The sequence below is a fragment of the Methylobacterium ajmalii genome (assembly GCF_016613415.1).
GTDB classification, from domain to species: domain Bacteria; phylum Pseudomonadota; class Alphaproteobacteria; order Rhizobiales; family Beijerinckiaceae; genus Methylobacterium; species Methylobacterium ajmalii.
This window is the reverse complement of the sequence record NZ_JACWCT010000003.1, coordinates 1-56,206: the sequence shown is the minus strand read 5'-3', so window position 1 is coordinate 56,206 and position 56,206 is coordinate 1. Positions and strand designations below refer to the sequence as shown.

Genomic DNA, 56,206 nt, shown 5'->3' with positions numbered 1-56,206 from the left:
GGATCCGGTCGCGCCGCCGCGCCGGGCGCCCGACCCCGCGCCGGCCGTGGCCCCGGTGCCCGATGGTGCCCCGCGCGATGCCGCCCCGACCGATGCCATCCCGGTCGGCCACCGCCTCACCCCCGACGCGCCGCCCGTCGCCCTGCCGCTGCGGCTCCTGCCGCGCCACATCGCGATCATCGCCGGTTCCGGCTCCGGCAAGACCGTGCTGCTGCGCCGCCTCGTCGAGGAGGCGGCGCTCGCCGGCATCCCGGCGATCGTCGTCGATCCCAACAACGACCTGTCGCGTCTCGGCGATTCCTGGCCGGAGCGGCCCGACCGGTTCGGTCCCGAGGACGACCGCAAGGCCGCGCTCTACGCCGCGCGGGCCGAGGTGGTGGTGTGGACGCCGGGCGTGCATGCCGGCAACCCGCTCTTCCTCTCGGTGATGCCCGACCTCGCCGCGAGCGAGGACCGCGACGAGCGCGCCCAGGCGGTCGAGATGGCGGCCGAGACCCTCGGACCGCTCGCGGGCGCGGGAAAGACCCTCCAGCGCGGGGTACTGGCCGACGCGCTCCGGGGCTTCGCGGCCCGGGGCGGCGGCACGCTCGCGGCCTTCACCGACCTGCTGGCCGACCTGCCCGACGGCACCAGCCAGATCGGCAACGCCCCAAGGCTCGCCGCCGATATGGCGAACCAGCTGCTGGCGGCGGTGGCCACCAACCCGCTGCTGCGGGTCGAGGGGGCGGTGCTCGATCCCGCGCGGCTGTTCCATGGCCCCGATCCGGCCCGCACCCGGATCTCGGTCGTCAACCTGTCGGGCCTCGCCTCGGAGGCCGCCCGGGAGGATTTCGTCAACCGGCTGCAGATGGCGTTGTTCGGCTGGATCAAGGCCAACCCCTCGCCCCGGGGCCGGCTCTACGTGCTGGACGAGGCGCAGACCTTCCTGCCCTCGGGCCGGACGCCGCCGAGCCTCGGCAGCGGCATCAAGCTCGTGGCGCAGGGCCGCAAGTACGGGCTCGGGATGATCGTGGCGACGCAGGTGCCCAAGGGCATCCACAACCAGGTCGTGTCGAACTGCACCACTCAGTTCTTCGGCCGCCAGAGCGCGCCGGCCACCATCGCGGCAGCCCAGGAGATCATGGCGGCGAGCGGCGGGGCGGCCCCCGATATCGGCCGGCTCGGGGCGGGCGAGTTCTACTTCGCCACCGAGGGCTCGGGGAAGCCGGCGAAGCTGCGCACGCCGCTCTGCCTCAGCCACCACCCCGCCAACCCGCCGACGCCCGAGCAGGTGATCGACCGCGCCCGCCGGTCGGCCGCGTCGGCGTCGCGCCCGCCCCGGACGTGACGGCCGCATGCCGGCCGGGCGCGGCCGCCCTTGACATGAACCGGCGGCCTCGACCCTATGTCGTGGGGTTTCGCATCCCGGGCGGTAGTGATTGCGAGCTGGCCGACGCGTATGGATGCTGGCGACCTCACGTCGTGCTCCGACGTGTTCTTGCGCATGATCGAGGAATACGGGGTCGCGGGGCGCTGGCACTGGTCGCTCGCCGCGGACGAACAGCGCTGGTCGCCCGGTTTCTTCCGGCTCCTGGGACTGGATCCGGCATTCGCGGTCGCCCGCTACGACCTCTTCCTCGACCTTCTGCATCCGGACGACCGGGCGCGCCTGGCGAGCCCGGCCCGGATCCGCCGGGGCGAGGTCGTGCCGGAGGCGCTCGTCCGGCTGATCCGGCCGAGCGGAGATCTGCGCATCCTGTCGGTTGTGTCGGAGCTGCGCGTCTCGCCGGAGGGACGGCCGCTCTCCCTCGGCGGCGTCGCCCTCGACGTCACCGACCGCGAGCGGCTCCGGCAGCTGCAGGAGGCCGAGCAGCGCCGGCGCCGCGCGCTGTACCTCACCTCCTACACGACGACCTACACCCTCGGACACGACCTCGTGCACCGCTTCCCCGACGAGGTGGCGCAGGTGCACGGCCTGGCCCTGGAGGAGATCCAGGTCGATCCGTTCCTGATGGTCGTGCCGGAGGAGCGGACCGCGCTCCGCGACCGCGGCTGGGAGAGGCACGACCGCCACCTGCATTTCCAGGCGATCGCGCACGAGCGCCTCGCCAACGGCGAGGTGTGGCGGTTCCGCCTCATCGGAGTGCCCGCCTGGAACGCGGCCGGCGACGCCCTCGGCTGGATCGGCATGAAGTACCCGGTGCACGAATCCGGCGCGCCGGTGCACGGCGCCCTCGCCCCCGGGGATGCGGAGATGCGGCGCAGCCTCGAACAGGCGGTGCGCGGCCGTCACCTGCGGGCCGCCCGCGGCCTGCTCGACTGGTCGATGACGACCCTGGCCGAGGCCGCGGGCCTGTCGCTCTCGTCGGTGCGGCGCCTGGAGGACAACGCGGAGGGCGAGGGCTCGCGCTCCCGCCACAAGGCGGTGGCCGCCCTGCGCCGGGCCGGCATCCGGTTCATCGCGATGGACGACGGCGCCATCGCGGTGGCGAAGATCTGAGATTCTTTCTGGTCAATGACGGCTGTCGAATATCGATATCGACATTGAGACGTCCTACTGTCATACCTCTTATTGAGTAATTTTTCGATAAAAAATCGACTGATATCGAATAATTAGGAAATATGGTAGGATAATTTCACGAAAATAAATCGTCTCGTAGAAAAAAATTTACTCAAAGAGGCTTTGATGGATGCTGTGTCAGGAAGGTAGTTGCAAGGCCGTGCATTGTCAGCCAGCGCATAAATTGAGAAAATTTACAATCTAAACTGGAAATAAATTAATATTATCTCGCATGATCTACCGAGGGCGGGGGTTAGATATCCGAGCCAGTTGCCTCGGGAGGACACGCGACGGCATAGCAATCATTTTATTATCAATTGTTTATACGAAACATAAAAATAATATATTTTGATAAATATTTGAGCATATTAAATTAGATGTGAGGTATTTTTTTTGAAATCGACAAATATAATAGGAGAAATAAATCTACATTCAAAAATTTGTGCTGACTTTCGGAAAATGCCGCCGTCGCGGCGACCAATCGGGCGATCGTCCGGGATATTACCCTCATAAGTTGTAACGTGAATGCCGTAGAGAAATGATGTAGAAACGCAACGGCACCCGGAAACGTGCATCAACGGCACCTCCCAAGATGAGACATCGTTGCAAAGGCGGCTGGGACGGCCCAGGTGCGGCGGGTCGAGGAGGTGACCGGGCCTGCCTCCGCGGCGACTGGGCGAAGCCGATGTCGGTATCGCGCAGCGACTGCGCGGCAAGCGCCGAGCGAGCGGCCGGGAAGCGCGTGATTCAAGACAGTTGGATGCGAGACTGCTCCATGCATGCCGACGACCTGAAGGTCCGGTCGGACGCCTTCCTGAAGGCCATCGAGGATACCGGCCTGGTGGGGACGTGGCACTGGTCGTTCGCATCGGGCGAGCAGCGCTGGTCGCCGGGCTTCGTGCGGCTCCTCGGCCTGCCGGTGCATTCCGTCACGCCGAGCTACGCCCTCTTCGTCGACCTCGTGTGCCCGGCGGATCGGCGGCGGATCGCCAGTCCGGCCGACGCGCTGGCCGGCCATGTCCTGCCCTGCGCCCTCCTCCGGGTGATCCGGCCGAGCGGGGAGCTGCGCAATCTCTCGGTCCGTTCCGAGCTCAGGTTCGCACCGGACGGGCGCCCAACCGGCCTGAGCGGGATCGCCCTCGATGTTACCGATCGGGCGCGGCTGAGCCTGATGCTGCAACGGGAGCAGCTGCGGCGGCGAGCGCTCTACCAAGCCACCCACGCGATCACCTACACGGTGGAACCGAACAATACCTACGATTTCCCGCCCGAGATGGCGACGGCCCACGGATTGGACCTCGCCGCCATCAGGAGCGACCCGTTCCTGATGGTCGTGCCGTGGGAGCGGCCGGCATTCCGCGACGCGGCGATGGCGGTCCGCTCGCATGTGGCCCGGTTTCAGGAAACGGCCCGCGAGCGCCTCGCCGATGGCGAGGTCCGGCGCTTCCGGATCATCGGGGTCCCGCTCTGGGATCCGGCCGGGCGCTATCTCGGCCGGGCCGGAATGAAATACCCGATCCACGACTCGGGCGCGCCCTCGTCCGGCACCGCGCCTCCGCTCAACGGCGCGATCCGCCGCGGCCTGGAGGACGGGGTGGAGGCCTCCCACCTGCGGGCGGCCCGCGGCCTGCTCGACTGGTCGATGGCGCAGCTCGCCGGCGCCAGCGGCGTGTCGCTCTCGACGGTGAAGCGTCTCGAGGACGGGTCCGAGATCCGGGGTGCGCGCTCCCGCGTCAAGGCGATCGCCGCCCTGCGGGCCGCCGGGATCCGGTTCATGATGATGGATGGCGGCCAGATCGCGGTGACCAAGGCTTAAGCGGGGGCCGGCAGATGCCGGCTTCGGTCGTCGCGTATGTAAGGACAGTGCGATTGCAAGGCGAACGGGCCGGCCCCGCGAGGAGGCCGGCCCGGACGTCGGATCGACGCTCAGCGGGCGCGGTTGGCCGGGCTCGTCGCCGCGGCGTTGCCGCCGCTGTGGCTCGGCAGGTCGTCGGCGCGGGCGGCGGGGGCCATCGTGCCGGGCGCCGTCGGCGCGACGGTCCCGGTGGTCAGGTCGCGCTCGGGCATGCCCTTCTCGGCGTTGCTCTTCACGCTGGCCGGGTTGTTCAGGTTGTTCTCCGCCGAGCCGGGAGCACCGGTCTGGGCGAGTGCGGCGCCGGTGAGGGCGAGGGTCGTGGCGAGGGCGATGAGGGCGGTCCGCATGGGGATTGTCCTTCTCCGAGGTATCGTGAGGCGGCAACGCGCGGACCACCGGCCAAGGTCCCCCGTTTTCCACCGTTTCGTCGGCTTGCCTATCCCGGCGCTTGTTCCTATTTTGTTCTCATCACGGGACGATCGCCCCGGCACCGACCGGCAGAGGAGGACAGGATGCAGCCGAGCCACGAGCGCGACGAGGATACGGCGGAGACCGCCCGCATCGAGCAGGCGGCCTGGATCGCCGCGATGATCGAGGCCGAGCGCGAACGCGCGCTCGACGCCTGCCTCGCCCGCGAGGCCGGCTTCTGACACGGCGCCCTCGGCCTGCCCGCGGGCCTGCCCGGCCCGAGGGCAGATGCCGCCCTGATTTTCCGCAGATTTCGCTCTTGCCTCCAGGCTCAGGCACAGTATCGTTCGCCTACGAACGAGTTTGCATCCTGCTCGCGTGAAGTCGCGGCGGGATCCGCCGGAGGTTCGCCCCGATGTCGACCCGCGACGAGACGTTCCGTCCCCTGTCCCGCCGCACCCTGCTCGGCGGGCTCGCCGCGGCACCGCTCGGCCTCGCAGCCTCGCGGGCGGTCGCGCAGGGAGCCGCACAAGGGTCCGGGCCGATCCGCATCGGCGAATTGAACTCCTACGGCCGCATGGCGGCCTTCGCGGTGCCCTACCGCAACGCCATGCAGCTCGCGCAGGACGCCGTCAACAAGACCGGCGGCATCAAGGCGCTCGGCGGCCGGCCGATCGAGATCGTGTTTCGCGACGACGGCTCGACCCCGGGCGACGCGACCAGGGTCGCCGAGGAACTCCTGACCCGCGAGAACGTCGCTTTCCTGTGCGGCACCTTCCTGTCGAATGTCGGCCTCGCGGTGGCGGATTTCGCCAACCAGCGCAAGGCGCTGTTCCTCGCCACCGAGCCGCTCACCGACGCGCTCACCATGGGCAGCGGCAACCGCTACACCTTCCGGGTGCGGCCCAACACCTACATGCAGACCCGCATGCTGGTGGATGCCGTGAAGGACCGCGGCGTCAAGCGCTGGGCGATCGTGGCGCCGAACTACGAGTACGGCCAGTCCGCCGCCGCCAACTTCAAGAAGCTGATGGCCGCAGCGGTGCCGGGCTTCGAGGTGGTGGGCGAGCAGTTCCCGGCTCTCGGCAAGGTCGATGCCGGCGCCACCGTCGGCGCCCTGTCGCAGATGAAGGCCGACGGGCTGTTCAACGTGCTGTTCGGCGCCGACCTCACCGCCTTCGTGCGCGAGGGCAACACCCGCGGGCTGTTCGAGAAGCGCACGGTGGCGAGCCTGCTCACCGGCGAGCCGGAATACATGATCCCGCTCGGCGACGAGACGCCGGAGGGCTGGGTCACCACCGGCTACCCGTGGGAGACGATCGAGGGCAACGGCCACAAGGAGTTCGTCGCCGCCTACCGGGCCCGGTTCAACGACACGCCGCGGCTGGGCTCGCTCCTCGGCTACGTCGTCGTCGGCATGATCCGCGACATGCTGGAAAAGGCCGGGTCGACCGAGACCGAGGCGATGATCACGGCGCTCGAGGGCCTGACCTCCCAGACCATCGCCGGCCCGGTAACGATGCGGGCGCTCGACCACCAGTCGACCTTGGGCGCCTGGATCGGCGAGACGGCGCTCAACGGCCGCCAGGGCACCATGAAGAACGTGCGCTACACCGACGGGGCGAACTACATGTTCCCCGAGGCCGAGGTGAAGGCGGCCCGCAAGGCCTGATCCCCGAGAGCCCCATCCCCGGCGCCGGCGCGGAGGCCCCATGGACCCGTCCTTCCTCGTCCTCCAGGCCCTCTCCGGTCTCGCCAGCGCCTCGTCGCTGTTCGTGATCGCCTCCGGGCTGACGATCGTCTTCGGCGTGACCCGGATCGTGAACTTCGCCCACGGCTCGTTCTACATGCTGGGGGCCTACATCGCGGTCACGATCGTGCCGCGGCTCCTCGACCTGTCGTACTCGCCGGCCACCTTCTTCCTCGGGGTGCTGCTCTCGGCCCTCCTCGTCGGGCTGATCGGCGTCGCGGTCGAGGTGCTGCTGCTGCGCCGCATCTACCGGGTGCCGGAACTCTTCCAGCTGCTCGCCACCTTCGGCGTCGTGCTGATCGTCGAGGACTTGGTGCTCAAGGTCTGGGGCCCGGTCGACATCGCCGGCCCCCGCGCGCCCTCGCTGCGCCACGGCGTCGAGATCCTGGGGCAGCGCTTCCCGGCTTACGAGCTGGTGCTGATCGCGGTCGGGCCACTGGTGCTGGGTCTCCTCTGGCTCCTCATGCACCGCACCCGGTTCGGCGTGCTGATCCGGGCGGCGACCCAGGACCGCGAGATGGTCGGCGCGCTCGGCGTCAACCAGGCCCGGCTCTTCACCCTGACCCTTTTCCTCGGCGCCAGCCTCGCGGGGTTGGGCGGCGCGCTCCAGATCCCGCGCATCCCCGCCAACGCGCACATGGACCTCTCGGTCATCACCGATGCCTTCGTGGTCACGGTGATCGGCGGCATGGGCTCGGTGCCGGGCGCCTTCGTGGCCGCCCTGATCATCGGCCAGCTCCAGGCCTTCGGCATCCTGATCTTCCCGAAGGTGACCCTGGTCCTGGTCTTCGCCCTGATGGCGGTGGTGCTGGTGGTCAAGCCCTGGGGCCTGTTCGGCCGGCCCGAGGCCGCGTCCGGCCGGGTGATGCCGCCGGAGGGGATACCTGCCCTGCGCCGCTTCCGTCCGGCCGAGACCGCGCTCGCTTGCCTCGCCATCCTCGCGCTCTTGGCGGTGCCGCTCGTCGGCGACGCCTACAAGGTCAAGGTCGCGACCGAGATCCTGGTCTTCGCGCTCGCCGCCTTCTCGCTGCAATTCCTGGTCGGGGTCGGCGGCCTCGTCTCGTTCGGGCACGCCGCCTATTTCGGGCTCGGCGCCTACGCGGCCGGGCTGCTGGTCACCGGGCCGTTCAAGGCGCCGATGGAGCTGGCCCTCGTCGCCGCCCCTCTCGTCGCGGGCCTCGGCGCGGCCCTGTTCGGCTTCTTCATCGTCCGGCTGTCGGGCATCTACCTCGCCATGCTGACGCTGGCCTTCGGGCAGATCGTCTACGCGGTCTGCTTCCAGTGGGTCGAGGTGACGGGGGGCGACAACGGCGTCGTCGGGGTCTGGCCGTCCTCCTGGGCGGCGGGCCGCAACACCTACTTCTACCTCGTCGCCGCCCTGTCGCTCACCGCGATCGTCCTCTTGCGCCGGGTGATCTACGCCCCCTTCGGCTACACCTTGCGGGCGGCGCGCGATTCGGCCACCCGCGCCGAGGCGATCGGGCTCGACGTGCGCAACCATCGCTGGCTCGCCTTCACGCTGGCGGGCGCCGCGGCCGGGCTCGCGGGCGGGCTCTACGCCTTCATGAAGGGCTCGATCGACCCGACGCTCACCGGCATCCCGCTCTCGATCGACTTCCTGGTGATGGTTCTGGTCGGCGGCATCCAGACCGTCATGGGACCGCTCGTTGGCGCCGCCTTCTTCCACGCGCTGAAGGATGCGGTGATGCCGCTGACCGAGTTCTGGCGCCTGCTGCTCGGCCTCGCCATCATCGCCACCGTGCTGGCCTTCCCGCGCGGGCTCGCCGGGGCCGCCGAGGCGCTGCGGGGCCGCCGCGCGACGGCGCCCAAGACCGTAGAGGCCTCGGCATGACGCTTCTCGTCGTCGCGGGCCTGACCAAGCGCTTCGGCGGCGTCGCCGCCGCCAAGGACGTGTCGTTCACGCTCGACGCCGGCGAGATGCTGGCGATCATCGGGCCGAACGGCGCCGGCAAGTCGACCACCTTCAACATGGTGGGCGGGCAGCTCAGGCCCGATTCGGGCTCCATCACCCTTGAGGGCGCCTCGATCGCCGGCCTGCCGGCCCGCGCGATCTGGAAGGCCGGCGTCGGGCGCACCTTCCAGGTCGCCCAGACCTTCGTGTCGATGACGGTGGCCGAGAACGTCCAGATGGCGCTTCTCTCGCATCACGGCCGCTCGCGCGGCCTGTTCCGGGATGCCCGCGCCCTCTACCGCGACGAGGCGCTGGTGCTCCTCGCCGGGGTCGGGATGCGGGCCGACGCCGAGCGCCCGGTCTCGGAACTGGCCTACGGCGACGTGAAGCGGGTGGAACTGGCGGTGGCGCTGGCCTCGCGGCCGAAGCTCCTGCTGATGGACGAGCCCACCGCCGGCATGGCGCCGCGGGAGCGATCGAGCCTGATGGCGCTCACCGCCGAGGTGGCGAGGGCACGGAGCATCGGGGTCCTCTACACCGAGCACGACATGGAGGCGGTCTTCGCCCATGCCGACCGGGTGCTGGTCCTGGTGCGCGGCGAGATCATCGCCGCCGGCACGCCGGAGGAGATCCGGGCCAATCCGCGGGTCAAGCAGGTCTATCTCGGCGAGGCCGGCACCAAGGCGGCGATGCGCGCCCGCCGGAAGGCGGTGGCGTGATGGACAAGCCCCTCCTCGACGTCTCGGGTCTGACCGCAGCCTACGGCCGGGCCCAGGTGCTGTTCGGCGTGACGCTGCGGCTGCGTCCCGGCGAGGTCGTGGCCCTGATGGGCCGCAACGGCGCCGGCAAGTCGACGACGCTGAAGGCCATCATGGGGGTGCTGCCGCCGACCGGCGGCACGGTGTGGTTCGAGGGCCGGGCGGTGACGGGCTGGGAACCGTTTCGGGTCGCCCGCCTCGGCCTCGGCTACGTGCCGGAGGAGCGGCGCATCTTCACCGATCTCACGGTGATGGAGAACCTGGAGGTCGGCCGCAAGGTACCGGCCGACGGGCGCGCCGCCTGGACCCCCGAGAGACTCTTCTCGATCTTTCCCAACCTCGCCGAGATGCGCGGGCGCCGCGCCGCCGCGATGTCGGGCGGCGAGCAGCAGATGCTCACCATCGCCCGCACCCTGATGGGCAACCCGCACGCGGTGCTGCTCGACGAGCCGTCGGAGGGCCTGGCGCCGGTCATCGTCGAGCAGATGGCCGACGGGGTGCTCCGCATGAAACGCGAGGGCATCGCGGTCCTGCTCTCGGAGCAGAACCTGAGCTTTGCCGGCGCGGTCTCGGACCGGGCCTACGTGATCGAGAAGGGCGCGATCCACTTCGAGGGGACGATGGCGGCGCTCGAGGCGGACGAGGCGGTGCGGGAGGCGTACCTGACGGTGTGAGGGGCGTGTTCCCGAGTATGGCGCGGGTTTTCCCCTCCCCCTTGTGGGGAGGGGCCAGGGGTGGGGGTGGTGCCGAATGGACCTCAGCGGTGCCTTCTGCACCACCCCCACCTCCAGCTCCTCCCCACAGGGGGGGAGGAGAGGCGCTCTGACTTCGAAGCGTAGAGCGTCGAAACGGCGCCGGCTCCACGCCGGTCCCCCAACGAAACCGTTCGTAGGCGAATGATCGAGGTGTGACGTGAGACGCGTGGCAGGCATCGATGTCGGCGGCACCTTCACCGACCTTCTCCTGACGGAGGCGGACCAGTCCGGCGTGCGCGTGCGCCTCGCCAAGGTGCCGACGACGGTCCGCAACCAGGCCGAGGGCGTGCTGGCGGCCATCGCCGCCGCCGAGGTGGCGCCCGCGGACCTCGACCTCGTGATCCACGGCACCACCGCCACCACCAACGCGGTGCTGGAGCGCAAGACCGCCAAGGTCGGCCTCATCACCACCGAGGGCTTTCGCGACGTGCTCGAACTCGGGCGCCGCACCCGGCCCAAGCCCTACGGACTGTTCGGCACCTTCGAGCCGCTGATCCCGCGCGAGTGGCGCCGCGAGGTGCCCGAGCGCGTGATGGCCGACGGCGCGGTACGCACGCCCCTCGACGAGGCTGCTGTGGCGCAAGCCGTGCGCGATCTGCTGGCGGAGGGCTGCGAGGCCCTGGTGATCCACTTCCTGCACGCCTATGCCAACCCGGAGCACGAGCTGCGCGCCGGCGCCATCGCCCGCGAGCTCTGGCCGAATCCGTACGTCACCCTCGGCCACGCGCTCCTGTCGGAGTTCCGCGAATACGAGCGGGGTACCACCGCCTCGGTCAACGCCGCGGTGCAACCGATCCTCGACCGCTACATCCGGCGCCTCCAGGACGAGTTGCGGGCGCAAGGCTTCGCCCGCGACCTGCTGGTGATGAACGGCAACGGCGGCACCGTGCCGGCGGGACTGGTGGTCGAGGCCGCGGCCAAGACCGTGATGTCGGGCCCCGCCTCGGGCGTGATGGCGGCGGCCGCGACCCTCGCCCAGTCGGGGCTGAAGAACGCCATCACGTACGACATGGGAGGAACGTCGACCGACGTGGCGCTGATCGCCGGCGGCGTGCCGGAGGTCTCAGGTGAACTCACCATCGATTACGGCCTGCCGATCCACCTGCCGATGGTCGACGTGCACACGGTCGGAGCCGGCGGCGGCTCGATCGCCTCCGTGAACCGGGCCGGGATGCTCCAGGTCGGCCCCGAGAGCGCCGGTTCCGAGCCGGGCCCGATCGGCTACGGCCGCGGCGGCACCCGGCCGACCATCACCGATGCCAACCTGGTCCTCGGCCGCCTCGATCCGGCCCGGCTCACCGCCGTGCGGGCCGGCGTCTCGATCGACGCCATCCGAGACGCCTTCGCCCGCGACCTCGCAGGTCCCCTCGGCATGAGCGTCGAGGAGGCCGCCGAGGCGGTCATCCGCCTCGGCAACGTCCACATGACCGGCGCGATCCGCATGGTGTCGCTGTCGCGCGGCTACGACCCGCGCGACTTCGTGCTCTTCGCCTTCGGCGGCGCGGGGCCGCTCCACGCCGTGGCGCTCGCCCGCGAGCTCGGCATCCCGGAGGTGCTGGTGCCGGCGCGCCCCGGCCTCACCAACGCGCTCGGCTGCCTCGTCGCCGATCTGCGCCAGGACCGGGTGCGGACCCTCAACCGCCCCCTCGACGGGCTCGACATGGCGGATCTGCGCACCGTTCTGGAGGAGCAGGCGGCGGATGCGCTGGCGATGGTCGCCGAGGAGCAGTCGGAGATCGAGGAGACCACGGTCACCTACGGCGCCGACATGCAGTTCCGCGGCCAGACCCACCTGATCCGCGTCGCCCTGCCCTCCCCGAACATCGACCGCGCGGCGCTCCAGGAGCTGTTCGAGGCGGCGTATTTCCGTCGCTTCCAGGTCCGGCTGCCGGAGATCCGGGCGGTGGTGGTCAACCTCGTCACCTCGGTGATCGGACGGCGCAAGCCGTTCCCGCTCGCGGCGCTGATCGACGAGGCGGGACGCACCGATCTCGTCGGCGCCCGCCTCGGCACGCGCCCGGTCTATGCCGACGGCGCCTGGCACGAGGCGGCGATCTACACCCGCGAAGCCCTGCCGCTCGGGGCCGAGATCGCCGGGCCGGCGGTGATCCAGCAGATCGACGCCACGACCGTGATCGAGCCCGGCGCCACGGCGCAGGTCGACGCCATCGGCAACCTGAGGATTCGCGTATGACCCAGCTCGACGCCCTCACCCTGGCGGTGATCCAGGCCGGGTTGCAGCAGGTCTGCAACGAGATGGACATCGCCTTCTCGCGTTCGGCCTTCTCGCCGGTCATCGCCGAGGCCGACGACCGCTCGGACGGAATCTACGACCGCGACACCGGCGCGCTGATCTCGCAAGGGGAGTACGGCCTGCCGGTCTTCGTCGGCACGATGCAGTACTCGACAGGCGAATTGATCCGCCTGATCCGCGAGGGACGGGTCGGGGCGCCGGAGCCCGGCGACATCTACATCGTCAACGACCCGTATCTCGGCGGCACGCACCTGATGGACGTGCGGTTCGTCAAGCCGGTCTTCGTCGACGGCGCGCTGTTCTGCTGGCTCCAGAACACCGGTCACTGGCCCGATATCGGCGGCATGGTGCCGGGCGGATTCTCGGCGCATGCCACCGAGGTCGAGCAGGAGGGCCTGCGCCTGCCGCCGGTCAAGCTGTTCAAGCGCGGCACGATGGATCCGGAGATCTTCTCGATCATCTGCTCGAACATCCGCGTCGCCGACCAGCGCATCGGCGACATCAAGGCCCAGGCCGCGGCGCTGCTGATCGGCGAGAGCCGGCTCTCCGACCTCCTCGCCAAGTACGGGCCTGAAACCCTGGATGCGGCGATCAAGGAGATCCGCGCCCGCTCGGCCGAACGGATGCGGGCCGAGATCCGCCAGATCCCGGACGGGACCTACACCTCGGAGGCCTTCGTCGATTCCGACGGCGTGGTGAACGAGCCCCTGCGCATCGCGCTCGCGATGACCAAGGCCGGGGACGGCCTCACCTTCGATTTTTCCGGCTCGTCACCGCCCTGCCGCGGCCCGATGAACTCGGTGGTGGCGACGACCTATTCCTCTGTCTACCTCGCGGTGAAGCACGTCTTCCCGGACGTGCCGATCAATGCCGGCACCTTCGAGCCGCTGACGATCCACCGGCCGGAGGGCACCTTCCTCGATGCGCGCTATCCGCGGCCCGTCTCGGGCTGCGCCGCGGAAGTCAGCCAGCGCATCGCCGAGGCCGTGTTCCTAGCCCTCGTCCAGGCGATCCCCGAGCGTGTCACCGCGGCACCCGCCGGTACCTCGGGCAACTTCGCGCTCGGCGGCTTCGATCCGGCCAAGAACGCGCCCTACGTGATGTACCAGATCACCGGCGGCGGCTACGGCGGGAACATTGCCCATGACGGTCTCTCGAACGGCTGCTCGACCATCGGCATCTCGAAGACGGCGCCGGTCGAGGTGATGGAGCAGTATTATCCGGTCCTGTTCCGCCGCTTCGCCCTGCGCGAGGGGTCGGGGGGAGCCGGCGCCCATCGCGGCGGCTTCGGCGTCCATTACGAGGTAGAGCTTTTGCGCGGCGAGGCCCGGGCCTCCTTCGTGATGGATCACGGCCGGTTCGGCCCGCCGGGCGTGCTCGGTGGTGGCGACGGGGCGCCCAACGTGGTGCGCATCCACCGCGACGGGGAGACGATCACGCCGCTCCACCTGTCGAAGGACCAGAACATCGCGATCCGGGCCGGCGATCGGGTCGAGGTGATGACCCCGGGCGGCGGCGGCTACGGCGCGCCCGCCACCCGCGACCCCGCGCTCGTCGCCCGCGACCTGCGCCGGGGCTACTACCGGGACGACGAGGCGAGGGATCTGTGGGGGAGCCGATCATGAGCGCCGACAGCCTCTCCACCGAAGCGAGGTCCAAGAAATTCGGCGCGGCGGAGGCCGACGGCATCGTGCGCTGCGATGCCTGCCCGGTCCTGTGCCGGATCCGGCCCGGCCGCTCCGGTGCTTGCTCGCGCTACGCCAACGAGAACGGTCATCTGGTCCGCACCGATCCGGTCGTGCTGCTGCACGACGCGGCGGAAGCTGGCCAGAAGCTCGTCCCGTTCGGCGCGGCGGAGTGGGACGGGCGGGTGCTCGATCCCTCGCGCACCTTCGTCACCGGCATCGGCGCGGGCACCACCTACCCGGACTACAAGCCCGCCCCCTTCATCGTGGCGAGCGAGCACGAGGGCGTCGAGACCGTCACGGTCGTGACCGAGGGCATCTTCAGCTATTGCGGCGTGAAGGTGAAGATCGACACCGACCGCCATCTCGGCCCCGAGCGCGCCGCCATCCGCGTCGCCGGCGAGGAGGTCGGCCACGTCACCACCGCCGAGTACGGCTCGCAGATGCTCTCGGTCGGCGGGGTGCGCCATCTCACCGGCGGCTCGAAGAAGGAGGGCAGCGTCACCTGCGACACGCTGTTGCGCCTCTGCTCGGGCGACGCCGTCACGATGACGATCGAGGGCGGCCACGAGGTCGTGGTCCAGGCCGGCCGCGCGCCGATCGTCGACGGCGTGCCGGAGCAGCGCATGCGGGTCGGCTGCGGCTCGGCGACGGTCGGCATCTTCGCCCGGCAATGGCTCGGCCACGCCGACGAGGTGATCGTCGTCGACGATCACATCACCGGCGTGCTGACCGAGCACCAGGCCGGCAAGGTGCTGGGGATGCGCCCGGCCGGCATCCGGGTAAAGGGCCGGCGCTCGACGCCGGGGCGCTACTTCCAGGTCGCCAATCCCGGCATCGGCTGGGGCGGGACCGACATCGCCGACCCGCTCGCCATCATCCAGGCGATCGATCCCGCCACCGCCTGGCCGGGCCTGCGGCTCCTGATGACCTCGACCACCGGCGAGCACGCCCTCTGGGTCGTCCTCGACGACGATCTCAAGCCCGTCCCGGCCGAGATGCCGGCGCCGGTGCGCCAGGTGGTCGACCGGATCGGCGAGAATTGCGAGCCCTCGCTCTGCACGGTCCTGTTCATGGCCGGGGCCGGCGGGTCCTTGCGGGCCGGGGTCACCGAGAATCCGGTGCTGCTCACCCGCTCGGTCGCCGCCGGCGAGACGCGGGTGACGATGGGCGGCGCGCCGGTCACGGTCTGGCCCGGCGGCGGGATCACGGTGATGGCCGACGTGACGCGGCTGCCGAAGAACGCCTTCGGCTCGGTGCCGACCCCGGCGATCGTCGCGCCGATCGAGTTCACCCTGCCGCGCGATCTCTATACGAGGCTCGGGGGGCATGATGGGGACGTGGTGGCGATGACGGACATCCTGCGCGAGGTCGGACCCGCCGCCCGGATCGATCCGTGGAATCCCGATCATCCCTGGCCGGCCGGAGCGGTCGCATGACCGCCCCCCGACGGCGCGAGGCCCCCCCGGCGATCGACGCGGAGGCGATCCGCACCTACCGGGTCGAGGATCAGATCGGCTACCTGATCCGGCGGGCGCACCAGCGCGCCTCCGCGATCTTCGAGACCGTGATGCGCGATTTCGGCGTCACGCCGGTGCAGTACGCCGTGCTGTGCAAGCTCCACGATCTCGGGCCGACCTCGCAGAACCAGGTCGGGCGCCATGTCGGGGTCGATCCGGCGACGATGTTCGGCGTCGCCCGGCGGCTCGCCGCCCGCGGCTTCGTGCAGCCGAAGGCGGATGAATCCGACGCCCGCCTGGTGGTGCTGGCGCTCACCGACGAGGGGATCGGGGTGATCGAGGCGATGAAGAGCCGCGGCGGCGAGGTGACGGCCCGCACCCTCGATCCCCTCTCCCCCGACGAGGCCGCAGACCTCGTCCGCCTCCTCGCCCGGCTCGGCTGAAGGATGGACGGCCCGGCACACCAGCTCCTGGCGGATGGCCGGCTGCATCTGCAGCACGGCCCGATCGACTTGGTGCTGCGCGCCTTCGGGGCGGATTTTGCGGTGGCCGAGGCGCACCGCGCCGCCGTCGATCGCTTCGCGACGGTGCTGGGCGAGCTCGTCGGCGAGTTGCCGGAATTGCGCAAGTCCATGAGCGATCGGCCGCGGGTCGAGGGCGCGATCGCCCGCCGGATGGTCGCGGCCTGCCGGCCGCATAGAGGCTTCATTACCCCGATGGCCGCGGTGGCGGGCGCGGTCGCCGACGAGATCCTCGCGGCGATGTGCGAGGCCGCGCCCCTCGACAAGGCCTTCGTCAACGACGGCGGCGACATCGCGCTCCACCTCACCGAGGACGAGACCCTGGCGATCGGCGTCGCAGCGGATTTTTCCCGCGGCCCGGTGCCGGCGGTGAACGGGCGGGTGATCCTGCGCCATCGGGATGGCATCGGCGGCATCGCCACTTCGGGGCGGCAGGGCCGGTCCTTCTCCCTCGGGCTCGCCGATTCGGTGACGGTGCTCGCCCGCGACGCCGCCACGGCGGATGCCGCCGCGACGCTGATCGCCAACGCGGTCGACCTGCCCGGGCATCCGGGCGTGGAGCGCGCGCCGGCCAGCGACCTCGACCCCGATTCCGACCTCGGGCCCCGCCTCGTCACCGTGGCGGTGCCGGCCCTGTCCCCGGACGAGATCGCCGCCGCTCTCGATGCCGGCCGGGCCCGCGCCGCGGCGATGCGCGCCGCCGGCCTGATCCGTTCCGCCGCCCTGATGCTGCAGGGCCAGTCCGTGCTTCTCGAAGAACCGAGGGAGATCCGCCCATGATCGAGGTCCGCAAGATCGTCGTCACCGTCGAGGAGGTCCGCCACGACGGCGGCCCCGCCCTCGACACCCCGATCCTGAAAGGGTCCGTCGCCTGCCTAGTGCGGAACCCCTTCGCCGGCCGCTACGAGGCCGAGATCACCCCGATGATGGATGCGCTTAAGCCCCTCGGCGTCGAGTGCGCCCGCAAGCTCCTCGACGCGCTCGGCGGCGATCCCGCTCGCATCGAGGCCTACGGCAAGGGCTCGCTCGTCGGCGCGTCCGGCGAGCTCGAGCACGGCGCGCTCTGGCACGTCCCCGGCGGCTACGCGATGCGCGAGCTGCTCGGCCAGGCGCTCGCCATCGTGCCGTCGATGACCAAGGTCGGGCCGATGGGCGCGTCCCTCGACGTGCCCATCCACCACAAGGACGCGGCCTATGTCCGTTCCCACTTCGACGGCGTCACCGTGGCTTTGGCGGACGGGCCGCGCGCCGATGAGATCCTGTTCGCGCTCGCCATGACCACCGGCGGGCGCCCGCACGCTCGCGTCGGCGGACTCGCAAAGGAGGCCATCGCCAAATGGGACGGGCAGCGCTGAGGGACGGGCAGCGCTGACCCCCGGCGCCCTCCCCACCCCTGACAACATTTAACAAGCTTGCGCCCGCGCCGCAAAGGGCGGCATACAGGTTGTCAGGAACGGATGAGGAGGGCGCGGGCGCGATGGAATCGGCAGTGCAGGAGGCCGTCGGGGCCGAGCCGCAGGGCCAGGCGAGGGCGTCGGGCCTCGCCGAGGGGGTCTATCACGGCATCCTGTCCGAGATCGCCGGCGGCACCTACGGCGAGAACCAGAAGCTGCCGAGCGAGAACGAGCTGGCGGCCCGCTACAAGGTCTCGCGCCCGGTGGTCCGCGCCGCGCTCGAGCGGCTGCGGCAGGAGAACGTCATCGTCTCGCGCCAGGGCGCGGGCAGCTTCGTGCGCAGCCAGGGCCGGGCCCCGGCTCTGGGCTACGCCCCCGTCGAGAGCATCGCCGACATCCAGCGCTGCTACGAGTTCCGCCTCACCATCGAGCCGGAGGCGGCCCGCTACGCCGCCTTGCGCCGCAACGGTCCGGCGCTGGAGCGCATCCTCGCCGCCCTCGACCTGATGAACACCGCGACGCGCCAGCAGCAGCACCGCGACGACGCCGATTTCGCCTTTCACCTCGCCATCGCCGAGGCCTCGAACAACCACTATTACGGCGCCTCGCTCCAGGCGCTGCAATCCCACATCGCGGTCGGCATGAAGATCCACGGCCTCGCGCTGCTCGGCCCCAATTCCGGCCTGCAGGGCGTGCTCGACGAGCACCGCGCCATCTTCGCGGCAATCCGCGACGGCGATTCCGAGACCGCCCGCGACCGGATGCACCGCCACATCTGCTCCTCGCGCGACCGGCTGTTCGAGGGGCGGATGCTCGACCTGTCGCTGTAGGCGGAGCAGGCGCGGCCGGGCCGCCGAGGGCACTGCCGCGGCCGCCATCCTGTCGCCTGTCCGTGCTGCTGGCAGATCCGGATCCGGTTCCCGAACGGGTCGTGCACCTCCATCTGGTCGCCCCAGGGCAGGCGCTCGAGCCCGGGCCGGCCGTAGCCGTCGTTCTTCGCGATCAGTTCCGCGTGGAAATCCCGTAATCCCGTCATCCGGACGAACGCCGTCGAGCCGGGGCTGGCATCGCCGTGATGCTCGCTGAGATGGAGTTCCAGGCCGGCCCGCGCGACGGCCATGTACAGGGGCGGGCCGGGCTCGTGACGGTGCTCGAGCGTCACCGCGAAGCCCAGGAAATCGCGGTAGAACTCCCGGGCCTTCGCCACGTCGAAGATGCGCAGGATCGGACTCGTCCGATGGAAGGCGATGCGGTCCGGCCGGTCGTCGTCGAGGAGGCCCGCGGCGGGTTTCCAGTCGCGCAGGCCGAGAGAAGCCGCGACGAGTTCGAGGCTGTCGGCGTGCGAGAGGTCGATCCGGCGGCTCGCCAGGGCGGATCGCAGTCGCCTGGCCATCGTCTTCGCTTGGTCGCGGGTCGGTGGGTCGCCTGTCGGCATGGCCGTCTCCTGCGCCGGCGACGGGTCATCGGGGCTCGCATTGCCGATCCGTCGCCGGGCTGAGCGTCCCGAGAAGGACTGCCGGAGAGAATCCGAACGTGGTGCCTTCACCGTATCCCCGAGGGACGCGAACGGCTGGCGGCACCTGCCGCCGCCGAATCTGCCAGGGCCGCGCCGCCGTGGCAATCGGGAGCGCTCGCGACCCGCCGCGGGAGTCCCGCTTGACAACCCCACCCCGACTCCCGTACCGCATGACAAGTTTACAACAAATCGAGTGCCTGTCTGGGCGCCGAACGGGAGGGACGGGCATGCAGGAGGCTGGCGGCTTGGCGGATCGGCTCATCGCCCCGGCTGGACGCGCTCACGTCCTGCTTCCAGGTGACGCCCGATCGTCCTCGGCCGTCGATCGGTTCGGTCGCCACGTCGGCGCCGCCCGCCTTTTGGTGCGGCCCGGCTCGATCGGGGTGCTCGCCGATGTTGTCAGGTTGTCAGGGGCGGTCGGCCGCGCATGAGCCCGATGCCGATCCTGCGTCTCCTCGCCGACGACCTCACCGGCACCCTCGACACGGCGGCAGGCTTCACCGGGCTCGTCGGGCCGGTGGAGGTCGCATGGGTCGGCGCCGCCCTCCCCTCGAGCGGCAGCCTCGCCCTCGACACCGGCACTCGCGAGCGCGACGCGGCCGCGGCAGCCCGGATCGCCGCCGGAGCGGCCCCGATGCTGGCAGGCGCCGACCTCGCCTTCAAGAAGCTCGACAGCCTGCTGCGCGGGCCCTGGGCGGCGGAGCTCGCCGCCTGCCTCGGCGGATGGCGTCACGCGATCGTGGCCCCGGCCTTCCCCTACCAGGGCCGCCGTACCCTGGACGGCCGCCAGCTCGCCCGCCGGGGCGAGGGGTGGGAGGCGGTCTCGGGCGACATCGCCGAGGCCTTGCGGGCGGTCGGCGTGCCGGCCCGCCGCGCCGTGGTCGCGGACGGGCTCGTCGAGGGCGTCGCCGTCTACGACGCGGTGGACGACGACGACCTCGACCGGATCGCCGCGCTCGGGACAGGCGCGCCGGTCCTGTGGTGCGGCAGCGGCGGCCTCGCCGGGGCGCTCGCGCGCTCCGCGCCCGCCCCCACCGGCGGAGGCCTGCACGGCCCGGTCCTCGGCCTGTTCGGCTCGGACCGGCCGGAGACCGAGGGCCAGCTCGCGGCCTGCCCGGAGCACCGGCTGGTCCTGAGTGCGGACGGCGACCATGCCGGCGCCGTCGCCGACCGGCTCGGCGGGGAAGGCGTCGCCCTCGTCAGCCTCGCGCTCGCCCCGGGCACCGCCCGGGACGAGGCCGCCTCCCGCATCGCCGCCGCCTTCGGGCGCCTCGCCCGCGCCCTGCCGCCGCCCGGCACCCTGATCGTCGCCGGGGGCGAGACGCTGAAGGCGCTCTGCCTCGCGCTTCAAGCCGAGGCCCTGGTCGTCACCGGCCAGGTCGCCCCGGGCCTGCCGCGCTCGCGGATGCGCGGCGGCCTGTGGGACGGTACCGCCATCATCTCGAAATCCGGGGCGTTCGGCACGCCCGCCGTCTGGCGCGACCTGCTGCGCGAGAACGGCCTCATTCACGAAAGGACCGTCGCGTGACCCGTCACCTCGCCATCACCATGGGCGATCCCGCCGGGATCGGCCCCGAGATCATCGTCAAGGCCGCGCACAAGCTGCGCGACCGCCTGGCCTCGGGCGACCTGAAGCTCGTCGTCATCGGCAGCAACCCGGCGCTCAAGCGGGCGGAGACCGCGCTCGGCCTCGGCGTCGAGATCCCGGAGGTCTCCGGCGACGGCGAGTGGCCGGCGCTCTGCTGCCTCCAGGCCGACGCGGAAGGGGCGCCGATCGAGCCGGGCAAGCTCAGCGCCGATGGCGGCCGCTTCGCCTTCAAGGCGATCGAGCGGGCGGTGCATCTGGCGCTCGCCGGCACGATCGGCGGCATCGTGACGGCGCCGCTCAACAAGGAGGCGCTGAACCTCGCCGGCTACCATTATGCCGGCCATACCGAGATGCTGGCCGACCTCACGGGCGTGCGCGGCTCGGTGATGATGCTCGCCCACGGCAACATGCGGGTGAGCCACGTCACCACCCACGTTGCGCTCCAGGACGTGCCCAAGCGCCTGACGCCCGAGCGGCTGCGCCTCGTCATCGACCTCACCCATGCGGCGCTGAAGGGGATCGGGCTGGAGAAGCCCCGCATCGCCATCGCGGCGCTCAACCCCCATGCCGGCGAGGGCGGCCTGTTCGGCCGCGAGGACATCGATGTCAGCGCGCCGGTGATCGCCGGCAAGGTGGCCGACGGCCTCGACATCGTCGGCCCGGTCCCGGGCGACACGGTGTTCGTCAAGCTCCGGGCCGGCCAGTACGACGCGGTGGTCGCGATGTACCACGACCAGGGGCACATCCCGGTCAAACTCCTCGGCTTCGAGGTCGACCCTAAGACCGGCCGCTGGGTCGACCTGTCGGGCGTCAACATTACGCTCGGCCTGCCGATCATCCGCACCTCGGTCGATCACGGCACCGCCTTCGACATCGCCGGGCGCGGCATCGCCAACGAGCGCAGCCTGATCGAGGCCATCGAATACGCCGAGCGTCTCGCCGCCAACGGCGTGGTCACCCAGAGGAGCGCCGCGTGAACCCTCTCTCCACCCCCATCGAGATCGTCCGCCCGGACATCGCCTTCGGCTCCGGCACCGTCGCGGAGGTCGGCCGCCGCGCCCGCGCGATGGGCGCCCGCACCATCCTGGTCGTCGCCGACGCCTTCAACGCCACCCGGGTCGACCTCCTCGACCTGCCCGGCGAGGTGCGGGTGTTCGGCGAGGTGAAGCCCGAGCCCGACATCCCGAACCTGGAGCGGGCGCTGGCGCTCGCCGAGGAGATCAACCCGGACCTCGTCGTCGGCTTCGGCGGCGGGAGCGCCATGGATCTCGCCAAGCTCGTGGCGGTGCTGCCGGGCAGCGGCCAGACCCTGCACGAGGTCGTCGGCCCCGAGAAGGTGCGGGGCCGCCGCATCGGCCTGATCCAGGTGCCCACCACCGCCGGCACGGGCAGCGAGGGCGGCACCCGGGCGCTGGTCACCGATCCGGCCACCCAGAACAAGCTCGCGGTGCAGAGCCGCTTCATGCTGGCCGACGCCGCGGTCATCGATCCCGACCTCACCATGACGGTGCCGGCCGCGGTCACCGCCGCCACCGGCGTCGACGCCATGGCGCATTGCGTCGAGGCCTTCACCAGCAGGAAGGCCCACCCGCTGATCGACCTCTACGCGCTCGAGGGCATCCGCCTCGTCGGCCGCTTCCTGCCCCGCGCGGTGCGCGACGGGGGCGACCGCGAGGCCCGGGCCGGGCTGGCGCTCGCCTCGCTCTACGGCGGGTTCTGCCTCGGGCCGGTCAACACCACGGCGGGCCACGCCGTCGCGTACCCGCTCGGCACCCGCCACCACATCCCGCACGGGCTCGCCTGCGCGGTGATCTTCCCGCACACGCTGGCCTTCAACGCGCCGGCGGTGCCGGAAAAGACCCGCCAGGTGATGGCGGCCCTCGGCCTGCCGGAGAGCGACGACGAGGCGGCGGTGGTGGAGGCGACGACGCGCTGGTGCGCCGATCTCGGCATCGCCATGCGCCTGTCGGCCCACGGGGTGCCTGCCGGCGATCTGCACGCCATGGCGGCGGAGGCCTACGCCATCCGCCGGCTCCTCGACAACAACCCGCGCGAGATCAGCCAAGAGCAGATCCTCGCCCTCTACCACGCCGCCGGCTGAGGAGCGCCGATCCCATGACCGATCCCGTCTTCCCGCGCGGCGTCTTCTGCGCCGCCCTCACGCCCCTCGATTCCGATCTCAACCCGAATTATTCGGCCTTCGCCGCCCATTGCCGCTACCTGGTCGACGAGGGCTGCACCGGCGTCGCGCTGCTCGGCACCACCGGCGAGGCGAACTCGTTCTCGTCCGACGAGCGGATGCGCCTGCTCGAGGCCGCGCTCGCCGGCGGCGTCGCGCCCGATCAGCTGATGCCCGGCACCGGCGTCGCGGCGATCCCCGAGAGCGTGGCGCTCACCCGCCACGCGCTGTCGGTCGGCGTCGCCACGGTCGTGCTGCTGCCGCCGTTCTACTACAAGGGCGTCTCCGAGGACGGCCTGGTCGCGGCCTATTCGCGGATCATCGAGGGCGTCGGCGACGATCGTCTGCGGGTGGTGCTCTACCACATCCCGCAGATGTCCGGCGTGGCGATCCCGCACGGGGTCATCGCGGCCCTGCGCGAGCGCTTTCCCGGTATCGTCACCGGCATCAAGGATTCGTCCGGCGACCTCGCCCATATGACGGCGCTGATCGAGCGCTTCCCGGGCTTCTCGGTGCTGGCCGGGGCCGACCCGCTGATGCTGCCGCTCCTGAAGGTCGGCGGCGCCGGCGCGATCACCGCCACCACCAACCTCTGCGCCCGCGACCTGCGCTTCGTCTTCGACCACCACGCCGATCCGGCCAAGGCCGACGCGGTCGCGGCGGCGCAAGCCCGGGTGGTCGCCACCCGCGAGCGCGCCTCGCGCTTCGCCCAGATGGCCTCGCTCAAGGCGATGACGGCGGAGCGCACCGGCGATGCCGGCTGGCACCGCCTGCGCCCGCCGCTGATGCCACTTTCCGAGGCCGAGCGCGCCGCGCTGCTGGGGACGACCGGGGGGCTGGCCCGGGCCTCCTGAGATCGGCCCAGAAACGGCGCGCCAAGATGCCGGTCAGGTTTCTCACCTCCATTACGGCCCCTTTCCCGGATCTCCTTCCGTTGACGCTGATTTCGTCCGGGAAAGGGGTGATTCATCAAGTCGTTAATTACTAATACACTACCCGAGGAGACGCCCATGCATGAATTCACCGAGGGCGAGAGCCTGACCATCGCGGTCATGGTGGTCGCCTACATCCTGTTCACCGGCTGGCTGACCCTGAAGCTGCGCAGCCGCACCAACGCCCAGTTCATGACCGCGTCGCGCTCGATGCCGGCGCTCGTCGTCGGCGTGCTGCTGATGTCGGAATTCGTCGGCGCCAAGTCGACGGTCGGCACCGCGCAGGAGGCGTTCAACTCGGGCATCGCCGCCGCCTGGTCGGTGCTCGGCGCCTCGATCGGCTTCCTGCTGTTCGGGCTCCTGATCGTCCGCCGGATCTACGATTCGGGCGAGTACACCATCTCGGCCGCGATCGCGCAGAAATACGGCAAGTCGACCATGATGACCGTCTCTGTCATCATGATCTACGCGCTGCTGCTCGTGAACGTCGGCAACTACGTCAGCGGCGCGGCCGCGATCTCGACGGCGCTCCGGGTCAACATCCCGACCGCGATGTGCATCATCGCGGCGGTGAGCACGTTCTACTACGTGTTCGGCGGGCTGAAGGGCATCGCCTGGGTGACGATCCTGCACAGCGCCATCAAGGTTGCAGGGATAGGCATCATCCTGTGGGTCGCGCTCTCGGCCACCGGCGGCATCGCCCCGATGCAGGCGGCGCTTCCACCCGAATACTTCAGCTGGGACGGCAAGATCGGCGCCGCCACCATCTTCGCCTGGACCTTCGGCACGGTCGGGGCGATCTTCTCGACCCAGTTCATCGTCCAGGCGATCTCCTCCACGAAGAGCGCGTCCGCGGCCCGGGCCTCGGCCCTCTACGCGGCGGCGTTCTGCCTGCCGCTCGGCATCGTGCTGGCGCTGATCGGGCTGGCCGCGAAGACGCTCTATCCGAGCATGAACAGCCTCTACGCGCTGCCGATCTTCCTGAAGACCATGCACCCGCTGCTCGCGGGCGTCGTCACCACCTCGCTCGTCGCCTCGATCTTCGTCAGCGTCAGCACCGTGGCGCTCGCCATCGCGTCGCTGGTCGTGCGCGACTTCTACGTGCCGTACTGGAAGCCGGACGCGGCCCGGGAACTGCGCATGACCCGCGTGTTCTCGCTCGTCATCGCCGTGGTGCCGCTGGTCTTCGTGTTCTTCATCCCGGAGATCCTGAAGCTGTCGTTCTTCACCCGCGCGCTTCGCCTGTCGATCTCGATCGTCGCGATGGTCGGCTTCTACCTGCCCTGGTTCGGCTCGAACCGCGGCGCGACGCTCGGGCTCCTCGGCGCGGCGCTCGCCACCACGGTCTGGTACGCGCTCGGCAACCCCTACGGCGTCGACAACATGTACATCGCCGCGCTCGCACCACTCGTCGTGATGGGCATCGAGCGCGTCTTCCGCTGGGGCGACAAGGAGCAGGCCGAGCCCGAGCCCGCCCGCCCCGCCACCACCGCCTGACCCCGGAGAGACACCGATGCTCGACACCGTCCAGACGCCGATGGACCGCACCGGCGAGGTCCGGCCGGTCGCCGGCGATCCCGACCGCCGCGAGGCCTTCATCCCGAGCCCCTGCGTCCAGAACCACGCCGCCAACATCATGCCGTTGCGAAACGGCGACCTCGCCTGCGTCTGGTTCGGCGGCACGCAGGAGGGCATGGCCGACATCTCGGTCTACGGCGCGCGCCTGCCCGCCGGCAGCGACACCTGGAGCGCGGCGCAGAAGCTCTCCGACGATCCCGCCCGCTCGGAGCAGAACCCGATCCTGTTCAACGCGCCGACCGGCGACCTGTGGCTGATCTGGACCGCCCAGGTCTCGGGCAACCAGGACACCGCCCTGGTGCGCCGGCGGATCTCGCACGATCACGGCACGACCTGGGGCCCGATCGAGACCCTGTTCGCGCAGCGGCCGGGCTGCGGCACCTTCGTGCGCCAGCCGCCGGCGGTGCTGGGCAACGGCACCTGGCTCCTGCCGATCTTCCACTGCCCGAGCGTGCCGGGCGCCAAATGGGTCGGCGACGACGATACCAGCGCGGTGATGATCTCCTCGGACGAGGGCAAGACCTGGCGCGAGGTGGCGGTGCCCGACAGCACCGGCGCCGTGCACATGAACGTGCTCGCCCTCCACGACGGCACGCTGCTCGCGCTCTACCGCAGCCGCTGGGCCGATTCGATCTACGAGAGCCGCTCGACCGACAACGGCGAAACATGGTCGGCCCCGGTGCCGACGGAGCTGCCGAACAACAACTCGTCGATCCAGGCCACCGTGCTCGCCAACGGCCACGTCGCGCTGGTCTTCAACGCGACCAACGCCGAGGCCGCGACGGAGCGCCGGGCCTCGCTCTACGACGAGATCGAGGACGAGGAGCCCGCCACCGACGCCGCCCCGGCTCCGGTCGATCCGAACAAGCGCACGGCATTCTGGGGCACCCCGCGGGCCCCGCTGACCCTCGCGATCTCGCCCGACGGCGGTCGCACCTGGCCGCAGCGGCGCGACGTCGAGACCGGCGACGGCTACTGCATGACCAACAACTCCCGCGACCGCTCGAACCGGGAATTGTCGTATCCGTCCGTCACCCAGACGCCGGACGGGGCGATCCACATTGCGTTCACGTATCACCGCCAGGCGATCAAGCACGTGCGGGTGAGCGAGGCCTGGGTGGCGGCCGGTGAGTGAGGCGGTGCGCCACGCCCTCGTCACCGGGGCGAGCTCGGGGATCGGCGCGGCGATCGTCGCCCGCCTGCTCGACCAGGGCTGGCAGGTCACCGGCGTGAGCCGGAGCGCGGGCGGGCCCGCGCATCCGCGCTACCGCCCCCTCGCCCTCGACCTCTCGGACCTCGACGCCATCGCGCCGGCGATCGGCGAGATGCGGGTCGACGCCCTCGTCCACGCCGCCGGCCTGCTGCGGGTCGGCCGCCTCGGCGAGCTGCCCCCGGAGGACGGCGCCGCGATGTGGCGGCTCCACGTCGAGGCGGCGAGCCGTCTGGCCGATCTCCTCGTCCCGCGCATGGCGGCGGGGGGACGGGTCGTGCTCGTCGGCAGCCGCACCGCCGCGGGCGCGGCGGGGCGCGGTGCCTACGCGGCCTCAAAGGCGGCCCTCGTCGGGCTCGCCCGCTCCTGGGCCGCCGAGCAGATGCCCCGCGGGATCACCGTCAACGTCGTCGCCCCGGCGGCGACCGAGACGCCGATGCTGACCGACCCGTCGCGGGGCGCCGTCTCGCCGAAGCTGCCGCCGCTCGGCCGCTTCATCCGGCCGGACGAGGTCGCGGCCGCCGTCGCCTACTTCCTGTCGCCGGAGGCCGCCGCGACGACCGGCCAGCAGCTGGTGGTCTGCGGCGGCAGCTCGCTGTAGCGGGAGGCCGCTCACCGGACCTCGGCGCGGACCGGGGCGGCGGGGGCCGCCGCGGTCCGGCGGCGGCGCAGGCCGGAGGCGATCAGCACGTAGAAGAGCGGGGTCGCGAACACCGCCAGCACCGTGGCGGTGATCATCCCGCCGAGCACGCCGGTGCCGATCGCCCGCTGGCTGTTCATGCTGGCCCCCGTGGCGACCGCCAGCGGCACGACGCCGAGGATGAAGGCGAAGGAGGTCATCACGATCGGCCGGAAGCGCAAGCCGCAGGCCTCGAGCGCCGCCTCGCGCACCGGCCGGCCCTGCGCCACCAGGTCCTTGGCCACCTCGATGATCAGGATCGCGTTCTTGGCGGTGAGGCCGATCACCGTGATCAGCCCGACCTTGAAGTAGACGTCGTTCGGCATGTCCCGAGCCAGCATGGCGAAGACCGCCCCGGCCACGCCGGTCGGCACCACGAGCAGGACGGCGAGCGGGATCGACCAGCTCTCGTAGAGCGCCGCCAGGCACAGGAAGACGCAGAACAGCGCCAGCGCCAGGAGGTAGACGGCCTGCGAGCCCGACAGCTTCTCCTGCAGCGACTGCCCGGTCCAGGCGTAGTCGAAGCCGGGGGGCAGCTGGGCGGCCAGCCGCTCCATCTCGGCCATCGCGTCGCCGCTGGCGAAGCCCGGCGCGGCGCTGCCGGAGATCTTGATGCTCGGATAGCCGTTGAAGCCGACGACCTGCGACGGCCCCATCGTCCAGGAGACCCGGGCGAAGGAGCGCAGCGGCACCATCTGGCCGGCGGCGTTGCGCACGAAGAGGTCGAGCAGGTCCTCCGCCTTCATCCGGGCGGCGGCCTCGGCCTGCACGATCACCCGCTGCATCCGGGACTGGTTGGGGAAGTCGTTGACGTAGGCCGAGCCGAGGCTCGTCGAGAGCGCGTCGTTGATGTCCGCGAAGGTCACGCCGAGGGCGCTCGCCTTATGGCGGTCGAGAACGAGCTCGATCTGCGGCGCCGTCGGCAGGCCCTCGACGTAGATACCGGCCAGGATCGGGCTCCGGCTCGCCGCGGCCAGGAGCTGGTCGCGGGCGGCGGCGAGCGCCGCGTAGCCCTGCTGCGCCTTGTCCTGGAGGCGGAACGAGAAGCCGCTCGAATTGCCCAGCGCCTCGATCGCCGGGGGCGAGAGCGACATGGCGATGGCGTCGGGCAGGCCGCCCAGCACGGCGTTCGCCCGCGCGCTCACCGCCTCGGCGCCGTCGCCCGGGCCGCGCTCGGCCCAATCCTTGAGCGTGACGAAGGCGATGGCGGCGTTCTGGCCCTGGCCCGAGAAGCCGAAGCCGAGCAGCGTGGTGCGGCCCGCCACCGCCGGCTCGGCGGCGAAATGCGCCTCGATCCGCTCGACCACGTCGCGGGTGCGGGCGGTGGCCGATTCCGGCGGGGTCTGGGCGTCGACGATGACGTAGCCCTGGTCCTCGACCGGCAGGAAGCTCGACGGCATCCGGGCGTAGCCCCAGCCCAGGGCCGCTACCAGGGCGGCGTAGACGAGGAGCGCGCGCACGGGCCGGCGCAGCATCCCGGCGACCCCGGCCCGGTAGGCGAGCGTGCCGGCCCGGAGGCGGCGGTTGAACCAGCCGAAGAAGCCGGTGCCCGCATGGCCGTGGCCGGGGGCGACGGGCTTCAGCAGCGTGGCGCAGAGCGCCGGCGTCAGCGAGAGCGCCAGGAAGGCCGAGAACGCGATCGAGGTCGCCATGCTGACCGCGAATTGCCGGTAGATCACCCCGACCGACCCGGGAAAGAACGCGAGCGGCACGAACACCGCGACGAGCACCGAGGTGATGCCGACGATCGCCCCGGTGATCTGGCCCATCGCCTTGGCGGTGGCCTCTTTCGGGGGCAGGCCCTCCTCGGCCATGATCCGCTCGACGTTCTCCACCACCACGATCGCGTCGTCGACCAGGATGCCGATCGCGAGCACCATGCCGAACATCGTCAGCACGTTGATCGAGAAGCCGGCCACGAGCAGCGCGCCGCAGGTGCCGGCGAGCGCCACCGGCACCACGATCGTCGGGATGATCGTGTAGCGGATGTTCTGGAGGAACAGGAACATCACCGCGAAGACGAGCGCCATCGCCTCGGCGAGCGTCATCAGCACCTTCTTGATCGAGACCTCGACGAAGGGCGTGGTGTCGTAGGGCACGGTGACGCTGACGTTCGCCGGCAACGTCCGTTGCAGCTGGGCGATCTTCGCCTTGACGCCGGTGGCGGCGGCGAGCGCGTTGCCGCCGGGCGCGAGCTGGATGCCGATGCCGGCGGCCGGGCGGCCGTCCTGGCGGGTCTGCATCGCGTAGGACTGGGCGCCGAGGCTCACCTCGGCGACGTCGCGCAGGCGCACCAGCGAGCCGTCCGGGTTGGCCCGCAGCACGATCTCCTCGAACTCGGCGACGCCGGTGAGCTGGCCCTTCACCAGCACGCTCGCGGCGATGCGCTGGTCGTCCCGGGCCGGCTGGGCGCCGACGAGGCCGGAGGCGACCTGGGCGTTCTGCGCCCCCACCGCGGCCGTCACGTCGCCGGGCGTCAGGTTGAAGCCGACGAGCTTTCCCGGATCGATCCAGATCCGCAGGGCCTTCTCGGACGAGAACAGGGTGGCGCGCCCGACCCCCGGCACCCGGCGCAGCTCGCCCAGCAGGCGGCGCGCGGCGAGGTCGCCGAGATCGCTCTCGCTCAGGCCGCCGTCGCGGGAGGTCACCACGACGAATTGCAGGAAGCTGGTGCTCGCCTCCTCGACGATCACGCCCTGCTGGGTCACGGCGCGGGGCAGCCGCGCCTCGACCCGCTTGATCCGGTTCTGCACCGCGACGGTCGCCTTCGCCGGGTCCGAGCCCGGCGCGAAGGAGGCCATGATCTGGGCCTGGCCCGAGGTGTCGCTGGTCGATTCGAAGTACATCAGCCCCGGGATGCCGTTCAGCTCCTCCTCGATGATCCGGGTGACGCCGTCGTAGAGCCGCTCGGGCGGGGCGCCCGGATAGGTCGCCGTCACCTGGATCGTGACCGGGGCGACGTCCGGGTATTGCGACACCGGCAGGAAGGCGATCGCGATCGCGCCCACCAGCATGATGAAGATCGAGATCGCCCAGGCGAAGATCGGGCGCGTGATGAAGAAGCGGGTCATGGCCGGTCCTCGTCCCGTGGGATCGTGTCGTCAGGGCTTCGCGGCGGTGCGCACGCCCGGCCAGGGCAGCGGGTTCACCGCCAGGCCGGGCTGGATCTTCTGGAAGCCCTCGACCACCACGGTCTCGGCCGGCCGCAGGCCGTCCTCGACGATCCAGCCGGAATCGGTGAGCGCGCCCACCCGCACCGGCCGCAGGGCGGCCGTCCGGTCGGGGCCGACGACGTAGACCTGTGGCACGCCGGCGCTCGAGCGCTGGATCGCCTGGGCCGGCACCACGACGGCGCCGGCCGCCATCCCCTGCGCCAGGCGGACACGGACATAGGTACCCGGCAGGAGCGCGACGGCCGGGTTCGGGAAGGTCGCCCGCAGGGAGACCTGCCCGGTGCCGGGATCAACGCTCACGTCGGTGAACAGCAGCCGCCCGGCATCGCCGTGGAGCGACCCGTCGGGCATCACCAGCCGCACCGCCGGGCCGTCCCGTCCGGCCGCACGCTCGGCGAGCAGGCCGGCCTCGGAGGCCGCGGCGTTGAAGTCGGCGAAGATCGGGTCGACCTGCTGGATCAGCGCCAGCTTCGTCGCCTCGCCCTGGCTGACGAGGGCGCCCTCAGTGACGAGGGCCCGGCCGATGCGGCCGTCGATCGGCGCGCGCACGGTGGCGAAGTCGAGATCGATCCGGGCGCGGGCGAGCAGGGCCCGGGCGCTCGCCACGTCGGCCTCGGCCTGGCGGAGGGTCGCGGTGGCGATGTCGGCCTGCGCGGTGCTGGCAGCCTGCCTCTCCACCAGCGTCTCGGTGCGCTCCGATTGCCGCAGCGCCTGGATCCGGGTCGCCTCGGCGCGGGCGAGGGCGGCGGCCTTCGCGTCGACCTCGGCGCGGTAGACCGAGGGGTCGATGCGAAACAGCACGTCGCCCTTGCGCACGAGGCTGCCCTCCGCGAAGGCCCGCTCCTGGATGATGCCGGCGACCTGGGCCCGGACCTCGGCGACGCGGGTCGGGACGAGGCGCCCCGGCAGATCGACGAGGCGCGGCACGGTCGCCGCCTCGGCCCGCGCCACCGCGACGTCCGGCGCCGGCGCCGCGGCCGCCGACCGATCCTCGGAGCCGGGCTTGCAGGCGGCCGTGCACAGGCAGACCAGGGCGGCGAGCGGCAGGTGCCGGGAGTTTCGGCGCGGGGACGGCATCTGACCTCCGGTCGGTTGCACGAAGCGAGGTCCGCGTTTAAATCCATACGTACGGATTGAAAAGGGGGTTCGGGATGGGGCGACCGCGCACGATCGACCGGGACAAGGTGCTGGAGGCCGCCGAGGCGATCGTGCTGCGCGACGGTGCGGCGGCCCTGACCTTCGAGGCGGTCGCCAAGGCCTCGGGCATCACCAAGGGCGGCCTGCAATACTGCTTCGGCACCAAGGACGACCTGATCGCGGCGATCGTCGAGCGCTGGATGACGGCGCTCGACGCCGAGCTCGCCCAGAGCCTGCCGTCGGGGGCCGACACGCTGGAGCAGACCCGCCACTACATCGCCGCGGCCGGCCGGATCGACGAGGTCGCCCAGACCCGGATGGTCGGCATGCTGGTGACGCTGCTGCAATCGCCCGAGCACCTGCGGCGCGTCCGCGACTGGTACGCCGGCTGGATCGCCAAGTTCGATCCCGCCTGCGACGCCGAGCGCCGCGCCCGCACCGCGTTCTTCGCCGCAGAGGGCGCGTTCTTCCTGCGCAGCCTCGGCCTCGTGGCGATGGACGGGGCGGCCTGGGACGCGGTGTTCGCCGACATCCTGACGCTGCGCTGAAGTCCCTTTCGTCCAGCGGAGCGCGAAAACGCCCGTTGCGGGCGAGCGCGCTTGCGCTGGATCAAGGCCCCCTCCCCGGGCGCGGCCATCATGGCGGCGATCCACGAGGAGGAACCGCGATGACGACGGCCGTGACCAGCGCGAGCGTGACCGGACACCCCGCCCTGAACCCGGTGAGGCGCGAGGCTTCCCCGCTCACCGCCCCCCGGGCCGCAGCGCTCGTCGAGGACATCTCGCGCTACCGCACCATCGACAGCCCGCTCGCCCTCGGCCTCGCCGTGGCGGCGTCGGTGGCGGTCACGGTCCTGATGCGGCTCGTTCTCTGACGGCGCTCACCCGGGCGGAATGCTCGTCCGGCCGGAAGATCCGTGACCGCCGCTTCCAGGGGGAGCGATCCCGGGAGGCTGAACCGCTCCCGCGTTTCCCAGACGCGTTTGTCTCTCGGGCAACCGAGGCCCGATCGCGAACACCGTGGCGATCGCGTGCGTCGGCCTCGGCGGAAGGAAGGTTGCCGATCGGTCCGAGCCGGCGGCAACGGGTTCGACCGGTCGACCCTCCGGGGTGGCGGAACCGGTGGGGGAAGCGACGATGCCCGTCACAGCCGCTTCTCGAAGAAGAAGTCCGGGTAGGGATCGTCGTTGAAGCGGTCGATCTCGACCCAGCCGGTGCGGCGGTAGAGCGCCAACGCTTCGGTGAGCGCGCTGTTGGAATCGAGCCGCAGGGTGGTGATCCCGAGGGTCCGCGCCGCGCTCTCGGCGGCCTCCATCAGCCGGCGGGCGAGGCCGAGGCCGCGGGCGGAGGGGCAGACCCAGAGCCGCTTGATCTCCGCCATCTCGCCGCCCTTGCCCTTGAGCCCGACGCAGCCGATCGGCAGCCCGTCCGAGACCGCGACCAGGAAGACGCCGCGCGGGCGCATCATGTCGGCGGCCTCCGGGTCGCGGGAGAGCGAGACGTCGAAGCCGGTCGAGAGGCGGCGTCCGAGCTCGGCGTAGTAGGCGGTCAGGCAATGCAGGGCCGCCTCCCCTCGCGGATCGGTCTCCTCGATCGCGATGCGGTCGCGGCCGAGCGCCGTCGCGACGAGGTCCATGGCACGCAGGAGCTCCTCGCCCTTTGGGAAGCGGGCGAGCAGCTCCGCCGCCCGGTCGTTCGACAGGGCCTCGTAGGCGGAAAACTCCCGCCGTCCGGCCTCGGTTAGGGCCGCGACCCGGCGCCGCGCATCGCCCGGGTGGGGCAGCGTGACGACCAGACCCTCCTCCTCCAGCCCGCGCAGGAACCGGCTCAGCAGGCCGGAATCCAGCCCGAGATAGTCCCGCAGGAGCCCGACCTCGCCGCGTCCGTGCCCGATGGCGTTCAGCACCCGGGCGGCGCCGAGCGGCCGGCCGCGACCAAGGAACGAGGTGTCGAGAGCCCCGACCTCGGCGGTCACGGCCCGGTTGAAGCGGCGGATACGGCTGGTGGGATCGATCGGCATTTCTCTGACGTAAGTCAGAGGTTTTTCGGCGTCAATGGATGTGCGGGTGTCCCATGAAAAAAGCCCCGGCCGCTTTGCGGGCCGGGGCTTCTCGTCGGGTCCGTCCGGGGGCGTCGGCGCCCCCGGGGATCGCGGCTCAGTTGTTCCGGTTGCCCATCAGCGAGAGCAGGAACTGGAACATGTTGATGAAGTCCAGGTACAGGGTCAGGGCACCGAACACCGACACCTTGGCGGCGGCCTCGCCGTCGAAGTTGCCGTAGAGGTACATCTCCTTGAGCTTCTGCGTGTCATACGCGGTCAGGCCGGCGAAAATCAGGACGCCGATGACCGAGATCGCGAACTGCAGCGCGCTCGAGGCCAGGAAGATGTTGACCAGGCTGGCGATCACCAGGCCGATCAGGCCCATCACCAGGAACGAACCGATGCCCGAGAGGCTGCGGGTCGTCGTGTAGCCGTAGAGGCTCAGGCCGCCGAAGGCCGCCGCGGTGATGAAGAAAACCTGGACGACGCTCGCCCCGGTGTAGCGGATCAGCAGCGTGGAGAGCGACGCACCCATCACCGCCGCGAAGGCGAAGAAGGTGGTGCGGGCCGTTGCCGCCGACATCCGCTCCATGCGGAACGAGAACAGGAAGATGAAGGCGAGCGGCGCGAGCGCGATCACCCACATCAGCGGGGTGGCGTAGAGCGTGCGGCCGAAGCTGGTCAGCGGGATCGAGCCGATCCGCGCCACCGCGTCCGCCGACGAGGTCGCCACCGCGAGCTTGTTGATGCCGACCGCCACCAGCCCGGAGATGCCCAGGCCGATGATCATGTTGTTGTAGACGCCGAGCATGAACGCGCGCAGGCCCTGATCGACCTGCACCTGGCCCTGGGCGTAGCCGGTCGGGCCGCCGTAGCCAGTCGCGTTGCCCTGCCGGAACGGGCTGTTCTCGAATGCCATGGGAGTTTCCTTCGGAAGCTCTCTAGCGTGGATGAATGCGGTGCGAGGCTCTCACGCGACCCTCGGACGCTGGTTGCGTCGTGCCGGCATCCAGTCCCTCGCGGGGCCGAACGCCTTGACCGGAATATGTGGCGCGCCCGCGGGGTGCACAAGGGCGTGAGCCGACCTTGACCGGGCGCGGCCCGCCAAAACGCAACGTCCATCCGCCGCAGGGCGGCGGATGGATTAAAAACCCTAAAGATTTCGTAGGTACTGGGCCGGCTTCTGCCCGAGGATGCGCCAGGTGCCGGCGAGCCCGAGCACGATGGCGGCGGCGACCGCGAGGCCGGCCGCCACGACCGCACCCGACAGGTCGAGGGCGAAGTCGAGCCGCATCACCCGGGTCAGGATCACCCAGCCGGCGAGCGTGCCGGCGGCGAGCCCGAACAGCGCGGTGGCGAGACCGAGCGCACCGTACTCCATCGCGTAGGCGGCGAGCAGCCGCCCCCGCGTGGCGCCCAGCGTCTTCAGCACCACCGCGTCGTAGAGCCGGGCCCGATGGCCTGCGGCGAGGGCGCCGGCGAGCACGAACAGGCTGGTGGCCACCGCCACCGCGCTGGCGCCGCGGATCGCGAAGACGAGCTTGCCGACGAGGTCGTTGACCGCATCGAGGGCGTCCTTCACCCGCACGCTGCTCACCGAGGGAAATTCCTTGGCGGCGTCGCGCAGGATCCGGGCCTCCAGGGCGGCGTCGGGCCCCTCCGGCAGGGTCAGCGTCGCGAGGTCGCTGTGCGGCGCCCCCCGGAAGGTACCGGGCGAGAACACCATCACGAAGTTGATGCCGAGGTTGCGCCACTCGACGTGGCGCAGGTTGGCGATCGGGACGGTGAGGCTGCGCCCGAGCACGTTGACCGTGACGGTGTCGCCGACCTTGAGGTTCAGGCTGCGGGCGAGCTGCTCGTCGAAGGAGACGAGGGGCTTGCCGGCCGCCTCGCCCTTCCACCACGTCCCGGAGGTGATCGCCGAGCCGTCCGGCAGGTCCTCCGCGTAGGTGATGCCGCGATCGCCGTCGAGCACCCAGGCGGCATCCTCGCCGGCCTTGATCCGGCCCGCCGGCACGCCGTTCAGCGCCGTGATCCGCCCGCGCATCATCGGCACCCGCTCGATCTTGGCCCGCGGCGCCGCACGGCCGAGGAACTGGTCGAAGGCTTCCGCCTTGCGGCCCGGGATGTCGAGGAAGAACAGGCTCGGCGCCTTGGCGGGCAGCGAGCGGGTCAGCGTCCGGGTGATGTTGGCGTCGATCAGGCTGAGCGCGACGAGGAGTGTGATGCCGAGGCCGAGGGAGAGCACGATCGAGGGGGTGAGCGCACCGGGCCGGTGGAGGTTGGCGAGCGCCAGACGCGGCGCGGCCCGGCGCGGGCGCGGCAGGCGGCGGGCGAGCGCCATCAGCCCGACGGCGACGAGGCGGAGCAGCCCGAAGGCGAGCCCGGCCGCCGCGATGAAGATCAGCGCCACCCACCGGTCGTAGGCGGTGGCGAGCGCCAGCGCGACGAGGCCGGCCAGCGCCAGCGCCAGGATCGCGAGGTAGCGCGGCCGCGGCCGGCGCCGGTCGGGATCGACGGTATCGCGAAACAACCCGGACACCGCGACGTCGTGGGCTCGCCCGAGCGGCCCGATCGCGAAGGCGAGCGCCGTCAGCACCCCGTAGAGGGCCGCGACCGCGAGTTCCCCCGGGACCAGCGTCGGGTTGAGCGGCAGCGGCAGCAGCGACCCGAAGGCGGCGTCGAGGGCGAAGGGCAGCACGGCGCCGACGACGAGGCCGCCCAGGATGCCGATTCCGGAAATCAGCATCACCTGCGTCAGGTAGATGCCGACCACCCGGCTTCCCGGAGCGCCGAGGCTCTTCAGGGTCGCGATCGAGGCGCGCTTGCGCTCGACGAAGGCCCGCACCGCGTTGGCGACGCCGACACCGCCGACGAGGAGCGCGGTGAGGCCGACCAGCGTCAGGAACTGGGTGAAGCGCTCGATGCTGCGGGCGAACCGCGGGTCGGCGTTGAGCCGCGAGCGGACCTCCCAGCCGGCCTCCGGCAGGGTTTGGCGCGCCTCGGCCATCAGCCGCTCGACCGCCGCGTCGTCGCCCTGCGGCAGCATCACCCGGTAGACGAAGCGGTTGAGGCTGCCGGGCTGGACGAGGCCCGAGGCCTTGAGCGCGTCGAGCGAGACCATCAGACGCGGCCCGAAGCCGATGCCGCCCGCGATCTTGTCGGGCTCGCTCGTCAGCACCGTGCGCAGCACGACCTCGGCCCCGCCGACGGTGAGGCGGTCGCCGAGCTTGAGGTCGAGGCGGGCGAGGAGCGCCGGATCGGCGGCGGCGCCGTAGGCGCCGTCCGCCTGAGAGAAGATCGCGGAGGCCGGCAGCGGCGGCTCGGTGCCGAGATCGCCCACCGCCGGATAATCGGGCCCGACCGCCTTCAGCTCGACCAGTGCCGCGCCCTTGTCCCCGGCCGAGGCCATCGCGCGGGTGAAGCCCACCACCGAGACGCGGCCCCGCGCATCGAGGAAGGCTTTTTCCTGCGGGCTCGCCTCCCGGTGGATCAGCCCGAAGGTCACGTCGCCGCCGAGGATCTTCCGGCCCTCGCGGGCGAGCCCGTCGGAAAGCGAGCGCGACAGCGAGGCGACGCCCGCGATGGTGGCGACCCCGATGGCGATGCAGGCGAGCAGCACCGTGAAGCCGCGCAGGCCCCCGCGCAGCTCGCGCAACGCCAGGCGCAGGGTCAGGGGCAGGCGCGACGAATGACCGGCCCCGGCAGGAGGGCCGGAAGGACGACCGCCGGGGAGCGTGGGAAGGCTGCCGTGCATGGGGGTCCCTACGCGCTCACCGCGGTGTCGATCAGGCCCGAGCGCAGCCGCACCGTGCGGTCGCACAGCCGGGCGAGGCCGGGATCGTGGGTGACCAGCACCAGGGTCGCGCCGCGGTCGCGCTTGAGGGAAAAGAGCAGGTCGACGATCTGCGCGCCGGTCGCCTCGTCGAGGTTGCCGGTGGGCTCGTCGGCGACCAGGATCGCGGGCTCCGGCGCGATCGCGCGGGCGATGGCGACGCGCTGCTGCTCGCCGCCGGAGAGCTGGGCCGGGTAATGGTGCAGCCGGTGCCCGAGACCGACCGCCTCCAGCTCCCGCGCTGCCCGGACATGGGCGTCGGGCGCGTCGGCGAGTTCGAGGGGCAGCGCGACGTTCTCGAGCGCCGTCATGGTCGGCACGAGGTGGAAGGACTGGAAGACGATGCCGATGCGCCGGCCGCGAAAGCGCGCCAGCGCGTCCTCGTCGAGTCCGGCGAGGTCCGTGCCCTCCACCACCACCCGCCCCGAATCCGGCCGCTCCAGCCCGGCCATGGTCATCAGCAAGGTCGACTTGCCCGAGCCCGACGGCCCGACGAGGCCGACCGCCTCGCCCGGGGCGACGTCGAGCGAGATCCCCTTGAGGATGTGGACCCGGGCGGCGCCGCGGCCGAGGCTGAGATCGACGCCGTGGAGCGCGATCGCCGGTCCGGTGGCCTTGTCGGTCATGCGCGAAGAGCCGATCTGTACGCGGCGACCGGATCGGTCGCGGCCGGAGGTGACGAGTGGGACGGACCAACGCAAGACAGGCGGCCCGCCGGCCCGATATGGGCCGTGCAACCCTGGTCCGCCATGATGGCCGCCGCGCGGCACTCGCATTTCTGATCGTGTCGCTGCTGATGACCCTGACCATGCCGCTCGGCGCCGCCGAGCGCCCGCTCGCCCTCGTCGCGCTCGGCGACAGCCTGACCGCGGGCTACGGCCTGCCGGCCGACGCCGCCTTCCCGGCACAGCTCGAAGCCGCCCTGAAGGCGCGCGGCCATGCCGTGACGATCGCCAATGCGGGCGTCTCGGGCGACACCGCGACCGGCGGGCTCGACCGGGCGGCGTGGTCGGTGCCGGACGGAACCGACGGGGTGATCCTGGAGCTCGGCGCCAACGACATGCTGCGCGGCACCGACCCGGCGGTGACCGAGAAGGCCCTCGACGCGATCGTCGCCGGGCTCAAGGCCCGGGGTATCCCGGTCCTGCTCGCCGGGATGCGGGCGGCGCCGAATCTCGGGCCCGATTACGGCAAGCGCTTCGACGCGATCTACCCGAGGCTCGCCGCGCGCTACGGCCTGCTCCTCTACCCGTTCTTCCTCGACGGCATCGCGGGCGACCGCAGCCTCAACTTGCCCGACGGCCTGCACCCGACCAAGGCCGGGGTGGCGCGGATCGTCTCCGGCATCCTGCCGAGCGTGGAAGAGTTTCTGACGCGCCTTCGCAAGGGAGCGTAGCCGCCATGCCGCGCCTGTTCACCGGAATCGAGGTCCCGCCCGAGACCGGCCTGATGCTCGGGGCCTTCCGGGGCGGCCTGCCCGGCGCCCGCTGGGTCGAGCCGTCGGACTACCACGTCACCCTGCGGTTCATCGGCGACGTCGACGGCGGCATGGCCGAGGAGATCGCCGCGGCCCTGGCCGAGGCCAGGCCCCGCCCTCCCCTGACGCTCGCCCTCGACGGGCTCGCGAGCTTCGGCGGCGAGCGGCCGCACGCGCTCTTCGCCCGGGTGGTGCCCGATCCCGATCTCTCGGAGCTGCAAGCCGAGCACGAGCGCATCCTGCGCCAGCTCGGCGCCGCACCGGACACCCGGCGCTTCACGCCGCACGTGACGCTGGCGCGGCTCAAGCGCGGCGCCGGCCCGGACGGGGTGGCGCAATACCTCACGATGCAGCCGGTGTTTCCGCGGCTGACCTTCACGGCCCGGCGGGTGGCGCTCTACTCGGCGCGGGATTCGGTCGGCGGCGGGCCCTACGTGGTCGAGGCGGCCTATCCGCTGGACGACGACGTGGACCAGCGAGACTTGGACCAACAAGACTTGGACCAACGAGACTTGGACCAGTAGGCCTGGATCGGGCCTCCCCCCAAACGGGTGATGGCGGCGCCACCCCGATCCCATAAAGTGGGCGAACTGCCTCGCTCATCGGCATGCGCCCACGCCATCGACCTCCAAGTCTCGAACTCGGCGTGGGCGCTTCCTTGACCGGACGACGCAAGCGGCATCCCTACAGCCGGCGCAACGCCACGCTCTCGATCCGATGGCTCGCGCCCTTGGCGAGGATCAGGCTGGCGCGCTGGCGCGTCGGCACGATGTTGTCGCGCAGGTTCAGGAGGTTGATGCGGTTCCACAGCCCGTCGGCGGTGTTGAGGGCCTCCTCCTCGCTGATCTCCGCGTATTTCCGGAAGTAGGACAGCGGATCGCGGAAGGCGGTGTGGCGCAGGCGCAGGAAGCGGTTGACGTACCAGCGGTGCAGGTCGTCCTCGTGCGCGTCGAGATAGACCGAGAAGTCGAAGAAGTCCGACACGAAGGGAATCGCGGTGCCGTCCCGCGGCAGGCGCGCCGGCTGGAGCACGTTCAGCCCCTCGACGATCAGGATGTCGGGCCGGTCGACGACCGTCGTTTCCCCCGGCACCACGTCGTAGACGAGGTGGGAGTAGAGTGGCGCCGCGACGTGGCGCTTGCCGGCCTTGATGTCGGCGAGGAAGCGCAGCAGCGTCGGGGTGTCGTAGCTCTCGGGAAAGCCTTTTCGCTCCATCAGGCCGAGGCGGTTCAGCTCGGCATTCGGAAACAGGAAACCGTCGGTGGTGACCAGGTCGACCTTCGGTGTGTTGGGCCAGCGGGCGAGCAGCGCCTTGAGTACCCGGGCCGTGGTCGACTTGCCGACCGCGACCGAGCCGGCGACCCCGATGATGTAGGGCACCTTTACCTCGCGCTCGGCGAGGAGGAAGCGCTGGGTCGCCTTGAACAGCCCCTGCGTCGCCGCGACGTAGAGCGAGAGCAGCCGCGACAGCGGCAGGTAGATGGCGATGACCTCTTCGAGCGAGATCGGGTCGTTGAGCGATTGCAGCCGCATCACATCCTCGGCCGTGAGGGTGAGCGGCGTGTCGGCGCGAAGATGTGCCCATTCCTCACGGGAGAAGACCCGGTAGGGCGAGAGGTGGTCGGTCGCCTCGTCGAGGCTCGCGGCGAGCTGCGCCGCGCCCAGCGTCGGGGCCGGGCCGGGCCCGAGCCGATCGTTGATGCCCGCCTCGCTCATGCGGGCCTCCTCGCGGCCTTCTCGGCGATGCCGCTCTGGGCGGTGCGCCGTTCCAGCTCGGCCATCACGGCCTCCAGTGGCACCTCGGCGGCGCGCAGCACCACCAGCAGGTGATAGAGCACGTCCGCCGCCTCCGCCGTCAGCCCGTCGCGGTCGCCCTGCACCGCGGCGATCGCGGCCTCCACCGCCTCCTCGCCGAGCTTCTTGGCAGGCCGCGCCGGCCCGCCGGCCACGAGCTTGGCGGTGTAGGACTCCTCCGGTGAGGCGGCGGCCCGCTCGCGGACGATGCGGTCGAGGTCGGCGAGGGAGAAGGCGGTCATCAGGCTGCCATTGGAGTTGTACGCGAACCCTGGGGCCGGCGGAGCCGGGTGGTCAAGCGCTGTTCGACGCTCCGCCCGATCTATCCCTCCGGTGTAAGGCAGCCTTGCACAGAGCGATGCGGCGCCGGCTTGCTAGCGATAGGGGCGCTTCGAGAGCGGGTCGAGTGTGGCGTACGGGATCTCGCAGAAGTAGCGGCCTCGGGCGTATCCATCGATCAACCCGAGATCGATTACGGCCCCCTCCCGTTCGAACACCCAGCGTTTTGCATCGGGCAGCGAGGAGGCTATCGCCTCGCGCAGACGGCTCGAATCATCCCCTGCCTCCAACCTCGCACTTTCGGGCCTCATCGCACCCACGCAGAAACGGGTCAGCTGTCCGAGGGCAGATACATCGAAGATCAACGTTACGACAAGTTCTGAGTCTGACGTCAGATCGAGATTCAGCGCATCTCTGGCACCACTACCGTGGGCTCCGCCATTGTATTCTCATCGTTCGACCCGGATCGATAGGAGGCGAGGCGATCCATAGCTGAGCGTCCAGTTCTCTGAATACCGAAGCCCCTTGGCCTCGACACCCTCCTGAAGGCCCGACGGCTCCCCGCGAAGCCCCTCGTCGGCTCGCGTGTTGACGAGACGTTCCACAGTGCTTTGCGGCGAGGTGAAGCGATAGACGCGGACTTCCTTCTCGAACCAGTTGGACCCGGAAGACCGGCGAGCGAAGAAAGGCGCCGGCTGGCGAGGCAAGCCGGGGCCTGCCTCGGGGCGCCCCGTGAGGATGCGCGCCCGTTCGAGGTTCCACTGCTCGGCACACCGGGCTCGGCTCTCGTTCGATTTGAGGAGGCCGCATTCGCCGTTTCGCTTCTTCAGCCAAATGCGCTGGTCGGTGAGCGCCGCATCCCAGGACCCCAGCTGCACGGCCTCGCCGAGGGGCGCCCGAAGGCCGGCGAACGCCGCTGCCATCGCGACGTCAGACGTAGTCGCCGCCGTAGAGCCGCATATCGCGCGTTCGAGCGGCGTGGAGGCCTTGGCGCAATCGAGAGCGTCGGCGCCGGACGCCGTCAGAAGGAGGGCGACGACCGTGCAGGCCGTGCGCCATGTCGAACCCCGCTGTCCCATGGCAGTCGTGTCTCGGCGGGGGAGACGGTCAGGGCGTCGGGTCGAGCCGCATGGCGAGGCCGGCCGCCGCCATATGGGCCTTGGCCTCCCCGACGGTGTGCTGGCCAAAATGGAAGATCGAGGCGGCGAGCACCGCGCTCGCGCCTCCGTCGCGCACGCCCGCCACGAGGTCGTCGAGGCCGCCGACGCCGCCCGACGCGATCACCGGCACGGTGACCGCATCGGTGATCGCCCGGGTGAGCCCGATGTCGTAGCCCGAGCGCATTCCGTCCCGGTCCATCGAGGTGACGAGCAGCTCGCCCGCGCCCTTCGCCGCCACGAGGCGGGCGAATTCGACCGCGTCGATCCCGGTGGGCTTGCGGCCGCCATGGGTGAAGATCTCCCAGCGCGGTGCCTCGCCCTCGCCCGAGACCCGCTTGGCGTCGATCGCCACGACGATGCACTGCGCGCCGAATTTTTCCGCCGCCCGCGCCACCAGGTCCGGGTCGTTCACCGCCGCGGTGTTGATCGACACCTTGTCGGCCCCGGCGAGCAGCAGCGTGCGGATATCCTCGACCTTGCGCACGCCGCCCCCGACGGTGAGCGGCATGAAGCAGGCCTCCGCCGTGCGGCTCACCGCGTCGAGGAGGATACCGCGGGCCTCGTGGCTCGCCGTAATGTCGAGGAAGCAGAGCTCGTCGGCCCCGGCCCGGTCGTAGGCCTTGGCGGCCTCGACGGGATCGCCGGCGTCGCGCAGCTCGAGGAACTGGACGCCCTTGACGACGCGGCCGTCCTTCACGTCGAGGCAGGGGATGATGCGGGTCTTGAGCACGGTTCTGAGGCTCTACTCGTAGAGGAAGGGGCGCGACATCGCCTCGTCCCGCGTGAAGGGACAGGCCGCCGGGAATGTCGTCGAGGCAAGACCGGTCTCGCGCAGGGCGTCGAGACGGGCCTGGCGGTAGGCACGCTCGAAGGCTGCGTCGAGCCGCGACTTCAACCTCGGATTGTCGCCGATGACCTCGATCACGTGATGACGATGCGTCGCGATCGAGATCGCGCAGCTGGCGCTGCATTGGCCGGGCTGGAATTGCCATTTCAGCATGTGAAGCTGGATCGGCGCGTGGACGCTGACGAGGCGTTTGAACTCCGAGCGGCCCACGCTCTCGATCTCCTCGGCCAGGTTCTCCCGGTCGAGGACCGAGAGGTTGCCGGCGCGGAGCGCCGCAGCCTGCTCCATCGCCCAGCCGTGGGTGTCGTCGGCATAGGCCGTCGTGGGTCGCAGGGGAGCCGAGCGTGCAGGCGCGGGCCTGGATTTGCGGGTCGCGGCCGTCATGCGGTCAGAGGCCTCCGGGAAGCGGCCATGATCCTACCACGCCACGAACCCCTCCGCTTCACCCCGCCCGCGCGCCCTTCGCCCGCGCGATGGCGGCGAGCGCCTCCTTCGGGTCGATGCGGCCGTCGTAGAGCGCCCGGCCCGTGATGGCGCCGGCGAGGCTCGCGCAATCGGGCTCGAGGATGCGGTGGACGTCCTCGATCGAGGCCAATCCCCCGGAGGCGATGACGGGGATCTTCACCGCCTGGGCGAGGCCGAGCGTCATCGGGATGTTGAGGCCCTTGAGGATGCCGTCGCGGGCGATGTCGGTGTAGATGATCGCGGCGACGCCGGCATCCTCGAAGCGCCGGCCGAGCTCTTCCGCCGTCACCGTCGAGGTCTTGGCCCAGCCCTCCACCGCGACGCGGCCGTCCTTGGCGTCGATGCCGACGGCGATCTGGCCCGGGAAGCGGCGGGCGGCCTCGCGCACGAAGGTCGGGTCCTTGACCGCGGCGGTGCCGATGATGACCCGGCTGACGCCCTTGGCGAGCCAGCCCTCGACGGTGCGCATCTCGCGGATGCCGCCGCCGAGCTGGACCGGAATCGTCACCGCCGCCAGGATCGCATCGACCGCCGAGGCGTTCATCGGCGCGCCCGCGAAGGCGCCGTCGAGATCCACCACGTGGAGCCAGGGGAAGCCCTGCTCCTGGAAGGTGGTCGCTTGCGCGGCCGGATCGTCGCTGAAGACGATGGCCTGGGCCATGTCGCCCTGCACGAGGCGGACGCAGCGCCCTTCCTTGAGATCGATGGCCGGAAACAGGATCACGCGTCGTCACCGCAAGGCTGGAGTTGGTCGGGGGGCCGGCGCCCGGTCAGGGGCGCCAGCGCAGGAAGTTGCCGATCAGGCGAAGGCCGAGGGTCTGGCTCTTCTCGGGGTGGAACTGGGTGCCGGCGATGGTGCCGCGCGCCACCATGGCGGTGACCGCCCCGCCGTAATCGGCGCTCGCCACCACGTCGTCGGGCTCGGCCGGGCTGAGCGCGTAGCTGTGCACGAAATAGGCGTGCAGGCCGTCCGGGCCGGTCGGGATGCCATCGAGGAGCGGATGGGGCCGGCGCTCCTGCAGCGTGTTCCAGCCCATATGCGGCACCTTGAGGCCGGGATCGGCCGGCGTGATCGGGGCGACGTCGCCCGGGATCCAGCCGAGGCCCGGCGTCACCTCGTATTCGAGGCCGCGGCTCGCCAGCAGCTGCATGCCGACGCAGATGCCGAGGAACGGCCGGCCGCGCCCGTGCACCGCCTCGGTCATCGCCTCGACCATGCCCGACACGGCGTCGAGCCCGCGCCGACAATCCGCGTAGGCGCCGACACCCGGCAGCACGACCCGGTCGGCCGCCGCCACGGTCGCGGGGTCGGAGGTGACGACGATGCGGGCCTCGGTGCCGGCCTCGCGGGCGGCGCGCTCGAAGGCCTTGGCGGCCGAGTGCAGGTTGCCCGAGCCGTAATCGATGATGGCGACGGTGTCGGCGCTCAACGGAGCTTCTCCCGGATCGCGCCGCCGGCCCGGGGCGGCGCCCATGATGGCGTGGTTGCGGGGCTCACCGTTGGCCCTGCGCTTCCGGAAACAGGCCGAGCGCCGGGCTCTCGGACCGGGCATGGGCCGGAGCGGCGGGCCGCGACGGGGCAGTGCCCACCCGCGCGCCCTCCTCCCGCAGCCAGCGGGCGACGAACTTGACCTCTGCCTCCTTGGCGTCCGACGCCGTCACCGCGTCGCGGATCGGGCGGCCGGTGCGGGCATAGGTCCAGCGCCGCAGGGACGAGGCCTCGAGCCCGACGAGCCAGGACAGGAGGAGCGCGATGGCGAAGCCCGCCGCCGTGCTCAACCCCAGCGCGAGCCCGGCGAACCAGACCACGATTTCGGCCGCCAGCACCATCAGGCCGGCGAGCCAGAGCCGGTGCCAGAAGAACCACAGCGCGGAGAACCAGAAGGCCGGCCAGACGAAGGCGTCGGGCACGAGCTTCGCGCGGTCCAGGGCCTCCGGCTCGGCGGGATCGACCTCGTCGGGCACGTGCAGGGTGTAGGTGGTCATCCGTTCCCCCCGGGATCCGTCGTTGCGGCCTTAGAGCGAGCCCTTCGTCGACGGCACGCGGCCGCCCTCGCGGGGATCGACCTCGACCGCGTGCCGCAAGGCACGTGCCAGGCCCTTGTAGCAGCTCTCGGCGATATGGTGCTGGTTGTCGCCGTACAACGTCTCGACGTGCAGCGTGATGCCGGCATTCATCGCGAAGGCCTGGAACCACTCGCGCACCAGCTCGGTGTCGAAGGCGCCGATCTTCTCGCGGGCGAAGGTGGTGCGGAAGACCAGGAACGGCCGGCCGGAGATGTCCACGGCGACCCGGGTCAGTGCCTCATCCATGGGCAGGTGCAGATCGGCGTAGCGCCGGATGCCGCGCTTGTCGCCGAGCGCCTGGGCGAAGGCCTGGCCGAGCGCGATGCCGCAATCCTCGGTGGTGTGGTGCTGGTCGACGTGGAGGTCGCCCGTCACCTTGATGTCGAGGTCGAACAGGGCGTGCCGGGCGAGCAACTCCAGCATGTGGTCGAGGAAGCCGACCCCGGTCGCGATGCTGGCCTTGCCGGTGCCGTCGAGGGTGAGGGCGACGCTGACGTCGGTCTCGGCGGTGCGCCGGTCGACGCGGCCGGCGCGGAGGGGAGTGTCGGTCATCGGGGAAGTGCTGTCGCCAACGGAAAACGGGCTGCCTTGTTAGAAGGCAGCCCGCGGAAACGCCAGGGGTGATCCGGGCTTTATACCCTCGCGCGCATCAGGGCGCCTCGGCAACCGGCGATCAGCCCGCCGCCAGCACCCGCGCGCAGACCGCGTCGAGCTTGGCCATGAGGGCCGGGTCGCGGTGGGTCGGCGCGGTCATGATCGCACCGTCCAGCGCCCGGTCGGAGCCCGCCGGACACGGCACCCGCTCGGCCGGAAGGTCGCGGGCGAGGCGGCTCACCAGGCGGGCGGCCTTCGCGGCGTTGGCGCGGGCCACCGCCACCACGGCGGCGACGTCGACCGCGCCGTGCTCCGGGTGCCAGCAATCGAAGTCGGTCACCATGGCGATCGTCGCGTAGGTGATCTCGGCCTCGCGGGCGAGCTTGGCCTCCGGCATGTTGGTCATGCCGATCACGTCGTAGCCCTGCGCCTTGTAGGTGAGCGACTCGGCGTAGGAGGAGAATTGCGGCCCCTCCATGCAGACGTAGGTGCCGCCCTTCCTGACCGCGATCTCCTCGGCCTCCGCCGCCTCCAGGATGCGGGCCTGGAGCGCCGGCCCGACCGGATGGGCCATCGAGACGTGGGCGACGCAGCCGTTGCCGAAGAACGACGAGGTCCGGCCGACCGTGCGGTCGACGAACTGGTCGACGAGCACGAACAGGCCCGGATAGAGCTCCTGCCGGAACGAGCCGCAGGCCGAGAGCGCGACGATGTCGGTGACGCCGACGCGCTTCATCGCGTCGATGTTGGCCCGGTAGTCGATGCCCGACGGCGAGAGCCGGTGGCCGCGTCCGTGGCGCGCCAGGAAGACCACCGTCGTGTCGCCGATGCGGCCGATCCGCAGGGCGTCCGAGGGCTCGCCCCAGGGCGAGGCGACCGCCTCCTCGCGTACGTCCTCCAGCCCGGGCAGGTCGTAGACGCCCGAGCCGCCGATCACTCCGAGCACGGCCTTCACCATCGGGGTTCTCCTTGTCGTTGCGGGGGTTGCTTGGTCGTTGCGAGGGGGCGTCAAAACGAAAGAGGCCCCTCGCGGGGCCTCTGGTATCGCTCTCGGGTGCCGGTCAGCTCGTCTTGTGCAGCTCGGGCTGCAGCCCGTGCGTCTCGCCGCCGACGTCCGACCAGATCTTCTTCTTCACGTAGTAGAGCAGGCTCGCCAGGACCAGCAGGAACAGGATCGCCCGCAGGCCCAGCGACTTGCGCGCCAGGAGATGGGGCTCGGCCGTCCACATCAGGAAGGCGGTGACGTCGCGCGAGTACTGATCGACCGTCTCCGGCGCGACCGGCTGGCCGTTGGCGCCCTTGGCGTAGGTCACCTGACCGTCGCTGAGGGGCTTGGGCATCGCGATGACGTGGCCCGGGTAGTACTCGTTGTAGTGGCCGCCCGGCGGCACGGTCACGTCCTTCGGCGGCTCGTCCTTGTAGCCGTTGAGGAGGGCGTGGATGTAGTCCGGGCCCTGCTCGGTGTAGCCGACGAAGGGCAGCCAATCGATGATGAACCACAGGCCGCCGCGGGCGAAGGTGCGGGCCTTGGCCATCAGCGACAGGTCCGGCGGCGCCTTGCCGCCGTTGGCGGCGGCCGCGGCCTGCTCGTTGGGGAACGGCGCCGGGATCTTGTCGGCCGGGCGGCCGGGCCGCTCGAACATGTCGCCGGAATCGTTCGGCCCGTCCTTGACCTTGTACTCGGCCGCCAGCGCCTTGACCTGGGCGGCGGAGAAGTCGGGTCCACCCTCCTGCTCGAGGTTGCGGAAGCGGATGTAGCTCAGGCTGTGGCAGTTCGAGCAGACCTCGCGGTAGACCTGGAAGCCCCGCTGCAGCTGCGCCTGGTCGAAGGTGCCGAACACCCCCGAGAAGGTCCACTTCTCGCGGTGCGGCACCGGCCCGTGGTCCTCCGCCGAGGCGGCGCCGGCCGACAGGATCGCGGCGAGAGCGGCCGCCACGAGAGCACGTGTTCTGATCATTCCCCTCGATGCCCCTTGCGGCGTCGTCATTCTGATGGGCGGTCGTGAGGCGGGAGCCCGCGGCCCCCGCCTCGCGGCGTCGCTTATCCCTTGGTCGAGGGAGCGGCGGCGGCGCCGGCGGGAAGGCCGGAGGAGCCGACCTGCTTGCCCGGGCCGGTGACGCTCTCGAGGATCGAGCCCGGCAGGGGCTTCGGCGTCTCGAACAGGCCGACCAGCGGCATCACGATCAGGAAGTGGGCGAAGTAGTAGACGGTGGCGATGCGCGAGGCGAGGACGTAGCCGCCCTCCGGGGGCTTCGAGCCGAGCCAGCCGAGCAGGAAGCAGCAGAAGATGAACAGCCAGAAGAACTGGCGGTAGATCGGCCGGTAGTTGGCCGAGCGGACCCGCGAGGTGTCGAGCCAGGGCGCGAGCGCCAGGATGATCACCGCGCCGAACATCAGCACCACGCCGCCGAGCTTGTCCGGCACCGCGCGCAGGATGGCGTAGAAGGGCAGGAAGTACCACTCGGGCACGATGTGCGCCGGCGTCACGGCGGGGTTCGCCGGGATGTAGTTGTCGGCATGGCCGAGGTAGTTCGGCTGCAGGAAGATCCAGTAGGCGAAGAAGGCGAAGAACACCACCACCGCGAACACGTCCTTGATGGTCGCGTAGGGAGTGAAGGGCACCGCATCCTTGCCGGTCTTGATCGGGATGCCGGTCGGGTTGTTCTGGCCGGTGACGTGCAGCGCCCAGACGTGCAGGACGACGACGCCGGCGATCATGAACGGCAGCAGGTAGTGCAGCGAGAAGAAGCGGTTGATGGTCGGGTTGCCGACCGAGTAGCCGCCCCAGAGCAGACTCTGGATGGTGTCGCCGACGATCGGGATCGCCGCCAGGATGTTGGTGATGACGGTGGCGCCCCAGAACGACATCTGGCCCCACGGCAGGGTGTAGCCGAGGAACGCGGTCGCCATCATCAGCAGGTAGATGATCACGCCCAGGATGTAGAGCACCTCGCGCGGGGCCTTGTACGACCCGTAGTAGAGGTTGCGGAACATGTGGACGTAGACCGCGATGAAGAACATCGAGGCGCCGTTGGCGTGCATGTAGCGCAGCAGCCAGCCGTAGTTCACGTCGCGCATGATGTGCTCGACGGAGTTGAACGCCTCGGTGGCCGAGGGCTGGTAGTGCATCGCCAGCCAGACGCCGGTGATGATCTGGGAGCCCAGCATCACGATCAGGATCGCGCCGAACGTCCAGAAGTAGTTCAGGTTACGGGGAACCGGGAACGCGATGAACGAGGAATGGACCAGGCCGACGATCGGCAGCCGGGCCTCGAACCACTTCGCGATGCGGCTCTTGGGGACGTAGGTTGTGGCGTGTGCGCTCATGGGGCAGCCCGCGTCTGGCGTTGCTTCACGATCGGCGAAAGATCAGGCGGTGGCGCCTTCGCCGATGCGGACCTTGGTGTCGCCCTGGAAGGCGTAGGGCGGGATCGGCAGGTTGATCGGCGCCGGGCCCCGGGTCACCCGGCCCACCGCGTCGAACTGCGAGCCGTGGCAGGGGCAGCCCCAGCCCTCGTGGCCGTTGGCGTTGGCGATCGGCACGCAGCCGAGATGGGTGCAGTTGCCGTAGGCGACGAGCCAGCGCTCGTGGCCGTCCTTGACGCGGCCCAGGAACGGCGCCGGGTCGATCATGCCGGCGGGGGCGACCGCCTTCATGTCGGCGACTTCCTTCTCCGTGAGGTGGCGCACGAAGATCAGCTTGCCGCGCCAGAACACGTTGACGATCTGGCCGTCGGCGATGGGGGTGAGGTCGACGTCGATCGGGGCGCCGGCGGCGATCGTCTCGGCGTCGGGCGCCATCGAGGCGACGAAGGGCCAGGCCAGGGCGGCGGCCCCGACCACGGCGCCCGCACCGGTGGCGAGGAACAGGAAGTCCCGGCGGGTCGACCCGTGGGGATGCGCGGCGTCCGAGGGGGCGGCGGTGGTGGCCAAGTTCCGGCTCTCCCGAGAGATCGTTGACGCAAGAATCGTTGACGGCGGCGGGCCCACCGCCGGCGCGGCGCGCGGCGTGAGGCCCGCAGGAAGGGTCGGCGGGGTTCGTCGAACCCCGGTCCTGCCGGACCGAAGCACCTCCCCGCTCATCGCGGCAATGCGACCGGGCGTCGCCGCGCGGGTAGCTCTCTGGCACGGCCAAGCCCCGGAATCCAGGGCGAAAAGGCGCGTCGAACCAGAGGAATTCCAGATTTTCCGCGAGTGTGTTGCAGGGCGTACCGCACTGCACCGGGGCGGCCCGGAGGCCGCCCCGGCCGGGCGCGAGATGGCCTACTCGGCGGCGGCGCCGACGCGGCCTTGCACCGCGGGTGCGCCGGTATGGCTCAGGCGCAGCACGGTGATCATGCCGACGATGCCCGCGCAGGCGATCAGCAGCAGGCCGCCGGTGAAGCTGCCGGTCCAGTCCTTGATGGCGCCGACGGCGTAGGGAGCGACGAAGCCCGACAGGTTGCCGATCGAGTTCACCACCGCGATGGCGCCGGCGGCCGCGGCCCCCGACAGGGTCTCGGTCGGCAGCGTCCAGGTGATCGGGAGCGCGCCGAAGATGCCGAGCGCGGCGCCCGAGAACAGCACCACCTTGACGATCGGGTCGCCGACCAGCGCCGCCCCGACGGTGCACAGCGAGGCGCAGGCGAGCGCCGCCGCGAGGTGGTAGCGGCGCTCACGCTTGGCGTCCGAGCGCTTGCCCCACCACAGCATGCCGACGGTGCCGACGGCGTACGGGATGATCATCACGAAGCCGGTCTGGGCGTTGGTGAGACCGAAGCCCTTGAAGATCTGCGGCAAGAAGAAGCCGAAGGCGTAGAGCAGCGCCACGGCGCCGAAATACACCACCGCGATGGCGAGCACCCGCGGGTTGAGGATCTCCTGGGTCAGCGGCACGTGGCCCTGGCGCGGGGTGCGGGCGGCCTCGGCGGCGAGCGTCTGCTCCAGCCAGGCGCGCTCGTCGGCGGCAAGCCACTTGGCGTCGGCCGGGCGGTCGGTGAGGTAGAGGTAGGTCATCACCGAGAGCACCACCGCCGGCAGCGCCTCGATCACGTAGAGCCACTGCCAGCCCTTGAAGCCGAGCGCGCCGTCGAGCTCGAGCAGCAGGCCGGAGATCGGCGAGCCGATGACGCTGGAGAGCGGGATCGCCACCATGAACAGCGAGACGATGCGGGCGCGGTAGGCCGCCGGGAACCACAGCGTCAGGTAGAAGATGATGCCCGGGAAGAAGCCGGCCTCGGCCGCGCCGAGCAGGAGGCGCATGATGTAGAAGCTGGCCTCGCCGCCGACGAAGGCCATGCCGCCGGAGATCAGGCCCCAGCTCAGCATGATGCGGGCGATCCAGCGGCGCGCGCCGAACTTCTCGAGCGCCAGGTTCGAGGGGACCTCGAAGATGAAGTAGGTGATGAAGAACAGCCCGGCCCCGAGGCCGTAGGCGGTGGCCGAGATGCCGAGGTCCCGGTTCATCGTCAGCGAGGCGAACCCGACGTTCACCCGATCGAGATAGGCGACGAAGTAGCAGACGATCAGGAACGGGATCAGGCGCCAGCTGATGCGCCTGATGGTGCGGGCTTCGATGTCGGACGTCACGGCTGTCTCCTCCCCGGCGCGTCGTTGGCGCGGCCGAATTGCAAGCGGCGGCCGGGTTGCGACGCCCGGCTCTGGCGCCGGGATGACCGGATTGTCGTCGGTTGGCAAGCAGCGACGATCTGCGGAGGCCCGCGCACTTGTGGGAGGGGCCGCTTCTGGTCTAGTGCTCGCCCTCCCCCGCCGGTGACGCCCCGCAGCGAGGCCGCCTGGCCGCGCGCTCGCCCCGGCGCCGTTCGAGATCTTTGAAGAAGTTCGCCATGGTCACGCCACGCCGAGACAGCGGCGCCGTCAGGCCCCAGCTCACCGGAGCCCGGGTGCTCGTCGTCGAGGCCCGCTACTACGAGGACATCGCCGACGAGCTGCTCGCCGGCGCGACGGCCGCGATCGAGGCCGCCGGTGCAGAGTCCGTGGTCGTCACGGTGCCGGGGGCGCTGGAGATCCCCCAGGCGGTGGCGATCCTGCTCGAGGCCGCCGCCCGCGCCCACAAGCCCTACGACGCCGTGGTGGCGCTCGGCTGCGTCATCCGCGGCGAGACCGGCCACTACGACATCGTCGCGGGCGAGAGCGCCCGGGCGCTGATGGACCTGTCGGTCGTGCTGCGCATGCCGCTCGGCAACGGCATCCTCACCGTCGAGACCGAAGCCCAGGCCCAGGCCCGCGCCCGCGTCGCCGAGATGAACAAGGGCGGCGGCGCGGCGGAAGCGGCGCTGGCCGTGCTGGCGCTTCGCCGCGCCGAGGAGGCGGGCCGCCAGGACCGCACCATCGGCTTCACGCCCCGCCGCAACCCGGAGACCGAGTGAGATGAAGCCCGCAGAACGCAGCGGCGCCCGCCTCGCGGTGGTCCAGGCCCTCTACGAGATGGAGATCTCCGGCAAGGGCGTCATCGACGCGCTGGCCGAGTTCGAGGCCTTCTGGATCGGCCAGGTGATCGACGAGGTCGAGCATCCGCCGGCCGAGACCGCCTTCTTCCGCGACCTCCTGCGCGGCACCGTCGACGAGCAACGGGCGATCGACCAGCGCCTCGACGCGGCGCTCGCCGCCGGTTGGCCCCTCCGCCGCCTCGAGGCGGTGGTGCGGGCGATCCTGCGCGCCGGGGCCTACGAGGTGATGTTCCGCCGCGACGTGCCGGTGAAGGTCGCGATCTCCGAATACGTCGACGTCGCCCACAGCTTCTACGAGGGCGAGGAGCCCGGTCTCGTCAACGCGGTGCTCGACAAGGTCGGCCGCGCGGTACGGCCGGAGGATTTCAACAAGGGCTCGCGCGCCGGCTGAGCAAGGGTTCGCGCACCAGCGGGGCCGCGGTGTCGGACCGTCGATAAAAATCTTCAGGTTCTTGCGTTAGGCCATTGCGGTCCGGCCGGGCTGGGCCCTAGCTGTCGGCTGAGGTTCAGGCGGGTCGTGCTCCCTTGCACTCCGTCCCTCGCCGCGAGACCCCTCCCCCGCGATGGCCCGCTCCGCCCTGCCCCGCCCCACGGAAGACGAACTGATCGCCCGCTACTTCGCGCCGCTCGCGGGCGAAGGCGGGCTGTCGCTGAGGGACGACGCGGCCCTGCTGGTGCCGAGCCCGGGCCACGACCTCGTGCTGACCACCGACGCGGTCGTCGCGGGCGTCCATTACTTTCCCGATGATCCCGCCTCCTCGATCGCCTGCAAGGCGCTGGGCGTGAACCTGTCGGACCTCGCCGCCAAGGGTGCCGAGCCGCGGGGCTTCCTCCTCACCCTGGCGCTCTGCGACGAGTGGGACGAGGCCTGGCTCGCCGATTTCTGCACCGGCCTGAGCGAGGCGGCAGCGCTCGCGAGCTGCCCGCTCCTCGGCGGCGACACCGTGCGGGCGGCGGGCCCCACGCTTCTGGGCATCACCGCGCTCGGCGAGGTCCCGTCCGGCACGATGGTGCGGCGAGGCACCGCGCAGGCCGGCGATCGGATCCTCGTCTCCGGCAGCATCGGCGACGCGGCGCTCGGCCTGAGGCTGCGGCAGAAGCCCGTGGCGCCGTGGGGCGAGGCGCTGACCTATCCGGTCCGGGCCGCCCTGGTCGACCGCTACCTGCATCCCCGCGCCCGCCTCGCCCTCGCGCCGCACCTGCGGGCGCATGCCCGGGCCGCCATGGACGTCTCGGACGGCCTCGTCGGCGACCTCGCCAAGATGATGCGGGCGGCGGACCTGAGCGCCGAGATCGAGATCGACCGCATCCCCCTGTCGGAGGCCGCGCGGGCCGCCCTCGCGGTCAAGCCGGATCTCCTCGACGTCGCGCTCACCGGCGGCGACGACTACGAGATCCTGTGCACGGCCGATCCCGCCGCGGTGCCGGCCCTGCGGGCGGCATCCGAGCGGGCCGGGGTGCCGCTCGCCGAGATCGGCACCGTGACCGAGGGCGGCGCCCCGCCGGTGTTCCGCGACGCGCAAGGCGGGATCCGCCACTTCCGCGCGGGCTCCTTCAGCCACTTCTGAGGCGATCGCTGCGGCGCGGCACGATCAGCCGGAGCTCACGCGAGACGATCCCTCGGCCGAGGCGCGACGCCGAAAGTCTCAAGCGGACGAAGCTTGGGAGCATTTGCGCTCGGGTGGGAAGTTTGGCACGACTGTGAACGCGGATCCGTGCTGTCGCGCGGCCCCCGCTCACAAGGGAGGGAGGCCCGCGTCGCGAAAACGGCCGCTCGCCATCTCGGCCGTCCGACGTCGCGGGATAAGCCCGACAATCAAGGACGGTAGAATGACCGCACTCCTGCTCATCATCCTGGGCGGCCTCTGCGCCGTCGCCTACGGCATCGTCACCATCAACGACGTCATGCGGCGCGATGCCGGCACGCAGCGCATGCAGGAGATCGCCGGCGCGATCGCCGAGGGCGCCCAGGCCTACCTGCGCCGCCAATACGCCACCATCGGGATCGTCGGGGTCGTCCTGTTCGGGCTCCTCGCCTGGTTCCTCGGCCTCAAGGTCGGCATCGGCTTCCTGATCGGCGCCGTCCTGTCGGGCATGGCCGGCTTCATCGGCATGAACGTGTCGGTACGCGCCAACGTCCGCACGGCGCAGGCCGCGGCGCAGTCGCTCGGCGCCGGATTGTCGGTCGCGTTCAAGTCGGGCGCCGTCACCGGCATGCTGGTCGCCGGCCTCGCGCTCCTCGGCGTCGCGCTCTACTACACCTACCTCACCCGCATCGCGGGCTTGAGCCCGGCGAGCCGCGAGGTCATCGACGCCCTCGTGGCGCTCGGCTTCGGCGCCTCGCTGATCTCGATCTTCGCGCGGCTGGGCGGCGGCATCTTCACCAAGGGCGCCGATGTCGGCGGTGACCTCGTCGGCAAGGTCGAGGCCGGCATCCCCGAGGACGATCCGCGCAACCCCGCCACCATCGCCGACAACGTCGGCGACAACGTCGGCGACTGCGCCGGCATGGCGGCCGACCTGTTCGAGACCTACGCGGTCACCCTCGTCGCCACCATGGTGCTGGCGGCGATCTTCTTCTCGGGCCAGACCGATGTCGGCGGCCGCAACGTGCTCGAGACCATGCTGCTCTACCCGATGGCGATCGGGGCGGCCTGCATCGTCACCTCGATCATCGGCACGTTCTTCGTGCGGCTCGGTTCCAACCAGTCGATCATGGGGGCGCTCTACAAGGGCCTGATCGGCGCCGGCGCACTCTCGATCGTGGCGATCGCCGGCCTCAACCTCGTGATGTTCGGCGGCTTCTCGACCCGCTTCACCACGGCGGGCGGCGAGAGCTTCACCTCGCTCAGCCTGTTCCTGTGCGCGGTGGCGGGCCTCGTCATCACGGCGCTGATCGTCGTCATCACCGAGTATTACACCGGCACCGGCTACCGGCCGGTCAAGTCGATCGCCCACGCCTCGGTCACCGGCCACGGCACCAACGTGATTCAGGGCCTGGCGATCTCGCTCGAATCGACCGCGCTCCCGGCGATCGTCATCGTCGCCGGCATCATCGTCACCTACGGGCTCGCCGGCCTGTTCGGCATCGCCATCGCGGTCACCGCCATGCTGGCGCTCGCCGGCGTCGTCGTCGCCCTCGACGCCTTCGGCCCGGTCACCGACAATGCCGGCGGCATCGCCGAGATGGCGGGACTGCCCAAGGAGGTGCGCAAGTCCACCGACGCGCTCGATGCCGTCGGCAACACCACCAAGGCGGTCACCAAGGGCTACGCCATCGGCTCGGCGGGTCTCGGCGCGCTGGTGTTGTTCGCCGCCTACACCTCGGACCTGAACTACTTCATCAAGAACGCATCGCCGACCCAGTACCGCTTCTTCCAGGGGGTCACGGTCGATTTCTCGCTCTCCAACCCCTACGTCGTCGTCGGGCTGCTGCTCGGCGGGCTCATCCCCTACCTGTTCGGCGGCATCGCCATGACGGCGGTGGGCCGGGCCGCGGCGGCGGTGGTCGAGGAGGTCCGTCGCCAGTTCCGCGAGAAGCCGGGCATCATGCAGGGGACCGAGCGGCCCGATTACGGCCGCGCCGTCGACATGCTGACCAAGGCGGCGATCAAGGAGATGGTGGTGCCGTCGCTGCTGCCGGTCCTGTCGCCGGTGGTGCTGTTCTTCGTGATCCAGGCCATCGCCGGCAAGGGCCAGGCCTTCGCGGCGGTGGGCGCGATGCTGCTCGGCGTCATCCTCACCGGCCTCTACGTCGCCGTCTCGATGACGTCGGGCGGCGGCGCCTGGGACAACGCCAAGAAGTTCGGTTCTTCGTCATTCGGGGTTGATAGGGGCTCACAGTAGCCCCGCCTCCAAATCGGCCTCCAGGGTTGATAGCGGCATCCCGTAGTACCGCCAGGGGCCGTAGATCGG

At 70.9% G+C, this 56,206-nt stretch carries 50 protein-coding genes and 2 pseudogenes; 30 read left to right on the top strand and 22 right to left on the bottom strand.

Annotated elements, in window-relative coordinates; all coding sequences use genetic code 11:
* The 3 genes from HPY23_RS00785 to HPY23_RS00775 form a co-directional block, all read left to right on the top strand.
* Window positions 1–1,327 (top strand): ATP-binding protein (locus tag HPY23_RS00785; protein WP_200649535.1); only part of this gene is annotated, 1,327 nt, incomplete at its 5' end.
* 156 nt (window positions 1,328–1,483) lie between these two features.
* On the top strand, window positions 1,484–2,479 hold the full coding sequence (locus HPY23_RS00780; RefSeq protein ID WP_236012781.1) for a PAS domain-containing protein: 996 nt from the start codon (window positions 1,484–1,486) through the stop codon (window positions 2,477–2,479).
* A gap of 835 nt (window positions 2,480–3,314) precedes the next feature.
* Window positions 3,315–4,355, top strand: a complete 1,041-nt coding sequence (locus HPY23_RS00775; protein ID WP_091887342.1) for a PAS domain-containing protein — start codon at window positions 3,315–3,317, stop codon at window positions 4,353–4,355.
* 110 nt (window positions 4,356–4,465) lie between these two features.
* Here the strand turns inward: HPY23_RS00775 and HPY23_RS00770 are convergent, their stop codons facing one another.
* On the bottom strand, window positions 4,466–4,741 hold the full coding sequence (locus HPY23_RS00770; protein WP_091887344.1) for a hypothetical protein: 276 nt from the start codon (window positions 4,739–4,741) through the stop codon (window positions 4,466–4,468).
* A gap of 165 nt (window positions 4,742–4,906) precedes the next feature.
* On the opposite strand from HPY23_RS00770, the gene HPY23_RS00765 reads away from it, so the two are divergent.
* From HPY23_RS00765 to HPY23_RS00710, 12 genes are all read left to right on the top strand, one after another.
* Window positions 4,907–5,044, top strand: a complete 138-nt coding sequence (locus HPY23_RS00765) for a hypothetical protein (protein WP_175539976.1) — start codon at window positions 4,907–4,909, stop codon at window positions 5,042–5,044.
* Window positions 5,045–5,217: 173 nt separating this feature from the next.
* Window positions 5,218–6,474 carry an ABC transporter substrate-binding protein gene (locus tag HPY23_RS00760; protein WP_091887346.1) on the top strand — a complete coding sequence of 419 codons (1,257 nt, stop codon included), beginning with the start codon at window positions 5,218–5,220 and terminating at the stop codon, window positions 6,472–6,474.
* A 40-nt stretch (window positions 6,475–6,514) separates the two neighbouring features.
* A complete protein-coding gene (locus tag HPY23_RS00755; protein ID WP_091887348.1) occupies window positions 6,515–8,404 on the top strand; it encodes an ABC transporter permease in 1,890 nt (629 codons plus the stop codon).
* On the top strand, window positions 8,401–9,183 hold the full coding sequence (locus HPY23_RS00750) for an ABC transporter ATP-binding protein (protein WP_200601858.1): 783 nt from the start codon (window positions 8,401–8,403) through the stop codon (window positions 9,181–9,183). Before HPY23_RS00755 ends, HPY23_RS00750 begins: the two co-directional genes overlap by 4 nt.
* Window positions 9,183–9,896: an ABC transporter ATP-binding protein gene (locus HPY23_RS00745; RefSeq protein WP_060850153.1), complete on the top strand. Its 714-nt coding sequence runs from the start codon at window positions 9,183–9,185 to the stop codon at window positions 9,894–9,896. The genes HPY23_RS00750 and HPY23_RS00745 overlap by 1 nt, the downstream gene beginning before the upstream one ends.
* A 238-nt stretch (window positions 9,897–10,134) precedes the next feature.
* Window positions 10,135–12,171, top strand: coding sequence for a hydantoinase/oxoprolinase family protein (locus tag HPY23_RS00740; RefSeq protein WP_091887351.1), 2,037 nt, complete (start codon window positions 10,135–10,137; stop codon window positions 12,169–12,171).
* Window positions 12,168–13,856 (top strand): hydantoinase B/oxoprolinase family protein, encoded by a 1,689-nt coding sequence (locus HPY23_RS00735; RefSeq protein ID WP_091887352.1) that lies wholly within the window; start codon window positions 12,168–12,170, stop codon window positions 13,854–13,856. Before HPY23_RS00740 ends, HPY23_RS00735 begins: the two co-directional genes overlap by 4 nt.
* Window positions 13,853–15,355 (top strand): 6-hydroxynicotinate reductase, encoded by a 1,503-nt coding sequence (locus tag HPY23_RS00730; RefSeq protein ID WP_091887467.1) that lies wholly within the window; start codon window positions 13,853–13,855, stop codon window positions 15,353–15,355. The genes HPY23_RS00735 and HPY23_RS00730 overlap by 4 nt, the downstream gene beginning before the upstream one ends.
* Window positions 15,352–15,819 (top strand): MarR family winged helix-turn-helix transcriptional regulator, encoded by a 468-nt coding sequence (locus HPY23_RS00725; RefSeq protein WP_091887354.1) that lies wholly within the window; start codon window positions 15,352–15,354, stop codon window positions 15,817–15,819. The genes HPY23_RS00730 and HPY23_RS00725 overlap by 4 nt, the downstream gene beginning before the upstream one ends.
* Before the next feature lie 3 nt (window positions 15,820–15,822).
* Window positions 15,823–16,677, top strand: coding sequence for a UPF0280 family protein (locus HPY23_RS00720; protein ID WP_091887356.1), 855 nt, complete (start codon window positions 15,823–15,825; stop codon window positions 16,675–16,677).
* On the top strand, window positions 16,674–17,252 hold the full coding sequence (locus tag HPY23_RS00715) for an amino acid synthesis family protein (RefSeq protein WP_060850148.1): 579 nt from the start codon (window positions 16,674–16,676) through the stop codon (window positions 17,250–17,252). Before HPY23_RS00720 ends, HPY23_RS00715 begins: the two co-directional genes overlap by 4 nt.
* A 122-nt stretch (window positions 17,253–17,374) precedes the next feature.
* Window positions 17,375–18,121, top strand: a complete 747-nt coding sequence (locus HPY23_RS00710; RefSeq protein WP_091887358.1) for a FadR/GntR family transcriptional regulator — start codon at window positions 17,375–17,377, stop codon at window positions 18,119–18,121.
* 122 nt (window positions 18,122–18,243) lie between these two features.
* Here HPY23_RS00710 and HPY23_RS32745 read toward each other — a convergent pair.
* Window positions 18,244–18,684: pseudogene (locus tag HPY23_RS32745) on the bottom strand (glyoxalase superfamily protein); the annotation flags it as partial.
* 559 nt (window positions 18,685–19,243) lie between these two features.
* Here HPY23_RS32745 and HPY23_RS00700 point away from each other — a divergent pair.
* The 7 genes from HPY23_RS00700 to HPY23_RS00670 all read left to right on the top strand — a co-directional run bounded on the left by HPY23_RS00700 (window position 19,244) and on the right by HPY23_RS00670 (window position 26,895).
* Window positions 19,244–20,335, top strand: a complete 1,092-nt coding sequence (locus tag HPY23_RS00700; protein ID WP_091887469.1) for a four-carbon acid sugar kinase family protein — start codon at window positions 19,244–19,246, stop codon at window positions 20,333–20,335.
* Complete coding sequence (pdxA, locus tag HPY23_RS00695; RefSeq protein ID WP_175539978.1) at window positions 20,332–21,372, top strand: 4-hydroxythreonine-4-phosphate dehydrogenase PdxA; 1,041 nt, start codon at window positions 20,332–20,334, stop codon at window positions 21,370–21,372. The genes HPY23_RS00700 and pdxA overlap by 4 nt, the downstream gene beginning before the upstream one ends.
* Window positions 21,369–22,496: an iron-containing alcohol dehydrogenase gene (locus HPY23_RS00690; protein WP_091887360.1), complete on the top strand. Its 1,128-nt coding sequence runs from the start codon at window positions 21,369–21,371 to the stop codon at window positions 22,494–22,496. The genes pdxA and HPY23_RS00690 overlap by 4 nt, the downstream gene beginning before the upstream one ends.
* A gap of 14 nt (window positions 22,497–22,510) precedes the next feature.
* On the top strand, window positions 22,511–23,428 hold the full coding sequence (locus tag HPY23_RS00685) for a dihydrodipicolinate synthase family protein (RefSeq protein WP_091887362.1): 918 nt from the start codon (window positions 22,511–22,513) through the stop codon (window positions 23,426–23,428).
* A gap of 156 nt (window positions 23,429–23,584) precedes the next feature.
* Window positions 23,585–25,003, top strand: coding sequence for a sodium:solute symporter family protein (locus tag HPY23_RS00680; RefSeq protein WP_091887364.1), 1,419 nt, complete (start codon window positions 23,585–23,587; stop codon window positions 25,001–25,003).
* A gap of 16 nt (window positions 25,004–25,019) precedes the next feature.
* Window positions 25,020–26,219, top strand: coding sequence for a sialidase family protein (locus HPY23_RS00675; protein ID WP_091887366.1), 1,200 nt, complete (start codon window positions 25,020–25,022; stop codon window positions 26,217–26,219).
* Complete coding sequence (locus HPY23_RS00670) at window positions 26,212–26,895, top strand: SDR family NAD(P)-dependent oxidoreductase (RefSeq protein WP_091887368.1); 684 nt, start codon at window positions 26,212–26,214, stop codon at window positions 26,893–26,895. Before HPY23_RS00675 ends, HPY23_RS00670 begins: the two co-directional genes overlap by 8 nt.
* An 11-nt stretch (window positions 26,896–26,906) precedes the next feature.
* On the opposite strand, the gene HPY23_RS00665 is transcribed toward HPY23_RS00670, so the two are convergent.
* Both HPY23_RS00665 and HPY23_RS00660 read right to left on the bottom strand, forming a co-directional pair.
* On the bottom strand, window positions 26,907–30,044 hold the full coding sequence (locus HPY23_RS00665) for an efflux RND transporter permease subunit (protein WP_091887370.1): 3,138 nt from the start codon (window positions 30,042–30,044) through the stop codon (window positions 26,907–26,909).
* Window positions 30,045–30,074: 30 nt separating this feature from the next.
* A complete protein-coding gene (locus HPY23_RS00660) occupies window positions 30,075–31,223 on the bottom strand; it encodes an efflux RND transporter periplasmic adaptor subunit (protein ID WP_082742891.1) in 1,149 nt (382 codons plus the stop codon).
* A 74-nt stretch (window positions 31,224–31,297) separates the two neighbouring features.
* On the opposite strand from HPY23_RS00660, the gene HPY23_RS00655 reads away from it, so the two are divergent.
* Window positions 31,298–31,831: a TetR/AcrR family transcriptional regulator gene (locus HPY23_RS00655; RefSeq protein ID WP_060850140.1), complete on the top strand. Its 534-nt coding sequence runs from the start codon at window positions 31,298–31,300 to the stop codon at window positions 31,829–31,831.
* A gap of 119 nt (window positions 31,832–31,950) precedes the next feature.
* Window positions 31,951–32,157, top strand: a complete 207-nt coding sequence (locus HPY23_RS00650) for a hypothetical protein (protein WP_060850139.1) — start codon at window positions 31,951–31,953, stop codon at window positions 32,155–32,157.
* 269 nt (window positions 32,158–32,426) lie between these two features.
* Here the strand turns inward: HPY23_RS00650 and HPY23_RS00645 are convergent, their stop codons facing one another.
* The 4 genes from HPY23_RS00645 to HPY23_RS00630 form a co-directional block, all read right to left on the bottom strand.
* Window positions 32,427–33,302: a bifunctional helix-turn-helix transcriptional regulator/GNAT family N-acetyltransferase gene (locus HPY23_RS00645; RefSeq protein ID WP_091887372.1), complete on the bottom strand. Its 876-nt coding sequence runs from the start codon at window positions 33,300–33,302 to the stop codon at window positions 32,427–32,429.
* A 136-nt stretch (window positions 33,303–33,438) separates the two neighbouring features.
* A complete protein-coding gene (locus HPY23_RS00640; protein ID WP_060850137.1) occupies window positions 33,439–34,242 on the bottom strand; it encodes a Bax inhibitor-1/YccA family protein in 804 nt (267 codons plus the stop codon).
* A 234-nt stretch (window positions 34,243–34,476) separates the two neighbouring features.
* Window positions 34,477–37,080 carry an ABC transporter permease gene (locus tag HPY23_RS00635; RefSeq protein WP_091887375.1) on the bottom strand — a complete coding sequence of 868 codons (2,604 nt, stop codon included), beginning with the start codon at window positions 37,078–37,080 and terminating at the stop codon, window positions 34,477–34,479.
* A gap of 8 nt (window positions 37,081–37,088) precedes the next feature.
* Window positions 37,089–37,784, bottom strand: a complete 696-nt coding sequence (locus HPY23_RS00630) for an ABC transporter ATP-binding protein (RefSeq protein ID WP_091887377.1) — start codon at window positions 37,782–37,784, stop codon at window positions 37,089–37,091.
* A 170-nt stretch (window positions 37,785–37,954) separates the two neighbouring features.
* Here HPY23_RS00630 and HPY23_RS00625 point away from each other — a divergent pair, with 170 nt between their 5' ends.
* Both HPY23_RS00625 and thpR read left to right on the top strand, forming a co-directional pair.
* Complete coding sequence (locus HPY23_RS00625; RefSeq protein ID WP_236012783.1) at window positions 37,955–38,554, top strand: arylesterase; 600 nt, start codon at window positions 37,955–37,957, stop codon at window positions 38,552–38,554.
* A 5-nt stretch (window positions 38,555–38,559) separates the two neighbouring features.
* Window positions 38,560–39,159: an RNA 2',3'-cyclic phosphodiesterase gene (gene thpR, locus HPY23_RS00620; protein ID WP_091887383.1), complete on the top strand. Its 600-nt coding sequence runs from the start codon at window positions 38,560–38,562 to the stop codon at window positions 39,157–39,159.
* 160 nt (window positions 39,160–39,319) lie between these two features.
* Here thpR and coaA read toward each other — a convergent pair whose 3' ends face one another.
* The 14 genes from coaA to HPY23_RS00550 form a co-directional block, all read right to left on the bottom strand.
* Window positions 39,320–40,300, bottom strand: coding sequence for a type I pantothenate kinase (coaA, locus tag HPY23_RS00615; protein WP_058617119.1), 981 nt, complete (start codon window positions 40,298–40,300; stop codon window positions 39,320–39,322).
* Window positions 40,301–40,347: 47 nt separating this feature from the next.
* Window positions 40,348–40,671 (bottom strand): phosphoribosyl-ATP diphosphatase, encoded by a 324-nt coding sequence (locus HPY23_RS00610; RefSeq protein WP_060850133.1) that lies wholly within the window; start codon window positions 40,669–40,671, stop codon window positions 40,348–40,350.
* A gap of 486 nt (window positions 40,672–41,157) precedes the next feature.
* Complete coding sequence (locus HPY23_RS00605; RefSeq protein WP_091887388.1) at window positions 41,158–41,787, bottom strand: lysozyme inhibitor LprI family protein; 630 nt, start codon at window positions 41,785–41,787, stop codon at window positions 41,158–41,160.
* Window positions 41,788–41,815: 28 nt separating this feature from the next.
* Window positions 41,816–42,598, bottom strand: a complete 783-nt coding sequence (gene hisF / locus HPY23_RS00600; protein WP_200601859.1) for an imidazole glycerol phosphate synthase subunit HisF — start codon at window positions 42,596–42,598, stop codon at window positions 41,816–41,818.
* A gap of 12 nt (window positions 42,599–42,610) precedes the next feature.
* A complete protein-coding gene (locus HPY23_RS00595; RefSeq protein ID WP_091887392.1) occupies window positions 42,611–43,099 on the bottom strand; it encodes a DUF29 domain-containing protein in 489 nt (162 codons plus the stop codon).
* Between the two features lie 58 nt (window positions 43,100–43,157).
* Window positions 43,158–43,904 carry a 1-(5-phosphoribosyl)-5-[(5-phosphoribosylamino)methylideneamino]imidazole-4-carboxamide isomerase gene (gene hisA / locus HPY23_RS00590; RefSeq protein ID WP_091887394.1) on the bottom strand — a complete coding sequence of 249 codons (747 nt, stop codon included), beginning with the start codon at window positions 43,902–43,904 and terminating at the stop codon, window positions 43,158–43,160.
* 46 nt (window positions 43,905–43,950) lie between these two features.
* Complete coding sequence (hisH, locus tag HPY23_RS00585) at window positions 43,951–44,610, bottom strand: imidazole glycerol phosphate synthase subunit HisH (protein WP_060850129.1); 660 nt, start codon at window positions 44,608–44,610, stop codon at window positions 43,951–43,953.
* 64 nt (window positions 44,611–44,674) lie between these two features.
* Window positions 44,675–45,166, bottom strand: a complete 492-nt coding sequence (locus HPY23_RS00580; protein ID WP_091887396.1) for a DUF2628 domain-containing protein — start codon at window positions 45,164–45,166, stop codon at window positions 44,675–44,677.
* A gap of 30 nt (window positions 45,167–45,196) precedes the next feature.
* Window positions 45,197–45,799, bottom strand: coding sequence for an imidazoleglycerol-phosphate dehydratase HisB (gene hisB / locus HPY23_RS00575; RefSeq protein ID WP_060850127.1), 603 nt, complete (start codon window positions 45,797–45,799; stop codon window positions 45,197–45,199).
* A 121-nt stretch (window positions 45,800–45,920) separates the two neighbouring features.
* Window positions 45,921–46,799 (bottom strand): S-methyl-5'-thioadenosine phosphorylase, encoded by an 879-nt coding sequence (locus HPY23_RS00570; protein WP_060850126.1) that lies wholly within the window; start codon window positions 46,797–46,799, stop codon window positions 45,921–45,923.
* Between the two features lie 103 nt (window positions 46,800–46,902).
* Window positions 46,903–47,799, bottom strand: coding sequence for a cytochrome c1 (locus HPY23_RS00565; RefSeq protein WP_091887398.1), 897 nt, complete (start codon window positions 47,797–47,799; stop codon window positions 46,903–46,905).
* Between the two features lie 83 nt (window positions 47,800–47,882).
* Complete coding sequence (locus tag HPY23_RS00560; protein WP_060850124.1) at window positions 47,883–49,169, bottom strand: cytochrome b; 1,287 nt, start codon at window positions 49,167–49,169, stop codon at window positions 47,883–47,885.
* Window positions 49,170–49,211: 42 nt separating this feature from the next.
* Complete coding sequence (gene petA / locus HPY23_RS00555) at window positions 49,212–49,775, bottom strand: ubiquinol-cytochrome c reductase iron-sulfur subunit (protein ID WP_060850123.1); 564 nt, start codon at window positions 49,773–49,775, stop codon at window positions 49,212–49,214.
* Between the two features lie 330 nt (window positions 49,776–50,105).
* Complete coding sequence (locus HPY23_RS00550; RefSeq protein WP_091887400.1) at window positions 50,106–51,410, bottom strand: MFS transporter; 1,305 nt, start codon at window positions 51,408–51,410, stop codon at window positions 50,106–50,108.
* A gap of 257 nt (window positions 51,411–51,667) precedes the next feature.
* On the opposite strand from HPY23_RS00550, the gene ribH reads away from it, so the two are divergent.
* The 4 genes and pseudogenes from ribH to HPY23_RS00530 all read left to right on the top strand — a co-directional run.
* Window positions 51,668–52,210 (top strand): 6,7-dimethyl-8-ribityllumazine synthase, encoded by a 543-nt coding sequence (gene ribH / locus HPY23_RS00545; protein ID WP_060850869.1) that lies wholly within the window; start codon window positions 51,668–51,670, stop codon window positions 52,208–52,210.
* A 1-nt stretch (window position 52,211) separates the two neighbouring features.
* Complete coding sequence (nusB, locus tag HPY23_RS00540) at window positions 52,212–52,682, top strand: transcription antitermination factor NusB (protein ID WP_060850121.1); 471 nt, start codon at window positions 52,212–52,214, stop codon at window positions 52,680–52,682.
* 172 nt (window positions 52,683–52,854) lie between these two features.
* Window positions 52,855–53,859: a thiamine-phosphate kinase gene (gene thiL, locus HPY23_RS00535; protein ID WP_082742889.1), complete on the top strand. Its 1,005-nt coding sequence runs from the start codon at window positions 52,855–52,857 to the stop codon at window positions 53,857–53,859.
* Window positions 53,860–54,121: 262 nt separating this feature from the next.
* Window positions 54,122–56,131, top strand: a pseudogene (locus HPY23_RS00530) (sodium-translocating pyrophosphatase); the annotation flags it as partial.
* Window positions 56,132–56,206: the final 75 nt, after the last annotated feature.

Coding starts and splice junctions, on each gene's coding strand:
- HPY23_RS00780 (WP_236012781.1), top strand. CDS start 1,484: ATGATCGAGGAATACGGGGTCGCGGGGCGCTGGCACTGGTCGCTCGCC.
- HPY23_RS00775 (WP_091887342.1), top strand. CDS start 3,315: ATGCATGCCGACGACCTGAAGGTCCGGTCGGACGCCTTCCTGAAGGCC.
- HPY23_RS00770 (WP_091887344.1), bottom strand. CDS start 4,741: ATGCGGACCGCCCTCATCGCCCTCGCCACGACCCTCGCCCTCACCGGC.
- HPY23_RS00765 (WP_175539976.1), top strand. CDS start 4,907: ATGCAGCCGAGCCACGAGCGCGACGAGGATACGGCGGAGACCGCCCGC.
- HPY23_RS00760 (WP_091887346.1), top strand. CDS start 5,218: ATGTCGACCCGCGACGAGACGTTCCGTCCCCTGTCCCGCCGCACCCTG.
- HPY23_RS00755 (WP_091887348.1), top strand. CDS start 6,515: ATGGACCCGTCCTTCCTCGTCCTCCAGGCCCTCTCCGGTCTCGCCAGC.
- HPY23_RS00750 (WP_200601858.1), top strand. CDS start 8,401: ATGACGCTTCTCGTCGTCGCGGGCCTGACCAAGCGCTTCGGCGGCGTC.
- HPY23_RS00745 (WP_060850153.1), top strand. CDS start 9,183: ATGGACAAGCCCCTCCTCGACGTCTCGGGTCTGACCGCAGCCTACGGC.
- HPY23_RS00735 (WP_091887352.1), top strand. CDS start 12,168: ATGACCCAGCTCGACGCCCTCACCCTGGCGGTGATCCAGGCCGGGTTG.
- HPY23_RS00730 (WP_091887467.1), top strand. CDS start 13,853: ATGAGCGCCGACAGCCTCTCCACCGAAGCGAGGTCCAAGAAATTCGGC.
- HPY23_RS00725 (WP_091887354.1), top strand. CDS start 15,352: ATGACCGCCCCCCGACGGCGCGAGGCCCCCCCGGCGATCGACGCGGAG.
- HPY23_RS00720 (WP_091887356.1), top strand. CDS start 15,823: ATGGACGGCCCGGCACACCAGCTCCTGGCGGATGGCCGGCTGCATCTG.
- HPY23_RS00715 (WP_060850148.1), top strand. CDS start 16,674: ATGATCGAGGTCCGCAAGATCGTCGTCACCGTCGAGGAGGTCCGCCAC.
- HPY23_RS00710 (WP_091887358.1), top strand. CDS start 17,375: ATGGAATCGGCAGTGCAGGAGGCCGTCGGGGCCGAGCCGCAGGGCCAG.
- HPY23_RS00700 (WP_091887469.1), top strand. CDS start 19,244: ATGCCGATCCTGCGTCTCCTCGCCGACGACCTCACCGGCACCCTCGAC.
- HPY23_RS00685 (WP_091887362.1), top strand. CDS start 22,511: ATGACCGATCCCGTCTTCCCGCGCGGCGTCTTCTGCGCCGCCCTCACG.
- HPY23_RS00680 (WP_091887364.1), top strand. CDS start 23,585: ATGCATGAATTCACCGAGGGCGAGAGCCTGACCATCGCGGTCATGGTG.
- HPY23_RS00675 (WP_091887366.1), top strand. CDS start 25,020: ATGCTCGACACCGTCCAGACGCCGATGGACCGCACCGGCGAGGTCCGG.
- HPY23_RS00665 (WP_091887370.1), bottom strand. CDS start 30,044: ATGACCCGCTTCTTCATCACGCGCCCGATCTTCGCCTGGGCGATCTCG.
- HPY23_RS00660 (WP_082742891.1), bottom strand. CDS start 31,223: ATGCCGTCCCCGCGCCGAAACTCCCGGCACCTGCCGCTCGCCGCCCTG.
- HPY23_RS00655 (WP_060850140.1), top strand. CDS start 31,298: ATGGGGCGACCGCGCACGATCGACCGGGACAAGGTGCTGGAGGCCGCC.
- HPY23_RS00650 (WP_060850139.1), top strand. CDS start 31,951: ATGACGACGGCCGTGACCAGCGCGAGCGTGACCGGACACCCCGCCCTG.
- HPY23_RS00645 (WP_091887372.1), bottom strand. CDS start 33,302: ATGCCGATCGATCCCACCAGCCGTATCCGCCGCTTCAACCGGGCCGTG.
- HPY23_RS00640 (WP_060850137.1), bottom strand. CDS start 34,242: ATGGCATTCGAGAACAGCCCGTTCCGGCAGGGCAACGCGACTGGCTAC.
- HPY23_RS00635 (WP_091887375.1), bottom strand. CDS start 37,080: ATGCACGGCAGCCTTCCCACGCTCCCCGGCGGTCGTCCTTCCGGCCCT.
- HPY23_RS00630 (WP_091887377.1), bottom strand. CDS start 37,784: ATGACCGACAAGGCCACCGGACCGGCGATCGCGCTCCACGGCGTCGAT.
- HPY23_RS00625 (WP_236012783.1), top strand. CDS start 37,955: ATGACCCTGACCATGCCGCTCGGCGCCGCCGAGCGCCCGCTCGCCCTC.
- thpR (WP_091887383.1), top strand. CDS start 38,560: ATGCCGCGCCTGTTCACCGGAATCGAGGTCCCGCCCGAGACCGGCCTG.
- HPY23_RS00610 (WP_060850133.1), bottom strand. CDS start 40,671: ATGACCGCCTTCTCCCTCGCCGACCTCGACCGCATCGTCCGCGAGCGG.
- HPY23_RS00605 (WP_091887388.1), bottom strand. CDS start 41,787: ATGGGACAGCGGGGTTCGACATGGCGCACGGCCTGCACGGTCGTCGCC.
- HPY23_RS00595 (WP_091887392.1), bottom strand. CDS start 43,099: ATGACGGCCGCGACCCGCAAATCCAGGCCCGCGCCTGCACGCTCGGCT.
- HPY23_RS00580 (WP_091887396.1), bottom strand. CDS start 45,166: ATGACCACCTACACCCTGCACGTGCCCGACGAGGTCGATCCCGCCGAG.
- hisB (WP_060850127.1), bottom strand. CDS start 45,799: ATGACCGACACTCCCCTCCGCGCCGGCCGCGTCGACCGGCGCACCGCC.
- HPY23_RS00570 (WP_060850126.1), bottom strand. CDS start 46,799: ATGGTGAAGGCCGTGCTCGGAGTGATCGGCGGCTCGGGCGTCTACGAC.
- HPY23_RS00565 (WP_091887398.1), bottom strand. CDS start 47,799: ATGATCAGAACACGTGCTCTCGTGGCGGCCGCTCTCGCCGCGATCCTG.
- HPY23_RS00560 (WP_060850124.1), bottom strand. CDS start 49,169: ATGAGCGCACACGCCACAACCTACGTCCCCAAGAGCCGCATCGCGAAG.
- ribH (WP_060850869.1), top strand. CDS start 51,668: ATGGTCACGCCACGCCGAGACAGCGGCGCCGTCAGGCCCCAGCTCACC.
- nusB (WP_060850121.1), top strand. CDS start 52,212: ATGAAGCCCGCAGAACGCAGCGGCGCCCGCCTCGCGGTGGTCCAGGCC.
- thiL (WP_082742889.1), top strand. CDS start 52,855: ATGGCCCGCTCCGCCCTGCCCCGCCCCACGGAAGACGAACTGATCGCC.